Source organism: Nocardia sp. NPDC051463 (assembly GCF_040681975.1).
In the GTDB taxonomy this organism is placed as follows: Bacteria; Actinomycetota; Actinomycetes; order Mycobacteriales; family Mycobacteriaceae; genus Nocardia.
Genome location: NZ_JBFBAB010000037.1, coordinates 1 through 57234, shown reverse-complemented (window position 1 = coordinate 57234; position 57234 = coordinate 1). Strand labels below are relative to the sequence as shown.

Annotated in this window: 53 protein-coding genes and 2 pseudogenes; 33 read left to right on the top strand and 22 right to left on the bottom strand. The window is 66.8% G+C overall.

The genetic code is table 11. The features are described from left to right. The first annotated feature begins 39 nt into the window (after positions 1–39). Positions 40–1125, top strand: coding sequence for an epoxide hydrolase family protein (locus AB0M74_RS31815; protein ID WP_366530005.1), 1086 nt, complete (start codon positions 40–42; stop codon positions 1123–1125). Between the two features lie 69 nt (positions 1126–1194). Here AB0M74_RS31815 and AB0M74_RS31810 read toward each other — a convergent pair whose 3' ends face one another. Next, positions 1195–2163, bottom strand: a complete 969-nt coding sequence (locus tag AB0M74_RS31810; protein ID WP_366530004.1) for a WYL domain-containing protein — start codon at positions 2161–2163, stop codon at positions 1195–1197. Between the two features lie 63 nt (positions 2164–2226). Here AB0M74_RS31810 and AB0M74_RS31805 point away from each other — a divergent pair, with 63 nt between their 5' ends. After that, positions 2227–3438 (top strand): epoxide hydrolase family protein, encoded by a 1212-nt coding sequence (locus tag AB0M74_RS31805; RefSeq protein ID WP_366530003.1) that lies wholly within the window; start codon positions 2227–2229, stop codon positions 3436–3438. Here the strand turns inward: AB0M74_RS31805 and AB0M74_RS31800 are convergent. After that, positions 3427–4455 (bottom strand): WYL domain-containing protein, encoded by a 1029-nt coding sequence (locus AB0M74_RS31800; protein WP_366530002.1) that lies wholly within the window; start codon positions 4453–4455, stop codon positions 3427–3429. The two genes, AB0M74_RS31805 and AB0M74_RS31800, sit on opposite strands and share 12 nt — an antisense overlap. A 65-nt stretch (positions 4456–4520) precedes the next feature. Between AB0M74_RS31800 and AB0M74_RS31795 the strand changes: the two genes are divergently transcribed. Then, the gene (locus tag AB0M74_RS31795; protein ID WP_366530001.1) at positions 4521–5012 is read left to right on the top strand and encodes a pyridoxamine 5'-phosphate oxidase family protein; all 492 of its coding nucleotides are present in this window, start codon (positions 4521–4523) and stop codon (positions 5010–5012) included. A 153-nt stretch (positions 5013–5165) separates the two neighbouring features. On the opposite strand, the gene AB0M74_RS31790 is transcribed toward AB0M74_RS31795, so the two are convergent. Beyond that, a complete protein-coding gene (locus AB0M74_RS31790) occupies positions 5166–6071 on the bottom strand; it encodes a LysR family transcriptional regulator (protein ID WP_366530000.1) in 906 nt (301 codons plus the stop codon). A 109-nt stretch (positions 6072–6180) separates the two neighbouring features. Between AB0M74_RS31790 and AB0M74_RS31785 the strand changes: the two genes are divergently transcribed. Next, on the top strand, positions 6181–6897 hold the full coding sequence (locus AB0M74_RS31785) for an SDR family oxidoreductase (protein WP_366529999.1): 717 nt from the start codon (positions 6181–6183) through the stop codon (positions 6895–6897). Between the two features lie 114 nt (positions 6898–7011). Here AB0M74_RS31785 and AB0M74_RS31780 read toward each other — a convergent pair whose 3' ends face one another. The 4 genes from AB0M74_RS31780 to AB0M74_RS31765 form a co-directional block, all read right to left on the bottom strand. Next, on the bottom strand, positions 7012–8256 hold the full coding sequence (locus AB0M74_RS31780) for an RNA polymerase sigma factor (protein ID WP_366529998.1): 1245 nt from the start codon (positions 8254–8256) through the stop codon (positions 7012–7014). Then, positions 8249–8590: a YciI family protein gene (locus AB0M74_RS31775; protein ID WP_366529997.1), complete on the bottom strand. Its 342-nt coding sequence runs from the start codon at positions 8588–8590 to the stop codon at positions 8249–8251. Before AB0M74_RS31775 ends, AB0M74_RS31780 begins: the two co-directional genes overlap by 8 nt. Before the next feature lie 11 nt (positions 8591–8601). Next, positions 8602–9186, bottom strand: coding sequence for a dihydrofolate reductase family protein (locus AB0M74_RS31770; RefSeq protein WP_366529996.1), 585 nt, complete (start codon positions 9184–9186; stop codon positions 8602–8604). 113 nt (positions 9187–9299) lie between these two features. Then, positions 9300–10103 (bottom strand): isocitrate lyase/phosphoenolpyruvate mutase family protein, encoded by an 804-nt coding sequence (locus AB0M74_RS31765; protein ID WP_366529995.1) that lies wholly within the window; start codon positions 10101–10103, stop codon positions 9300–9302. 64 nt (positions 10104–10167) lie between these two features. Here AB0M74_RS31765 and AB0M74_RS31760 point away from each other — a divergent pair, with 64 nt between their 5' ends. The 13 genes from AB0M74_RS31760 to AB0M74_RS31700 all read left to right on the top strand — a co-directional run bounded on the left by AB0M74_RS31760 (position 10168) and on the right by AB0M74_RS31700 (position 23962). After that, on the top strand, positions 10168–10875 hold the full coding sequence (locus AB0M74_RS31760; protein ID WP_366529994.1) for a winged helix-turn-helix domain-containing protein: 708 nt from the start codon (positions 10168–10170) through the stop codon (positions 10873–10875). A gap of 348 nt (positions 10876–11223) precedes the next feature. Then, positions 11224–12282 (top strand): N-acetyl-gamma-glutamyl-phosphate reductase, encoded by a 1059-nt coding sequence (gene argC / locus AB0M74_RS31755; RefSeq protein WP_366529993.1) that lies wholly within the window; start codon positions 11224–11226, stop codon positions 12280–12282. Next, positions 12279–13511: a bifunctional glutamate N-acetyltransferase/amino-acid acetyltransferase ArgJ gene (gene argJ / locus AB0M74_RS31750; protein WP_366529992.1), complete on the top strand. Its 1233-nt coding sequence runs from the start codon at positions 12279–12281 to the stop codon at positions 13509–13511. The genes argC and argJ overlap by 4 nt, the downstream gene beginning before the upstream one ends. After that, positions 13508–14443, top strand: coding sequence for an acetylglutamate kinase (argB, locus tag AB0M74_RS31745; protein ID WP_366529991.1), 936 nt, complete (start codon positions 13508–13510; stop codon positions 14441–14443). The genes argJ and argB overlap by 4 nt, the downstream gene beginning before the upstream one ends. Beyond that, positions 14440–15678, top strand: a complete 1239-nt coding sequence (locus tag AB0M74_RS31740; protein WP_366529990.1) for an acetylornithine transaminase — start codon at positions 14440–14442, stop codon at positions 15676–15678. Before argB ends, AB0M74_RS31740 begins: the two co-directional genes overlap by 4 nt. After that, positions 15675–16616, top strand: a complete 942-nt coding sequence (argF, locus tag AB0M74_RS31735; RefSeq protein WP_366529989.1) for an ornithine carbamoyltransferase — start codon at positions 15675–15677, stop codon at positions 16614–16616. The genes AB0M74_RS31740 and argF overlap by 4 nt, the downstream gene beginning before the upstream one ends. A gap of 94 nt (positions 16617–16710) precedes the next feature. Further along, on the top strand, positions 16711–17226 hold the full coding sequence (locus tag AB0M74_RS31730) for an arginine repressor (RefSeq protein ID WP_366529988.1): 516 nt from the start codon (positions 16711–16713) through the stop codon (positions 17224–17226). Between the two features lie 489 nt (positions 17227–17715). Continuing rightward, positions 17716–18918 carry an argininosuccinate synthase gene (locus AB0M74_RS31725; protein WP_366529987.1) on the top strand — a complete coding sequence of 401 codons (1203 nt, stop codon included), beginning with the start codon at positions 17716–17718 and terminating at the stop codon, positions 18916–18918. Between the two features lie 97 nt (positions 18919–19015). Continuing rightward, the gene (argH, locus tag AB0M74_RS31720) at positions 19016–20437 is read left to right on the top strand and encodes an argininosuccinate lyase (protein WP_366529986.1); all 1422 of its coding nucleotides are present in this window, start codon (positions 19016–19018) and stop codon (positions 20435–20437) included. A gap of 172 nt (positions 20438–20609) precedes the next feature. After that, the gene (locus AB0M74_RS31715) at positions 20610–20846 is read left to right on the top strand and encodes an SMR family transporter (RefSeq protein ID WP_366529985.1); all 237 of its coding nucleotides are present in this window, start codon (positions 20610–20612) and stop codon (positions 20844–20846) included. Between the two features lie 203 nt (positions 20847–21049). Further along, the gene (locus AB0M74_RS31710) at positions 21050–21856 is read left to right on the top strand and encodes an ATP-binding cassette domain-containing protein (RefSeq protein WP_366529984.1); all 807 of its coding nucleotides are present in this window, start codon (positions 21050–21052) and stop codon (positions 21854–21856) included. Between the two features lie 34 nt (positions 21857–21890). Further along, the gene (locus tag AB0M74_RS31705; protein ID WP_366529983.1) at positions 21891–22934 is read left to right on the top strand and encodes an ABC transporter permease; all 1044 of its coding nucleotides are present in this window, start codon (positions 21891–21893) and stop codon (positions 22932–22934) included. A gap of 53 nt (positions 22935–22987) precedes the next feature. Then, the gene (locus AB0M74_RS31700; protein WP_366529982.1) at positions 22988–23962 is read left to right on the top strand and encodes an ABC transporter substrate-binding protein; all 975 of its coding nucleotides are present in this window, start codon (positions 22988–22990) and stop codon (positions 23960–23962) included. Positions 23963–24013: 51 nt separating this feature from the next. On the opposite strand, the gene ilvA is transcribed toward AB0M74_RS31700, so the two are convergent. After that, entirely contained in the window at positions 24014–25234 is a 1221-nt protein-coding gene (gene ilvA, locus AB0M74_RS31695) for a threonine ammonia-lyase (RefSeq protein ID WP_366529981.1), read from the bottom strand. Positions 25235–25337: 103 nt separating this feature from the next. Beyond that, the gene (locus AB0M74_RS31690) at positions 25338–26510 is read right to left on the bottom strand and encodes a serine hydrolase domain-containing protein (protein WP_366529980.1); all 1173 of its coding nucleotides are present in this window, start codon (positions 26508–26510) and stop codon (positions 25338–25340) included. 143 nt (positions 26511–26653) lie between these two features. Between AB0M74_RS31690 and AB0M74_RS31685 the strand changes: the two are divergent. Together AB0M74_RS31685 and AB0M74_RS31680 are read left to right on the top strand one after the other, a co-directional pair. Beyond that, positions 26654–26863 (top strand): annotated as a pseudogene (locus tag AB0M74_RS31685) (GntR family transcriptional regulator); the annotation flags it as partial. Positions 26864–26865: 2 nt separating this feature from the next. Beyond that, positions 26866–27061 (top strand): annotated as a pseudogene (locus tag AB0M74_RS31680) (Asp/Glu racemase); the annotation flags it as partial. Here the strand turns inward: AB0M74_RS31680 and AB0M74_RS31675 are convergent. From AB0M74_RS31675 to AB0M74_RS31655, 5 genes are all read right to left on the bottom strand, one after another. After that, a complete protein-coding gene (locus tag AB0M74_RS31675) occupies positions 27062–27412 on the bottom strand; it encodes a hypothetical protein (protein ID WP_366529979.1) in 351 nt (116 codons plus the stop codon). 470 nt (positions 27413–27882) lie between these two features. Continuing rightward, positions 27883–28455, bottom strand: coding sequence for an isopentenyl-diphosphate Delta-isomerase (gene idi, locus AB0M74_RS31670; RefSeq protein WP_366529978.1), 573 nt, complete (start codon positions 28453–28455; stop codon positions 27883–27885). Next, positions 28452–29324 (bottom strand): geranyl diphosphate 2-C-methyltransferase, encoded by an 873-nt coding sequence (locus AB0M74_RS31665; protein WP_366529977.1) that lies wholly within the window; start codon positions 29322–29324, stop codon positions 28452–28454. Before AB0M74_RS31665 ends, idi begins: the two co-directional genes overlap by 4 nt. 40 nt (positions 29325–29364) lie before the next feature. Then, complete coding sequence (locus AB0M74_RS31660; protein ID WP_366529976.1) at positions 29365–30876, bottom strand: family 2 encapsulin nanocompartment cargo protein terpene cyclase; 1512 nt, start codon at positions 30874–30876, stop codon at positions 29365–29367. 16 nt (positions 30877–30892) lie between these two features. Then, positions 30893–32299 (bottom strand): family 2B encapsulin nanocompartment shell protein, encoded by a 1407-nt coding sequence (locus AB0M74_RS31655; protein WP_366529975.1) that lies wholly within the window; start codon positions 32297–32299, stop codon positions 30893–30895. Positions 32300–32603: 304 nt separating this feature from the next. On the opposite strand from AB0M74_RS31655, the gene AB0M74_RS31650 reads away from it, so the two are divergent. The 3 genes from AB0M74_RS31650 to AB0M74_RS31640 all read left to right on the top strand — a co-directional run bounded on the left by AB0M74_RS31650 (position 32604) and on the right by AB0M74_RS31640 (position 37274). Continuing rightward, entirely contained in the window at positions 32604–33389 is a 786-nt protein-coding gene (locus tag AB0M74_RS31650) for a hypothetical protein (protein ID WP_366529974.1), read from the top strand. A 174-nt stretch (positions 33390–33563) separates the two neighbouring features. After that, the gene (locus AB0M74_RS31645) at positions 33564–36512 is read left to right on the top strand and encodes an acyl-CoA synthetase (protein ID WP_366529973.1); all 2949 of its coding nucleotides are present in this window, start codon (positions 33564–33566) and stop codon (positions 36510–36512) included. Positions 36513–36674: 162 nt separating this feature from the next. Continuing rightward, entirely contained in the window at positions 36675–37274 is a 600-nt protein-coding gene (locus AB0M74_RS31640) for a methionine biosynthesis protein MetW (RefSeq protein ID WP_366529972.1), read from the top strand. 2 nt (positions 37275–37276) lie between these two features. Here the strand turns inward: AB0M74_RS31640 and rffA are convergent, their stop codons facing one another. Together rffA and AB0M74_RS31630 are read right to left on the bottom strand one after the other, a co-directional pair. Next, a complete protein-coding gene (gene rffA, locus AB0M74_RS31635) occupies positions 37277–38416 on the bottom strand; it encodes a dTDP-4-amino-4,6-dideoxygalactose transaminase (RefSeq protein WP_366529971.1) in 1140 nt (379 codons plus the stop codon). After that, the gene (locus AB0M74_RS31630) at positions 38406–39503 is read right to left on the bottom strand and encodes a glycosyltransferase (protein ID WP_366529970.1); all 1098 of its coding nucleotides are present in this window, start codon (positions 39501–39503) and stop codon (positions 38406–38408) included. The genes rffA and AB0M74_RS31630 overlap by 11 nt, the downstream gene beginning before the upstream one ends. A 182-nt stretch (positions 39504–39685) precedes the next feature. Here AB0M74_RS31630 and AB0M74_RS31625 point away from each other — a divergent pair, with 182 nt between their 5' ends. The 4 genes from AB0M74_RS31625 to AB0M74_RS31610 all read left to right on the top strand — a co-directional run bounded on the left by AB0M74_RS31625 (position 39686) and on the right by AB0M74_RS31610 (position 45012). Then, positions 39686–41890 carry a hypothetical protein gene (locus tag AB0M74_RS31625; protein ID WP_366530016.1) on the top strand — a complete coding sequence of 735 codons (2205 nt, stop codon included), beginning with the start codon at positions 39686–39688 and terminating at the stop codon, positions 41888–41890. 153 nt (positions 41891–42043) lie between these two features. After that, positions 42044–44263 (top strand): hypothetical protein, encoded by a 2220-nt coding sequence (locus tag AB0M74_RS31620; protein WP_366530015.1) that lies wholly within the window; start codon positions 42044–42046, stop codon positions 44261–44263. Beyond that, entirely contained in the window at positions 44260–44757 is a 498-nt protein-coding gene (locus AB0M74_RS31615; protein ID WP_366529969.1) for a GtrA family protein, read from the top strand. The genes AB0M74_RS31620 and AB0M74_RS31615 overlap by 4 nt, the downstream gene beginning before the upstream one ends. Before the next feature lie 21 nt (positions 44758–44778). After that, positions 44779–45012 (top strand): Trm112 family protein, encoded by a 234-nt coding sequence (locus AB0M74_RS31610; protein ID WP_366529968.1) that lies wholly within the window; start codon positions 44779–44781, stop codon positions 45010–45012. Between the two features lie 106 nt (positions 45013–45118). Here AB0M74_RS31610 and AB0M74_RS31605 read toward each other — a convergent pair whose 3' ends face one another. The 6 genes from AB0M74_RS31605 to AB0M74_RS31580 all read right to left on the bottom strand — a co-directional run bounded on the left by AB0M74_RS31605 (position 45119) and on the right by AB0M74_RS31580 (position 49858). Beyond that, positions 45119–45760, bottom strand: coding sequence for a TetR family transcriptional regulator (locus AB0M74_RS31605; protein ID WP_366529967.1), 642 nt, complete (start codon positions 45758–45760; stop codon positions 45119–45121). A gap of 47 nt (positions 45761–45807) precedes the next feature. Continuing rightward, on the bottom strand, positions 45808–46602 hold the full coding sequence (locus tag AB0M74_RS31600) for an ABC transporter permease (RefSeq protein WP_366529966.1): 795 nt from the start codon (positions 46600–46602) through the stop codon (positions 45808–45810). After that, a complete protein-coding gene (locus AB0M74_RS31595) occupies positions 46599–47330 on the bottom strand; it encodes an ABC transporter ATP-binding protein (RefSeq protein ID WP_366529965.1) in 732 nt (243 codons plus the stop codon). The genes AB0M74_RS31600 and AB0M74_RS31595 overlap by 4 nt, the downstream gene beginning before the upstream one ends. A gap of 156 nt (positions 47331–47486) precedes the next feature. After that, the gene (locus AB0M74_RS31590; RefSeq protein ID WP_366529964.1) at positions 47487–47837 is read right to left on the bottom strand and encodes a multicopper oxidase domain-containing protein; all 351 of its coding nucleotides are present in this window, start codon (positions 47835–47837) and stop codon (positions 47487–47489) included. 32 nt (positions 47838–47869) lie between these two features. Next, complete coding sequence (locus AB0M74_RS31585) at positions 47870–48706, bottom strand: multicopper oxidase domain-containing protein (RefSeq protein ID WP_366529963.1); 837 nt, start codon at positions 48704–48706, stop codon at positions 47870–47872. Positions 48707–49369: 663 nt separating this feature from the next. After that, the gene (locus AB0M74_RS31580) at positions 49370–49858 is read right to left on the bottom strand and encodes a MarR family transcriptional regulator (protein WP_366529962.1); all 489 of its coding nucleotides are present in this window, start codon (positions 49856–49858) and stop codon (positions 49370–49372) included. A gap of 102 nt (positions 49859–49960) precedes the next feature. On the opposite strand from AB0M74_RS31580, the gene AB0M74_RS31575 reads away from it, so the two are divergent. The 7 genes from AB0M74_RS31575 to tyrS all read left to right on the top strand — a co-directional run bounded on the left by AB0M74_RS31575 (position 49961) and on the right by tyrS (position 57008). Continuing rightward, positions 49961–50656, top strand: a complete 696-nt coding sequence (locus AB0M74_RS31575; protein ID WP_366529961.1) for an NAD(P)H-binding protein — start codon at positions 49961–49963, stop codon at positions 50654–50656. 206 nt (positions 50657–50862) lie between these two features. Beyond that, positions 50863–52035: an FAD-dependent oxidoreductase gene (locus AB0M74_RS31570; protein WP_366529960.1), complete on the top strand. Its 1173-nt coding sequence runs from the start codon at positions 50863–50865 to the stop codon at positions 52033–52035. Between the two features lie 91 nt (positions 52036–52126). Beyond that, positions 52127–53017: an RNA polymerase sigma-70 factor gene (locus AB0M74_RS31565; RefSeq protein WP_366529959.1), complete on the top strand. Its 891-nt coding sequence runs from the start codon at positions 52127–52129 to the stop codon at positions 53015–53017. Positions 53018–53060: 43 nt separating this feature from the next. Beyond that, positions 53061–54209 carry a low temperature requirement protein A gene (locus AB0M74_RS31560; protein ID WP_366529958.1) on the top strand — a complete coding sequence of 383 codons (1149 nt, stop codon included), beginning with the start codon at positions 53061–53063 and terminating at the stop codon, positions 54207–54209. A gap of 102 nt (positions 54210–54311) precedes the next feature. Further along, entirely contained in the window at positions 54312–54959 is a 648-nt protein-coding gene (locus AB0M74_RS31555) for a DNA-3-methyladenine glycosylase (RefSeq protein ID WP_366529957.1), read from the top strand. 162 nt (positions 54960–55121) lie between these two features. Continuing rightward, complete coding sequence (locus tag AB0M74_RS31550) at positions 55122–55544, top strand: DoxX family protein (RefSeq protein ID WP_366529956.1); 423 nt, start codon at positions 55122–55124, stop codon at positions 55542–55544. A gap of 174 nt (positions 55545–55718) precedes the next feature. Further along, positions 55719–57008, top strand: coding sequence for a tyrosine--tRNA ligase (gene tyrS / locus AB0M74_RS31545; RefSeq protein ID WP_366529955.1), 1290 nt, complete (start codon positions 55719–55721; stop codon positions 57006–57008). Positions 57009–57234: the final 226 nt, after the last annotated feature.

The window sequence follows — 57234 nt, the reverse complement described above, 5'->3', positions numbered from 1 at the left end:
AGTAGAACAGAGTATTCCGTTTCAATTAGGAGTTCGATCATGACCGCCGCCATCACGCCCTTCGGCATCGATATCTCGCAAGCCGACCTCGACGATCTGCAGAACCGGCTGGCCCGCACCAGGTGGACCGACCAGATCGCGGGCTCCGGCGATACCTACGGCGTCGGCGTCGACCGTGTTCAGCACCTCGTCGGGTACTGGCGCGACGGATTCGACTGGCGCGCGGTGGAAGCGGCCCTGAATGTCTACCCGCAGTTCACCACCGAAATCGACGGGCAGAACATCCACTTTCTGCACGTGAAGTCCCCGCAGGGCGACGCCTTCCCGCTGATCCTGACCCACGGCTGGCCCGGCACCTTCGTCGAGTTCCTCGATGTGATCGAGCCGCTGACCGCGGCCGGGTTCGATCTGGTGATCCCGTCGGTGCCCGGCTACGGCTTCTCCGGTCCCACCGCCGAAGCGGGCTGGAACGATACCCGCATCGCCAGGGCATGGGCCGAGCTGATGCGCAGGCTCGGGTACGCCAGGTACGGCGCGGTCGGCAACGACGGCGGCTCGGCGATCTCGCCCGAGGTCGGTCGCGTCGACCCGGAACATGTTGTCGGCGTGCACGTCACACAGGTGTACTCGTTCCCGTCGGGCGACCCGGCCGAGCTGGTCGACCTCGACGACGACGAGAAGCAGTCGCTGGCGACGCTGGATTGGTTCGTCAAGAACAAGATGGGCTTCAATGTTCTGCAGTCCCAGCAGCCGCAGACACTGGCGCACGCGCTGATGGATTCCCCGACGGGTCTGGTCGGCTGGAACAGCCAGTTGCTCGGTCCCGATCTCGACGATGATTTCGTGCTGACCAATATCGCGATCCACTGGCTCACCGGCACAGCGGGTTCGGCGATCCGGCACTACTACGAGAAGGACAAGGCCGACCGTCCCACCGAGCCGAGCACGGTCCCGGTGGCGTTGTCCGGCTCGGCAGGCGACTTCCACGGCATCCGCCGCTTCGCTGAACGTGACCACAACATCGTCTCCTGGAAGACCCACAACGTCTTCACCCACTATCTGCATCACAGCGCGCCGGACCTCATGGCGGGTGAGCTCGCCGAGTTCTTCACGCAGTACCGCTGAGCTCGGGTGGGTAACTGTTCGGGCAGACGCCGCGGGCCGTGGGTATTCGCCGCGGCCCCAGCGGGGTTTTCAGGTCGAGGGAAAATTCCGCAGGGCTCGATCGCAGCGGGCGGCTTGGGCGCGTAGCGCGGTGGCCAGTTCCCGAGGTCCGCTGAGCAGCGTGAAGTCGATGTCGGACGAAGTGATCATCCAGACCAGCGCCTCGGGAGTGTCCGCGCCGACATGCAGCTGGCAGCTGTGCTCGTCGACGGCCGCGACGACGCCCATGCCCGGCCACACGCAGCCCGCGGCTTCTGCCGCGGAGACGTGCAGCAGCACGGTCGCCTGGTACGGCCAGCTGCGTGCCGACAGTTGGAGTGAAAGATACTTCGCGACATCACCTTCCGGGATTTCGCGTGGCTCGAAACGCGGCCCGGTCGGCACTCGGGGAGCGATCCGGTCGGCCCGAAAGCTGCGCCAGTCGGCCCGGTCGACATCCCAGGCGACGAGGTACCAGCGCCTGCTGAAGTGCACCAGGCTGTGCGGCTCGACCGAGCGGACGCTGACCGATCCGGTGTGCGCGCGGTAGTCGAAGCGCAGCCGCTCCCGGCGCCGGCAGGCTTCCGCGATCGCCATCAGCGTGTCCGGCGCGACCGCTGCTCCCGGCACGCCGACGCGAACGGTGGCGTCGCGTAGGGTGCGGACCCGGTGCCGCAAGCGCGGCGGCAGCACCTGTTCCAGCTTGGTCAGCGCGCGTAGGGAGGCTTCCTCGATGCCTGCGACCGCGCCGTCGGAGGCGCTGCGCAGACCGACGGCAACAGCGACGGCCTCGTTGTCGTCGAGCAGCAACGGCGGCAGCGCGGCGCCCGCGCCGAGGCGATAACCACCCGTCCCCCGGGTGGCGTGCACCGGGTAGCCGAGCTCCCGCAGGCGCTCCACATCGCGTCGGACGGTTCGGGTGGTGACGTCGAGCTGTGCCGCGAGATCGGCGCCGGTCCAATCTCGATGTGTCTGCAACAGTGCGAGCAGTCTGAGCAGCCGCGCCGAGGTTTCCAACATGTCTTCCAGAGTGCCAGACTGTTAGGAACGAACCTGTCCTAAATGCCTCATAGCGTTGTCATCATGAGCAGTGAACACGACATCCGCCCCTTCCGCATCGAGATCCCGCAGCATCAGATCGACGATTTGAACGCCCGGCTCGCGAACGTCCTGTGGCCCGACGAACTGCCCGGTGTCGGTTGGGTTTACGGCATGCCGGTTGCCTATCTGCAGGCGCTCGCTCAATACTGGCGCACCCGCTACGACTGGCGCGCCAACGAGCAGCGGCTGAACGAGATTCCGCAGTTCGTCACCGAAATCGATGGACAGACAGTGCATTTCCTGCACGTCCGCTCGCCGGAACCGGATGCGTTGCCGCTGGTGCTCAGCCACGGTTGGCCCGCCTCGTTCGTCGAGTTCCTGGAGGTGATCGGCCCGCTCACCGATCCGCGCGCACACGGCGGTGATCGCGCCGACGCCTTCCACGTGGTGATCCCCTCGCTGCCCGGCTTCGCGTTCTCCGGTCCCACTACGAAGGTGGGGGACGGGTCGACCGAACGATATGCCGAGGTCGTCGCCGCGCTGATGGCTCGACTCGGTTATGACCGCTACGGAGCGCAGGGCGGCGATGCCGGGTACTTCGTGTCCACAGAACTGGGTCGTATCGCGACCGAACATCTCGTCGGCATCCATGTGAACGGTCCGATCACGATTCCCTCCTTCGGCGGCGACGAGCGGTCCCGGGATGGCGACCGGGCGGCAGGGGCATCGGGATCGTTGTGGGATACGGCGGAATCCGAGTACAGCGCGCAGGACCAGGCACGGCTGGAGGCGATGATAGGGCCGGACAGTTACACCCGCTACGGATACGCCATGGTGCAGTCGGGCCGTCCGCAAACCCTGGCCATCGGCATGCACGACTCTCCGGTCGGTCTGCTGTCCTGGATCGTCGACATGTTCCAGCGGTGGACGAATCCGGCGAAGGAACTACCGGAGGATGCCGTGGACCTCGACGCGCTGCTCACCAACGTCAGCATCTACTGGTTCACCAAGACCTTCGCGTCCTCGATTCGGCTCTACCGGGAATCGAACTCCTGGGGCGTGGACTCGAGGAACTCCGGAGTGCCGACAGGTGCGGCGATCTTCCCGGGCGACAATTCGATCCGGAAGCTGGCCGAGCAGGCCCATACCATTGTGCGCTGGACGGAATACGATCGCGGCGGCCATTTCGCGGCGATGGAGGCGCCCGATTTGCTGGCCGCCGACGTCCGCGAATTCTTCCGCTCACTGCGGTGAAACGCCGCGGGTGAACGGAGAGTCGCCGCGTCGATTCCGGTGATCGACCGGCCGCCTATAGCGGTCGGCCATCGCTACGGCGGTCGCCGCGAGTTGGGCGCGCAGTTCAGGCGGATCCAGGATCTCCGCGTACTCGCCGAGTGGCAGGATGCCGTGTGCGAGTACCGAATAGGACTCCGCGCCGAGAGTGACCTCCACCCAGCCCTGTGCATCCGGCGGTGTTGCCGACGCCAATGCCTCGGTCACCGCCGCCGGATCGAAGCCGAGCCGCAATAAGCGCACGTGGCCCTCCGCGATCCGGCAGCGCGCGCGCACCCGCAGCATCGACCTGGCGAAATCGTCGCCGGCTTCGGACCAGTGCGTGGCCAGATCGAAATCATCTGGCCTGTCGAAGGTTTCGCCGGTCGGCTCGGCGGCGGCGATGCGGCCGACGCGGTAGGAACGGATCGCGGTGCCGTTCCGTCCGACCAAGTACCAGGTGCCCGCTTTCAATACCAGGCCGAGCGGATCGAGCCGCCGCTCCACCACCGCGTCCTTCCGCCCGTAGCGCACCGCGAGCCTGCGATCGTGCCAGAGCGCGTCGGCAACCGCCGCCAGCGTGGGGGTTTCGTCGGGGCGATGAAACCAGCCGGGCGCGTCGATATGTACCCGTTCGGCGATTCGCGTTGCTCGGCCGCGCAATTCGGGCGGCAGTGCGGCGAGCACCTTGAGCTGCGCCGTCGCGAGCACGGTGCCGAGGCCGAGATCGGCTGCCGCGGAGGGTGATCCGGCCAGTAGTACGGCGTCGGCCTCCTCGGTGGTCAGTCCGGTCAGCCGGGTCCGATATCCGTCGACGAGCTGGACGCCGCCTGCCCGCCCCGGTTCGGTGAAGATCGGAACACCGGCCTCCGACAGCGCATCGATGTCGCGATAGATCGTGCGCACCGACACCTCCAGTTCGCGCGCCAGCTCCGGCGCCGTCGACCGGCCCCGCGTCTGCAGCAGCAACAGCAGCTGAACCAATCTGCTTGCCCTCATGGAGCTCGAGATTAGTCGCCAAACCTTGACAGAAGATGTCAAGGTTTGATCATAGAGTCGTCGGTATGACCACTTGGAGCCAGTTCGCCGAAGAAGCGCCCCAGATCGCCGCAGTGTTCACCCGGCGGCACAAAGCCACCGGCAACCTCTGCATGCTCGGCACGCTACGGTCCGACGGTTTCCCACGGATCAGCCCTGTCGAGCCGATCCTCTTCGAGGACATGCTGACGATCGTGGGTATGCCCGGCACGACGAAGTTCAAGGACCTGGAGCGTGACCCGCGCTTCTGCCTGCACACCGCGACGGTGGACACCAAGGTCGGCGACGGCGACGCCAAACTCTTCGGCACCGTCACCGATCTCCGTGACAAGGAAGTCCATGCGCGTTTCGCGCAGCAGCTTTTCGACGACAGCGGGTTCGACCTCCGCGGGCAAGAATTCGACCACTTCTTCGTCGCGGACCTGACCGGTGCCTCGACCGTCGCAGTCGTCGACGACCACTTGGACATCACTATCTGGAAGCCGGGCCAGGGGGAGCGAGTGGTGCGCAAGCATTGAGTGGAGTGCGATGGTGAAGGATCGGCCGGCTTTGCGTTGGCCTATACCCGCTGACCGGTTGTCGCCGATCGAAGAATCGGAGCTTCCACCGAGTCCGTTGTCGACGCGTGCCCCAGGCGACTGTCTTTGCGGCGTTGTTGTGTGGACGGCGCCTCACTCTGGCGGGGTGAGCTGTGCGGCGATCGCTGCGGGCACGGGGATGCCGCGGTGTCGGATATCTGTGCGCAACCGCTGGACGAGTGGGTCGTGCGGTGTGATGGTGAGGCAGACGACCGAGCGGGTCAGCGGTGGCACGATGCTGCGAACCGCGCCCGCGAAGGTTGCGGTCAGTGCGGTCGTCGGCACCAGTGCGACGCCGAGACCGGCCGCGGCCAGCTGCGCGGCAGTGGTCGCCTGTTTGGTACGGGTGGCAGCGGTCAGCGTGACGCCGTTGCGGGCGGCGGCCTCGTCGATCCAGCTGCCGAGTCCGTTGTCGGGGTGATAGTGGACCATCGGCTCCGCGGCGAGGTCGGTGAAGGTCATGGGGGTGGCGGGAGCGTTGTCACAGGGCATCGCGGCGACGATTTCTTCCTCGCCGATCACATCGATGGGCCTGTCCCACCGCGACGGTCGCGGACCGATCGCGATATCGACCTTGCCCGCGGCCACCAGCTCGGCGAGAGCATCGGCGCTGGCCAGTTCGGTCAGTGCCAGGTGAACGCCGGGATGGCGGCGATGCCACGCCCGCAGCACCGGCGCGAGCAATCCGGCGGTCATGCTCTCTGCGCACGCGATACGTAGTTGTCCCTCGGCCCCGCGGGCAACGGCCCGACCGGTGGTTACTACCCGCTCGGCCGCGGCCAGTGCGGCTCGCGCATCCATGACGATCGCGCGTCCCGCCGCCGTCGGGCGCACGCCGCGGGGCAGTCGCTCGACCACCGGGGTGCCGATTTCTCGCTCCAGTGCCGCGATCTGATGCGACAACGCGGGCTGAGACATGTGCAGGCGCGCAGCAGCCTCGGTCACCGAGCCGAAATCGAGCACGGCCACAAAGCATTCCAGCCCTCGCAGCGTTGGCATTCGCAGATTCTATCGGAAATGTAGGAAAGATCGATATCACGACGGGATTGCTCGATCGTGGTGGTGCGTTCGACTTCGGTGAAGGACAACAACTACCGAAGGAGACCCCATGACAGGCTCGATGAACGGCAAGAAATTGGTCATCATCGGCGGTAGTTCGGGCATCGGCAGACAGATCGCGGCCGACGCGCTTGCTGCGGACGCGACGGTGGTCATCGCGGGCCGTGACACCGGCGCGCTGGAGACGGCGCAGGCAACACTCGGCGACCATGTGCACACCGCCCAGGTCGACCTCGGTGCGGAGGAGTCCATCCAACGGCTGGCCGAGCAGCTCGGTGCTGTGGACTACCTGGTGTCGGTGGCCGCCGCCCACGCCAACGGACCGGTGACGGAGCTGGGCCGTGCTGCGGTGGCTCGCGCATTCGACGCCAAGGTCATCGGCCCGATCCTGCTGGCCAAACACTTCGCGCCCCGGATCCGCGAAGACGGTGCGATGCTGCTGTTCTCCGGCGTCGCCGCGTGGCGTCCCGCCCCGGGACGCGCGGTCATGGCGACCACCAACGGCGCGGTGAGCTTCCTCGCCGAGGCGCTCGCGGTGGAGCTGGCCCCCATCCGGGTCAATGCGCTGTCACCGGGCATCGTCGACTCGGGAGCGTGGGACGCGATGGCGACCAAGGACCGCTTCTTCGCCGACGTCGCGGCCGCCAATCCTGCCCGCCGAGTCGGCCTGCCCGCCGACATCTCCGCGGCGGCCCTGCTCACCCTGACCAACCCGTTCCTCACCGGCACCACCCTGCATGTCGACGGGGGTGGCCGGCTCGTGTGAAGCGCACCTGGAACGGTCGCCCACTGCGACCCTCCTTCCCCGCACCACTGGATCGGCTCGCGCAAAGCTACTGCGCGCAAGCCGTTCTCGGGTTCGTGACGCGGACCGGCGAGGTCAGTCCTCGTGATCCGTTGCCGCGATCGCCGCGCGGCGGGATCGGAGAAAGGTCTGTTCGGCGAGGTTTTCGGTACGGGCGATGGCGCTGTCGTAGGCTGCTGCCGCCTCGGCGGTGCGGCCGACGCGACGCAAGAGATCGGCTCGAATGGCATGGAAGAGATGATGATTCGCCAAGTCGATGTCGTCGAGGAGGGCAAGCGCGGCGCACGGGCCATCGACCTCGGCCATCGCCACCACACGGTTGAGCAGTACCACCGGGTTCGGCGCCATCGCGGCCAACTGGTCGTAGAGGTGCAGGATCTGCTGCCAGTCGGTCGCTGCCGCGTCGGCGGCGTCGGTGTGGACCGCGTTGATCGCTGCCTGGATTTGATAAGGGCCGGGTTGATTGCGGCGCAGGCACTCTCGCACGATGGCGTGTCCTTCGGCGATCAGGCCGCGGTTCCAGCGGGTGCGGTCCTGCTCGGGCAGCGGAATCAGTGCACCATCAGGTGAGGTGCGTGCGCCGCGGCGAGATTCGGTGAGCAGCATCAGCGCGAGCAGCCCGTGGACTTCCGGTTCGTCGGGCATGAGCTCGGTGAGGAGGCGTCCGAGACGAATCGCCTCGGCGCACAGGTCTTCTCGAACCAGGCGGGAACCCGAGCTGGCTGTGTGCCCCTCGGTGAAGATCAGATAGATCACGGCCGATACCGAGCGGAGGCGATCGGGCAGGTCCGCGTCACCGGGGACGCGGTAGGGGATGCGGGCGTCGCGAATCTTGCCTTTGGCGCGGACGAGCCGCTGCGCCATGGTCGACTCGGAAGTCAGGAAGGCATGGGCGATTTCGGTAGTGGTCAGGCCGCCGAGCAGCCGCAAGGTAAGGGCCACTCGGGCATGGAGGGCCAATGCGGGGTGACAGCAGGTGAAGATCAGGCGGAGCCGGTCGTCCCCGATCGCGCCGTCGTCGACCGGTTCGGCGTCGGCGTGCAGCAATGCGGCCTCGGCATGTCGGTCGTGGCGGGATGATTCGCGTCGCAGTCGATCGACCGCACGGTTGCGTGCGGTGGTGATGATCCATCCGGGCGGGCTCGGCGGGAGCCCCTCGGTCGGCCACCGCTGAACGGCGGTGGTGAAGGCGTCCTGCACCGCGTCCTCGGCGACGCCGATATCACCGAAGACGCGGATCAAGCTCGCCACCGCGCGACCGTAGTGTTCGGTGAACACGTCCTCGATCACCGCGGGCGTCACCGTGGCGTTGTCAGCCATCCTCTAGCGGCCGGATCTCGATCGGCAGGCCGAGCACCATGGCGACCTTGCTGCCCCATCCCAGCGCCTCGTCGAGATCGGCGGCCCGGATGATGCTGAATCCGGCAATGTATTCCTTGCTCTCGACGTAGGGACCGTCGGTGATGAGCACATCATCGCCGGTGGCGCGCAGCACGGTGGCGGTGCTCGGCGCGTTGAGACCCGCGGCGAACACCCACGCGCCCGCCGCGCGCATCTCATCGTTCACGACGTGCAGCTCGCGCATGATCTCGTCCAGATTGCCCGGCGGCACGCCCCCTTCGGACTGATAGATGCTCAGCAGGTACTGCTTCATCTCGACGCTCCTCACTTGCGCTGATACGTAGCGATCACGACGCCGGTGGTGGTCGGGACGCACGCGGTGAGCTCGAGCTCGCCGAGGTCGGTGCCCTCGAACAAGCGCCGTCCGCTGCCGACCAGGATCGGATGGATCATCAGTAGATACTCGTCGACGAGATCGTGCCGCATCAGCGATTGCAGTAGGTTGCCGCTGCCGAGCACGACCAGGTCACGGTCGGGCTGTGCCCGCTGGAGTTCCACCACCGTGCCGACGGCGTCGCCGCGCAGCAGCGTCGAGTGCTGCCAGGGGAGCGGCTCGGTCAGCGTTCGGGACGCGACGAATTTCTCGGTCTTGTCCAGCACCTCGGAGACCGGGTTGTCGGTCTGATGTGGCCAGAACCCGTAGAAGTCTTGATAAGTACGCCGCCCGAACAGTAGTGCGCCTCGATGGGTGGCCATGTGCTCGCCCAGCACCCTGGCCTGCACCGGGTCGTTGTAACGATGGGCCCAACCGCCGTGCCGGAATCCGTCCCGCAGGTCCTCGTCGACGCGTCCCGGCGCCTGCACGACTCCGTCGAGGGTGAGGTTCTCGACGGCAATGATCCTGCTCATATCCGCTCCTTCCCGGGTGCCGGCGCGCTGCCGGCCTCACCTCCTACACGAACGGGTCGTTGCCGGATCGACGTCGCCGCGGATTTTCTTCCGCCGAGTTGGTCAGCACGCTGTCACGTATCCGACGCGGTGATGGTCTGCACCTCCCGGTAGGTCGGAACCTCGATGGTGAACGGGCCGTCGTCGCGCACCGCGCGGGCGGCGTCGACGATGGCCGCGAGCGCCGTGCGGTACAGCAATGAGCCGGTGCTGATGCGGCGCACGCCCAACTCGGCGAGTGCCGCGATCGATGGGCCGTGGGCGGCGTACAGGATGTTGACGGGCAGCGCGGTCGCGGCGACCAGACCGGCGATATCGACCGGGTCGGTCATGCCGGGCACGAAGATGCCGTCGGCGCCGGCCTCGGTATACCGGCCGACTCGGGAGAGCGTCGAATCCTGGTGCAGCTTCAGCCAATACGTATCGACACGGGCATTGACGAACAGCTCCGGTATGCGGGCCTTGATCGCGCCGATCAGCTCCGCCTGGTGGCCGGGCTCGGCGAGAGTGCTTCCCGACCGGCCGTCTTCGAGGTTCACTCCGGCGATCCCCAAGTCGGCCAATCGGGCGACATAGTCGGCTACCTCGCCGGGATCGTCGCTGAAGCCGCCTTCGATGTCGACGGTCACCGGCACCGCGAGGCGCGCGAGTCGTGTTGCCACTGTGAGTGTTTCGTCGCGGGCAACGCCGGTTCCGTCGGGCAGTCCCGCCGCGACGGCGACCCCGAGGCTGGTGGTGCCGATGGCGGGAAAACCTTCGGCCGCGAGCGCCGCCGCGGAGCCGAAATCCCAGGCGTTCGGCAGTACGAGCGGCTCGTCCCGGTGGTGCAGCTCGTGGAAGATCTTCGGCTTGCTCATCGGGGGCTGATCGGCGTTCATGCCGTGACCGTATCCCGCTGTTGTTTCGGTGGCCGCCGAAACAACAGCGCACCATCATGGAGTGGTGCACACCCGAGGAGCCGAACTGGCCGGACTGGCGGTACTGCTCGCCGACCGCACCCGCGCCGACATGTGCCTGGCGATGATCGATGGCCGTGCCTGGACCGCGGGCGAGCTGGCGCGCCATGCCGGTGTAGCGGCGTCCACGGCCACCGAACATCTGAACCGGCTACTCGACGGCGGCCTGCTCATCGAACGCCGTCAAGGCAGACACCGCTATGTGCAGCTGGCGAACCCCCAGGTAGCGGAGCTGTTAGAGGCCATGGTCACCCACCTCGACCCGCCGCGCACCGAAGTGGCGGGGCTGCGCTCGGCCACCGTCGCTGCCGCCCTCGCGCGCGGCCGCACCTGCTACGACCACCTCGCGGGACGTCTCGGCGTGGCGATCACCGATGCGATGACTACCCGCGGCCTGCTCGACAGTCACGGCGGGTTCGCGCTGACTGCTGGGGGTCTGGCCTGGCTCACCGGCCCCATGGGGATCGACCCGGCTCGGTTGCGCGCCACCCGCAGGCCCGTCGCCCGACCCTGCCTCGATTGGACCGAGCGACGCACGCACCTGGGTGGCGCCGCCGGAGCGCAGCTGTGCCGCCGTCTGCAGGACCTCTCTTGGATCCATCGCGTCGGCAACGGCCGCGCCGTCCGTCTCACACAGCAGGGCGAATCCGGTCTCGCCGAGACGCTCGGAATCGATCCCGTGCCCTTGCGATAGATCGGACAGGGGAGACGCTGACCAGTCCGCATCGTCGGTGCGGCCGTCCTGTCCATCGTGGCCGCCCTTGGCCGGTGCCTGGGCTGGGCGAGCGCTGTAAGCCCGCACGAGGCGAACATGCCGTCGCTCGAGCGTGCTCGGCCGGCGTTGTATGCGGTGGCAGGTTTGCCGATCATGATCGCGGTTACTCAGGGTGCGATGAGCACTGGACCGATCACGCAGGATATGGCCTTCACCTGGTGGCCGCGGGTGCGACCACGTTGCTGATGTTCCCGCCGATCGCGCGATTGTTCGGCGGCAAGCCACCCCGTTCATGAATGGGCTTGCATAATCGTGCATAATCATCACATGGTTGATTCAGCGGACGGACCCGTGTTGCGGGTCGCGGTGGCCGGTGCGAGCGGGTATGCGGGCGGCGAGGTGCTGCGCTTGTTGCTCGGGCATCCGGCATACCGCGACGGGCGCCTTGTCATCGGCGCGCTGACCGCGGGGGCGAACGCGGGCAGCACGCTGGCGGAGCATCAGCCCCATCTGCTGCCGCTAGCCGATCGTGTCCTCGCTCCGACCACCGCCGACGAGCTGGCCGGTCACGACGTGGTGTTCCTCGGGTTGCCGCACGGCCAGTCCGCCGCCATCGCGCAGCTGCTGCCGGAGACGACCGTGATCATCGACTGCGGCGCCGACTTCCGGCTGACCGACGCGCAAGCGTGGGAGAAGTACTACGGCAGCCCGCACGCGGGCAGCTGGCCCTACGGTCTGCCGGAGCTGCCCGGCGGCCGCGAGAAGCTGCGCGGTGCGAGCCGTATCGCTGTCCCCGGGTGCTACCCGACGGTGGCGAGTTTGGCGCTCGCACCGGCGATCGCGGCGGGCATCGTCGAGCCGACGGTGCATGTGGTTGCGGTGAGCGGCACTTCGGGCGCGGGCCGCAAGCTCGACGTCGGGCTGCTCGGATCCGAGGTCATGGGTTCGGTACGTGCCTACGGCATCGCGGGCGCGCACCGGCATACCCCCGAGATTTCGCAGAACCTGAAGGCGGCCGGCGGAACCGACGTCACCGTCTCGTTCACGCCGGTGCTCGCGCCGATGCCGCGCGGCATCCTCGCCACCTGCACCGCACCGACGCGTGTGGACGCCGCGCAGGCGCGCGCGGTCTACGAAAAGGCCTACGCCGATGAGCCGTTCGTGCATCTGTTACCGGAAGGTCAACTGCCGCAGACGGGTTCGGTGCTCGGTTCCAATGCTGTCACGCTGCAGGTCGCGGTCGACCCCGACGCGGGCCTGCTCGTGGTGATCGGAGCGATCGACAACTTGACCAAGGGCACCGCGGGCGCCGCGGTGCAATCCATGAATCTGGCCGTCGGATTCGACGAGACCGCAGGACTTTCCACCGTAGGAGTGGCACCGTGACGACAACCGCTGGGACATCAACCGAGGGCTCGGGCGGCAAGCTGGTCCGGACCCAGGGGGTTACCGCACCGCTCGGCTTCCGTGCCGCAGGCATCGCCGCGGGCATCAAGGCCAGCGGGAAACCCGATCTGGCCCTGGTGTTGAACGAGGGACCGGAGTACGCCGCCGCGGGGGTGTTCACCCGCAACCAGGTCAAGGCCGCGCCGGTGCTGTGGTCACAGCAGGTACTCGGGTCCGGTCGGCTGCGCGCGGTCATTCTCAACTCCGGCGGCGCGAACGCCTGCACCGGTCCCGGCGGATTTCAGGACACCCATCAGACGGCCGAGGAATTGGCCAAAGCGCTGAGCAATTGGGGCACCGAGACCGGCGCAGGCGAAATCGCCGTCTGCTCGACCGGTTTGATCGGTGACCGGCTGCCGATGGACAAAGTGATTCCCGCGGTCACCGAGATCGTGCACGAGATGGGCGGCGGTCTGTCGGGCGGCCTGGACGCGGCACACGCGATCATGACCACCGACACCGTGCCCAAGGAAGCGGCCTTCCACCACCAGGACAAGTGGAACGTCGGCGGCATGGCCAAGGGCGCGGGCATGCTCGCGCCCTCGCTGGCGACCATGCTGGTCGTGCTCACTACCGATGCCGCGGTGACCGCGGACCAGCTGGATCGGGCGCTGCGCAACGCGACGCGGCTCACCTTCGACCGGCTCGACGTCGACGGCTCCTGCTCGACCAACGACACCGTGCTGCTGCTTGCCAACGGCGCGAGCGAGGTCACGCCGTCCCAGGAGGATCTCGACGCCGCGGTGCTCGCGGTCTGCGACGATCTCGCCGCACAGTTGATGGCCGACGCGGAAGGCGTCACCAAGCGGGTGCACGTCATCGTCTCCGGCGCGGTCAGCGAGGACGAGGCGCTGATCGCCGCGCGCGCCGTGGCCCGCGACAGTCTGGTCAAGACGGCGCTGTTCGGCTCCGACCCGAACTGGGGCCGGGTGCTGGCCGCTGTCGGCATCGCGCCGATCACCTTGGACCCGAACCGGATCTCGGTGTCCTTCAACGGAAACCCGGTGTGCATCGACGGCGTCGGCGCGCCGGGCGCGCGTGCGGTCGACCTGTCCGGCATGGACATCGACGTGCACATCGACCTGAACGTCGGTGACGGTACGGCCATGATCCGCACCACTGACCTCTCGCACGGCTATGTCGAAGAGAATTCGGCCTACAGCTCATGAGTGAGCAAGTGCTGCACGACCTTTCGGCGTTGGACAAGGCTCATGTACTGGCCGGCGCGTTGCCGTGGCTGGAGAAGTTCCGCGACAAGATCGTGGTCGTCAAATACGGCGGCAATGCCATGGTCGACGCGGAGCTCAAACGGGCCTTCGCCGCCGACATGGCGTTCCTGCGCACCGTCGGTGTGCACCCGGTGGTCGTGCACGGTGGCGGACCACAGATCAGTGCGATGCTGAAAAAGCTCGGCATGCACGGCGAATTCCGCGGCGGTTTCCGTGTCACCACACCCGAGGTGATGGACGTGGTGCGGATGGTGCTGTTCGGTCAGGTCGGCCGCGAGCTCGTCGGGCTCATCAACGCGCACGGCCCGTACGCGGTCGGCATCTCCGGTGAGGACGCGCGACTGTTCACCGCGACCAGGCGCACCGTCGATGTGGACGGCGCACCGACCGACATCGGTCTGGTCGGCGACGTCACCGAGGTGAACCCGGCGGCCGTGCTCGACCTCATCGGCGCGGGCCGCATCCCGGTGGTCTCGACCATCGCCCCCGACGCCGACGGCGTGGTGCACAACATCAACGCCGACACCGCCGCCGCCGCGCTCGCCGAGGGCATCGGCGCCGAGAAATTGGTGGTGTTGACCGACGTCGAGGGCCTGTACACCAACTGGCCGGACCGCTCGTCGCTCACCTCACACATCGACGCCGACGAGCTCGCGAAGTTGCTCCCGAGTCTGGACGCGGGCATGGTGCCCAAGATGGAAGCCTGCCTACGCGCCGTCCAGGGGGGAGTGCCGACCGCGCACGTCATCGACGGCCGGGTACCGCACGCGGTGCTGCTCGAGCTGTTCACCGGAGAAGGAATCGGAACGATGGTGTCGCCCGTGTTGTCCAGTTCGGACGGCGCCGGCCCGCCGAACGGAACGAAATCATGAGCGAAGTAGCGAACGAAGTCACCAACACCGCCGCATTGCAGCAGCGGTGGTCCGACGCGATGATGAAGAACTACGGGACGCCCAAGGTCGCGCTGGTGCGCGGCGCGGGCGCGGTGGTCTACGACGCGGACGGCAAGCGCTACATCGACTTCCTGGGCGGCATCGCGGTCAACAGCCTCGGGCACGCCCACCCCGCGATTCTGGAGGCCGTCACCCAGCAACTCGGCACGCTCGGGCACACCTCGAACATCTTCGCGAACGAACCGGTGATCGAGCTGGCCGAACGGCTGCTCGCGCATTTCGGTGACGGCGAATTCGGTGACGGGCACGGCCGCGCGTTCTTCTGCAACTCCGGCACCGAAGCCGTCGAGGCCGCGTTCAAAATGGCCAGGCTGACCGGTCGGCGCAAGCTCGTCGCGTGTGAGGAGGCATTCCACGGCCGGACCATGGGCGCGCTCGCGCTCACCGGCCAGCCGTCGAAGCGGACGCCGTTCGAGCCGATGCCGCCCGGCGTCGTGCACGTGCCCTACGGCGATGCCGCGGCTTTGGCGGCCGTGGTGGACCAGGACACGGCCGCGGTCTTCCTCGAACCCATCATGGGGGAGAGTGGCGTCGTCGTGCCGCCTGTCGACTACCTGGTGAAGGCGCGTGACATTACCGCGCGTCACGGTGCGCTGCTGATCCTCGATGAGGTGCAGACCGGCATCGGACGCTGCGGAAAGTTCTACGCGCATCAGGCTTCCGGCATCGTGCCGGATGTGATCACCCTGGCCAAGGGCCTGGGCGGTGGCCTGCCGATCGGTGCGGTGCTCGCCACCGGACCGGCAGCTGATCTGTTGACTCCGGGACTGCACGGGACCACGTTCGGCGGTAACGCGGTCTGCGCCGCGGCCGCGCTCGCCGTGCTGCGCACGATCGACGAACTGGATCTGCTCTCGCACGTCGAGTCGGTCGGCAAGCGGCTGAGCGACGGTATCGAGCTGCTCGAGCACCCGATGGTCGACCACGTGCGTGGTGCGGGTCTGCTGCTGGGCATCGTGCTCACCGACGACGTCTCGGCCGAGGTCGAGGCCAGGGCGCGGGCCGCGGGCTATCTGGTGAACGCGCCGAAGCCCAACGTCATTCGGCTCGCGCCGCCGCTGGTGCTCACCGAGACCCAGTCCGACAACTTTGTCGCCGACCTGCCGGACATTCTGGACGGCGCCGCTCGAGATGCGAAGGGAGCCAAGGGATGAGCCTGCGCCACTTCCTTCGCGACGATGATGTGACCCCGGTCGAACAGGCCGAAATCCTCGCGCTGGCCGCCGAACTGAAGAAGGCGCCGTTCTCGCATCGGCCGCTGGCGGGTCCGCGCGGTGTCGGGGTGATCTTCGAGAAGAACTCCACCCGCACCCGGTTCTCCTTCGAAATGGGCATCGCCCAACTCGGTGGGCACGCCGTCGTCGTCGACGGCCGCGACACGCAGCTCGGGCGCGAGGAGACCTTGGGTGACACGGGCACGGTGCTGTCGCGCTATGTCGATGCCATTGTCTGGCGTACCTTCGAGCAGGTCCGCCTCGACGAAATGGCTACCACCGCAACGGTTCCGGTGGTGAACGCGTTGTCCAACGAGTTCCACCCGTGTCAGGTGCTCGCCGATCTGCAGACGCTCATCGAGCGCAAGGGCAGCCTGGCGGGTCGCAAGCTCGCCTACTTCGGCGACGGCGCGAACAATATGGCGCACTCGCTGCTGCTGGGCGGAGTCACCGCCGGATTGAACGTGACCATCGCGGCGCCGGCCGGGTTCGAGCCACTGCCGTGGATTCTGGAGGCCGCCCGCAAACGCGCCGCCGAAACCGGTGCGACCATCACACTCACCGGTGACCCGGTGGCCGCCGCCGAGGGCGCCGACGCGCTGGTGACCGACACGTGGACCTCGATGGGCCAGGAGAACGACGGCCTCGACCGGGTCGGTCCGTTCCGTCCGTTCCAGCTCGACGAGCAACTGCTCGGCCATGCCGAGTCCGATGCCGTTGTGCTGCACTGCCTGCCCGCCCATCGCGGCGAGGAGATCACCGACGCGGTGCTCGACGGTCCGCACAGTGTCGTCTGGGACGAGGCGGAGAATCGGCTGCACGCGCAGAAGGCGCTGCTGGTGTGGCTGCTGGCCAAGCGCGCCGAGGGTGTGGCGTGAGCGAGAGAGCCCGGTTGTGGTGCGCGTCGCGGGCGGCGGCGGGGCGTCGACGAGGTGGCGTCGTGAGCGAGCGAATCAGGGGCGAGGTGGCGCGATGAGCGTGACCCGCCCAGAACCCGGCAAGACGGGGCCTGCGATCGCGGGGACCCGCGCCGGACGTCAGTCCCGCATCATCGAGCTGCTGCTCGCGCACGCGGTCCGCAGCCAGACCGAGCTCGCCGCGTTGTTGTCGGCCGAGGGAATCGAGACCACCCAGGCCACCCTGTCGCGCGATCTCGACGAACTGGGTGCGGTCAAACTGCGTGCCGCCGACGGCGGCGCGGGCGTCTACGTGGTCCCCGAGGACGGCAGTCCCGTGCGCGGCGTCACCGGCGGCACCGACCGCCTCTCGAAGCTTCTCGGTGACCTGCTCGTCTCGACCGATGCCAGCGGCAATATCGCCGTCCTGCGCACCCCACCCGGCGCCGCCCACTACTTGGCCAGTGCCCTCGACCGTGCCGCCCTGCCCTACATAGTCGGCACCATCGCAGGCGACGACACCATTGCCGTCATCGCCCGCGAGCCCTTCACCGGCGCCGAACTGGCCGCCAAAATCGAAGAACTCGCCTGACCCCTACGTGTCCCACAGATCCCGGCCGATCGGCCGGAGATCCGGATACGTGTGTGTGCACGGCGTGTCGCCACGACGATGTGCCACATACGCCCGCGGTCGCCTCGGCCGAACCGCCTCGGCCGTCGCCGGGGCCGGCCTGACCCGGATGGCCGGTGGTGCCGGAGGCGATGAGGTCGACGAAGGCTCGTGGCCGACACATCGTTGCCGGTCTGCGCCGCTTCCCACCCGGTGCGATCGTCGTGCTGCGGTGACGGCCTGCAATCTGGCAGGCTCGACTCGTCGCACACAGTTCGCACAACGCGGAATACCTGTTTTCGCCGGAAGCGGGCCCGACGCGACCCCGGTTGTGAATGAGCTTGCATAGTCGTGCATAATCATTTGTAGAACGGTGCAGGCTGCCGGGACGTAGACCCGGCCCCCGGCTGCGCGCCTGCCGACGCGGGCACAAGACCACAGACAAGCACGAAATCCGAGGAGCACATAGACATGTCCGAGCGCGTCGTACTCGCCTACTCCGGTGGGCTGGACACCTCCGTCGCGATCAGCTGGATCGCCAAGGAGACCGGCGCCGAGGTGGTGGCCGTCGCCATCGACCTCGGCCAAGGCGGCGAGGACATGAACGTGGTGCGCCAGCGAGCGCTGGACTGCGGCGCCGTGGAGGCAATTGTCGTCGATGCGCGCGACGAGTTCGCCGACGACTACTGCCTGCCGACCATCCAGGCCAATGCGCTCTACATGAGCCGCTACCCGCTGGTGTCGGCGATCAGCCGCCCGCTGATCGTCAAGCACCTCGTCGAGGCCGCCAAATTCCACGGCGCGAGCACCGTTGCGCACGGCTGCACCGGAAAGGGCAACGACCAGGTGCGCTTCGAGGTCGGCATCGGCGCGCTCGCGCCCGACCTCAACGTGATCGCCCCGGTCCGGGACTACGCCTGGACCAGGGAGAAGGCCATCGCCTTCGCCGAGGAGAACTCGCTGCCGATCAACGTCACCAAGAAGTCGCCGTTCTCCATCGACCAGAACGTGTTCGGTCGCGCGGTGGAAACCGGCTTCCTCGAAGACCTCTGGAACGCGCCGACCAAGGACGTCTACGACTACACCGCCGACCCGACGGTGAACTTCGAGGCGCCGGACGAACTGATCGTCACCTTCGACAAGGGTGTCCCGGTTGCCATCGACGGCCGTCAGGTCACCGTGCTCGAGGCCATCGTCGAGCTGAACCTGCGCGCCGGACGGCAGGGCGTCGGCCGCCTGGACATGGTCGAGGACCGGCTGGTCGGCATTAAGAGCCGTGAGATCTACGAGGCGCCCGGCGCCATCGCCCTGATCACCGCGCACCAGGAGCTCGAGGCCGTCACCGTCGAGCGTGAGCTCGGCCGCTACAAGCGGCAGGTCGAGCAGCGCTGGAGCGAGTTGGTCTACGACGGCCTGTGGTTCTCCCCGCTCAAGCGCGCACTCGACGCCTTCGTCACCGAAACCCAGCAGCACGTCTCCGGCGACATTCGTATGGTGCTGCACGGCGGCTCCGTTGTGGTCAATGGTCGGCGCTCCGAGCAGTCGCTCTACGACTTCAACCTGGCCACCTACGACGAGGGCGACACCTTCGACCAGTCGCTGGCCAAGGGCTTCGTGCAGATCCACGGCCTGTCTTCGAAGGTCGCGGCGCGGCGCGATCTGAACCAGAAGTAACCGGCCTCGGGGTCGGTGCGCATACGCCGACCCCGAGGATTGCGTAGCCGGCGCATCCACCGATGATCGACTTCCGACCGTCAGGAGACAGCACACGATGACGCAGAGCGGCAGCACCAACGAAGGGGCGCTCTGGGGCGGACGTTTCGCGTCCGGCCCGGCCGCGGCAATGGCCGCGCTCAGCAAGTCGACGCAGTTCGACTGGGTGCTCGCCCCCTACGACATTCGCGCGTCGAAGGCGCACGCGCGGGTGCTACACAAGGCCGGGCTGCTGTCGGAATCCGATCTCGCGGCGATGCTCGACGGGCTGGATCGCTTGGCCGCCGATGTGGACTCCGGGGCCTACGGACCTGCGGAGTCCGACGAGGATGTGCACGGTGCGCTGGAACGGGGACTGATCGAGCGGGTCGGCACCGAACTCGGCGGCAGGCTGCGTGCGGGGCGGTCGCGAAACGACCAGGTGGCCACACTGTTCCGGATGTGGCTGCGCGACGCGGTCCGTCGAGTCGCTGCCGGTCTGCTCGAGGTGGTCGACGCGCTTGTCGCCCAGGCGGCCGCACACCCCGACGCGGTGATGCCGGGCAAGACGCATCTGCAGGCCGCGCAGCCGGTGCTGCTCGCGCATCATCTGCTCGCCCATGCCCATCCGCTGCTGCGCGATATCGACCGACTGCGTGACTTCGACAAGCGGGCGGCGGTGTCTCCCTACGGTTCCGGGGCGCTGGCAGGTTCCTCGCTCGGTGTGGACCCGGAGGCGATTGCCGCCGAACTGGATTTCGATGCGTCGGCGGCCAATTCGATCGACGCCACCTCCGCGCGCGACTTTGCCGCCGAGTCGGCCTTCGTGCTGGCCATGATCGGTGTCGACCTCAGCAGGATGGCCGAAGAAGTCATCATCTGGAGCACACCGGAATTCGGCTACATCACCCTCGCGGACGCCTGGTCCACCGGATCGTCGATCATGCCACAGAAGAAGAACCCCGACGTCTCCGAACTCACCCGCGGCAAGGCGGGCCGCCTGATCGGCAATCTCACCGGCCTGCTCGCCACCCTCAAAGCGCAACCACTCGCCTACAACCGGGATTTGCAGGAGGACAAGGAACCCCTGTTCGACTCGGTCGCCCAGCTGGAGCTGTTGCTCCCCGCCATCGCCGGCCTCGTCTCGACGCTGACCTTCCATACCGACCGGATGGCCGAACTCGCACCCGCCGGTTTCACACTCGCGACCGACATTGCCGAATGGCTTGTCCGCCAAGGTGTCCCGTTCCGTGTCGCGCACGAGGCGGCGGGTGGCTGTGTCCGCGCTGCCGAGGCGCGTGGCGTCGGGCTCGACGAGCTCACCGACGCGGAGTTCGCCGCCGTCGATCCGGCACTGACGCCGCAGGTCCGCGAGGTGCTGACGGTGCAAGGGTCAATCGCCTCGCGCAACGCCCGTGGCGGCACGGCAGGTATCCAGGTCGCGAAGCAGATCGACGAAATCCGCGGCACGGCAGGAGAATTGCGCGGCTGGCTGGCGTGACTGTCGTTACCCCGGTTATCGCGCCGGCCGATGGTCGGCGCGCGCCCGAGCAGCGCGTGCTCCCGCGCCTCCGCTCGACTGGCTGCGGCCCGGGGTTACGCTGCTGGCTGGCCATTGCGTCCGAGGCGACCGCGACGTTCCGCTGAAGATCTCCGAGGGTTTCCGCAAGCTCGTGCCCTCGATCATCGTTGTCATCGGTTACGGCGCAGCGCTCTATTTCCTGTCGCAGGTACTGAAGCGAGGGATGGCGATCGGTGTCGCCTACGGGATCTGGTCGGCCATCGGTGTTACCGCGATCGCCCTCATCGGAGTGCTGTTCTTGGATGAGCGATTGACCCCGGTGCAGATCGAGGGCATCGGCCTGGTGATCCTCGGTGTGCTTGCCCTCGAGCTCGGCGGCGCCCACTGATCCGGAAGTCCCCGGGGAATTCACTGCCCACAGTCGTGGGCCCACCGAAATCGGCCGGTCCGAGACCTGCGGCGGGTTGCTGAGCGCGAGTAGTGTTGCGCCCTCTGCATTTTCTCGAATACGTCCCGATCGGCACCGCGCCGAACGTAACATCGGGCGATGGACTGGACGTTTGCTCAGCTGAGTCCACCCGGATGTGCCCCATGACCTCGGACGATGAGGGCGAGGTCATGGGAACACCCGGCGCTGCCACCATGGTGCTGGAGGCTGCTGGGCTCGTCAAGCACTACGGCAGCGTGCAGGCTCTGCGCGGCGCCAACTTTCAGGCCGAAGCCGGCGAAGTCGTCGCACTCATCGGTGACAACGGTGCGGGTAAGTCGACTCTGGTGAAATGCCTTTCGGGAGCCGAGCAACCGGACGGCGGCACCATCCTGCTCGACGGTAGGCCGGTGCTGCTGCCAACACCGACCGCCGCGCGGAAGCTCGGGGTAGAAACCGTGTACCAGGATTTGGCGGTGGCCCCCGATCTCGACCCCGCCGCGAACCTGTTCCTCGGCCGCGAACTACTGCGGCGTGGGCTTGCGGGCAAGCTCGGCATGCTGGACAGGCCGGCCATGCGAAGCCAGGCGATCGACCACTTTCGCCGACTCGGTGTCACTCTGCAGAACGCCGATGTGCCGATCGGGTCGCTCTCGGGTGGGCAGCGGCAGAGCGTGGCGGTGGCCAGGGCGGTGATGTGGGCGAGCAAAGTGGTGTTCATGGATGAGCCGACCGCGGCGCTGGGTGTTGTCCAGCGTGAGCGCGTGCTCGATGTCATCCGCCGGGTGCGCGACCAGGGCATCGCGGTTGTGCTCATCAGCCACAACATGCCCGAGGTGCTGGCTGTCGCCGATCGCATCGAGGTGCTGCGACTGGGTAGACGGGTGGCTCGCTTCACCGCTGCCGAGGTCACCCTGGAGCAGTTGGTCGGTGCGATGACCGGTGCGCTGACGCCCGAGGAGACGACGTGAGACGTCGCGCAGTGTTCGGAAAGCGAGACACCGCATGAGCGAGGAGGAAGCCCGCGGTGTCGTTGGTAAAGGCACGGAACTGCCCGAACGCACTGTGCTGCAACGACTGCTCGGTGCGAGCACCGTGTGGATCGGGGTCGTGCTCGTCGGCTTGTGCGTGGCGTTCAGCATGATTCGGCCCGATGCGTTTCCCACTCGTTTCACCCTGCAGACCCTGCTGATCGAAACGTCGGTGCTGCTGGTGCTTTCGGTCGGGATGACCTACGTGATCATCACCTCCGGCATCGATCTCTCGGTCGGGATGGTGCTGATCTTCGCCGGCGTGCTCGGCGCCAAATCCATGGAATGGCTGAGTCCCGAGGAGAATGCCACGGCGGCGGGCTGGGGCATCATCGGACTCGGGTTCCTGATTTCCGTTGGCGGTGGCGGGATCTGGGGGCTGCTGAACGGACTGCTTGTGGCGAAAGCCAAGATCCCGCCGTTGATTGTCACACTCGGGTCCTTCGGGGCTGCACTCGGTGCGGCACAGCTGATCACCGGTGGCGTCGACACCAGGACCGTGCCCGACAAGCTGCGCGACTCGCTGGGGTTCGGCACCTCGCTGGGCGGTGTGCCGAATCTGGTGCTGGTCGCCACCGTGGTCACCGTGCTCGCCGCTTGGGTGCTGCACACCACCAGATTCGGTCGCTACACCTACGCGATCGGTTCCAACGAAGAGGCCGCGCGCCGCTCGGGGATCGCGGTCACCCGCCACCTCGTGCTGGTCTATCTGATGACCGGATTGCTCGCCGGGCTTGCGGGTTTCATGAACCTCGCCTACTTCGGCACCACCACCATCGGCGGACACGGCACCGACAACCTGGATGCCATCGCGGGCGTAGTGATCGGCGGGACAAGCCTTTTCGGCGGGGTCGGTACTGTCCTGGGCACGGTGATCGGGGTCTTCATCCCGTCGGTGCTACGCAAGGGTTTCGTCATCGCCGGGGTGCCGGTGTTCTGGCAGCCGATCGCGGTAAGCGCGGTTCTGGTCGGGGCGGTGTGGTTCGACCAGCTCCGCCGCAGAGCGCGGGACCGATAGAGGTAGCAGTCGACAACGCTGCGCGAAAAGAATATTGAGGCGGGAGTGGCCGGATGATGTTGACGAAGCGGACCGCGGTGCTGATCGGCACGATAGTTACGGTCGGCACGATGGTCATGTCGTGTAGTGGCGAAGTGAACGATTCCGGCGGGACAACCAGCAAGAAGCTGGTGCTCATTCCCGGCGTCGCCGACGAACCTTTCTATATCTCCATGCAGTGCGGTGCGCAGGACGAGGCGACGAAGCTCGGCTACGAGCTGGATACCCAGGCACCGACCAAGTTCGACGCCGGATCGCAGACACCGGTGCTCACTGGCGTGATGGCCAACAAGCCCGGCGGCATCCTGATCGCGCCGACACACGCGAGGGCGATGGCGAATCCGCTCGAGCAGGCCAAGGCCGCGGGCATCAAGATCGTCGAGGTGGACACCGCACTCGACGACACGTCCGTTGCGCTGTCGTCGATTTCGTCCGACAACACGAAGGGCGGCGAACTCGCGGCCGCCACCCTGGCGAAGCTGGTCGGGGAGAAGGGGCCGGTGCTGGTGATCAACACCAAGGCGGGCACCTCCACTACCGATGCCCGCGCCGAAGGCTTCGAGGCGGCGCTGCGGAACTATCCCGGGATGACCTCGCTCGGCGTGCAGTACAACAACAACGAGGCCGCCCAAGCCGCCTCGATCGTGACCGCCACGCTCGCCGCCCACCCGGAGCTTGCCGGTATATTCGCGACGAACCTGAGCTCGGCCGAGGGCGCGGCAACCGGTCTGCGCAATGCGAACAAGCTCGGCCAGGTCAAACTGGTCGGCTTCGACGCGAGCCCCAAACAGGTCGAGGACCTGAAGGCGGGCACCGTGCAGGCGCTGATCGCGCAAGATCCGGGTGGCATCGGCGCCAAGGGTGTCGACCAAGCTGTCGCGGCGCTGGAGGGCAAGCCGGTCATCAGGAACATTCAGACCGACATGGTCGCGATCACCCAGGCGGACATGGACGCCAACGCGAAGTACTTCTACAAGCGGAAGTGCTGAGCGGTCGCCGAGCCGGCGGTGCCGACCGCGCGAGGGGTCGGCACGCGTCCATCAATCTTCCACTCGGACAACATATCCGGACTCGGTCAGTGCATCGAGGACGTCGGTGCGGTGGTTCGGTCCACGAGTCTCGAGCGTCAGTGATACCTCCACCTCGTTCAGGGCCAGCCAGGTGCCGGTGCGCGAGTGCGCCACGTCGACCACGCTCGCTCCCGTCTTCCCGACCACGCCGAGCAGGCTGCTGAGTCCACCGGGACTATCCATGATCGTCACCCGCACCGCGAGGTAGCGACCCGCGGCGCTCAGGCCGTGGCCGATCAGCCGGGTCAACAGCAGCGGGTCGATATTGCCGCCGGACAGGATCGCGCAGACCGGTCCGCGCAGGCCGAGTTCCGCCACCGGGTAGCTCATCAACGCCGCGACCGCCGCGGCGCCGGCAGGCTCGACGATCAGTTTCCCTCGCTCCAGGCACAACAGTAGTGCCTTGGACAGTGCGTCCTCATCGACGGTCAGCATGGTCGTCCCGTACTCCGCAACGTGCGCGAACGGCACCGCACCCGGTAGTCCGACCGCGATGCCGTCGGCCATCGTCGACATTCGCCCGGCCCGGACCGGCTTGCCTGCCGCCAGTGAATCAGGCCAGGCGGCCGCCTCAGCGGCCTGCACGCCGATTACCCGCACGTGTGGCGCGATATGGTGCAGCGCGGCCGCGACACCGGCAAGCAGTCCGCCACCACCGGTGGGCACGAGCACCGTCCCGACGTCGGGCAATTGGTCCAGGATCTCCAGCCCCACCGTGGCTTGCCCGGCCACGATGTCGGGGTGGTCGAACGGATGGATCAACGTCGCCCCGCTGCGCTCCGCGAAGTCGAGTGCCGCGTCGAGCGCGTCATCGACGGTTTCGCCCACCTGCAGCACTCTCGCGCCATATGCCTTGGTGGCCGCCAGTTTCGGCAGTGATGCCCCCACCGGCATGAACACCGTCGACTCGATTCCCAGCGACGTCGCCGCCCAGGCCACTCCCTGCGCATGATTGCCCGCGCTCGCCGCGACCACACCATTGGCCCGCTCATCGATGCGCAAATTCGCGATCCTGTTGTAGGCGCCGCGCGGCTTGAACGACCCTGTCCGCTGCAAGTTCTCACATTTGAGCCACACCTCGGTCTCGGAGCGCTCCGACAACGCCCGCGATGCCACCACCGGCGTCCGCCGAATCACCGGCGCAAGTAGCGCCGCAGCCGCCTTGATCCGATCCAGCCCGAGCAACTCCATGTCGCCATGCTGCCAGGTCGCACCCCGTCCGGCAGCAACTTGGGTCGGCTTTCTCAACCGCCGTGGATTCGGGACGGTGCCTGGCGCACCGTAGCGGCGCGGCTCACGCAGCCTTGGCGAGGTTATGGGCGATGGCGCCGAGGCGGGCGAGGCGGGCGTCGCCGAGCGGGGTGAGCTTCCCGCCGAGGCGGTTGGTGACGAAGCCGAGGGACATGCCGGTGGCCGGGTCGGCGAAGGCCCCCGAACCACCGAGGCCGAAATGGCCGAAGGCGGAAACGGGTTCGGCTTTGGAGGGCTTCATCGGGACGCCGTGGTAGCCCAGGGCCCAGGGGATGCGGAAGGCGAGAACATAATCGGGAGTGAAGACTTGGCGTCGGGTGATGAGCTCGATGGTTTCGGGTCGCAGTAGCTGGAAGCCGTCGAGGCGGCCGCCGTTGGCGAGGGCGCCGTACACGCGGGCCAGCGAGCGCGCGGAGAAGACACCGTTGACGCCGGGCATCACCGAATCGTGTAGGCGCGGATCGGACACCAGGTCGGCGAATCCCTGCGGCGTGGTGTCGGCGGCCGCGGCAAACCTGGTCCTCGACATCAGCCGGGCGCCGTGGTCCCAGTCGAGGCCTGCGACGGTCAGCCTGGGAAAGTTGGCGGCGATCCTGCCGCGTTCGGATGCCGGCACGCGGAACCAGAGATCTGTTGCGGCAAGCGGTTGCGCGATTTCGGTGCGCAGCGCATCGGTGAACGTCGCGCCGCTGATCCTGCGTACCAGCTCGGCGACCAAGTGGCCGAAGGTGATTCCGTGATAACCGCTGGTCACCAGGTATCGCGGGTCGGGGGTTGTGGCGGCGAGCGCCGCTGTCACCGCGGCGTCGTCCAGGAAACGGTCCACCGGACCCGGCAGCAGTCCGCGCAGCCGGTGCAGCCCGGCCCGATGGGTCAACAACGCGCGCACGGTGATGAGTTCTTTTCCTGCGGAGGCGAATTCGGGCCAGTAGGTGGCAACGGGCTCGTCGTAGTCGAGTAGGCCGCGCTCGGCGAACCGGTGCAGCAGAGTCGAGGCGACGCCTTTGCCGGTGGAGTACGCCATCGCCACCGAGTCGTGCGCCCACGGCACCCCCGGGTGCGCGAAACCGGCCCAGACATCGACGACCGGCTCGCCGTGCAGGTACACCACGAGGGATCCGCCACCGTCGGAGGGCCGCCGGAACAGCCGGTCGAATTCGGCGACCAGGCTCACGAAGCGCCGATCGACGGTTTGCGTTGTCGGAAGAGTCGTCATCGAATATTCCTTGCCGTTCGGGATCCATGCAGCGTAAGGCCGATCGAATTCCCGCTCGAGTGGCGGTAGCCGGCCGAGCGTGCTTTTCCTGACCGTCACATCACGGACCGAAAACGCAATACGGCTCACCAACGGTGGTCGACATGCCTCCATGGAGATGTCCGGCGCTGCTTGCGAGGCTGGTTGTCGGAGAACCGGGCAGGCCACAGATCATTCTCGGCGAACTGCGTCGGGTGATCCTCGATGGGGCCGTGCCGCCGTGCACGGTGATCCCGCTGCGTGAGGTCGCCGAATTGTTCGGGGTCAGCCACATCCTGGTCCGCGAAGCGCTCGAGACGCTGCTGGGGGAGGGCCGCTCGGCTGCGCGGGAATGGCAGACCTGTGTGCACACTCGCGACGAAATCGACGTACGGGTGATCGACGGTGTGGCCGTCGCAACCTTGACCGTGCAGTCGTTGCTCACCCTCGGTGTCCGCAAGTCGGGGCGGGGCTGGTTCGCCACGCCGCCGACCGAGCCCTGCTTCGGGCTGCTGAGCTCCTTCGGAGCTTGATCAGGCCGCGACAGCGGAGGTCAGCGCATGCAGTGCGGCATCGGGGTCGTCGACATCGACGACCACCCGGGTGAAGTCGGCGCCTGCCAGCTCGATTCGGATGGCCTGACCCTTGAACTTGGTGTCCCAGAATTCTTTTCGACGCCTGCCACGATAGGTGCCTGCCGCGATCACTCCGGGGAAGAAGGTCCCCGGTGCGCGTACCCATGGCGGCCGCAGGTCGACCTCGGCAGCGGTGACCTCGGTGATATCCGAGAGATCGAAGGTCAGCTGCTCGCGCAGTGCCAGCAGCCGGTGCCCGCCGAGAACGTGGACTGTCACCGTCGTATCCGTGACTTCGACTTCGACCATCGTGCACCTCACTGATTGCCAAGAGCTCCGTACTCAGGCAAGCATCGAAGATGTGCCTGGCCAAAGCCTGTGCCGTTCCTGTGAGTTCCCGAAGGTTTTGTGCAGTGTGACAAGTATCGCGCCGAGCACATGTACCTACCTGGATATGCGCATCTAAGAATGTCTTCGTAATTGCGGCCGAACAAGGCGTTGCCGAGTGCGCCGGATCAGGACCGCGGGGATGGTGCAGGAGTGTCTGTGCCTGCGCGATATCGGACTGCCTGCCCCGTCATCGGACCGTTCACCATGGAGATTCCCTGGTCGACCAGGTGAAACTGACTCCCTGTGGGATGACCGACGACGCGGCCTGCGGCGAGCTCGCCCGGTCGAGGCAGCCGGGCCCGGTTCACCGTCGACTAGACGATGATGACGGGTCGGTGACTGCCTCGAGCACGGCGTGCGCAACGGCACCGGACGGGCGAGCCGAACTACTACTGCCCAGTGCCGAGGCGCTGCGCCTTCTCCGCGATGTCCAGCACCCCCGCCAGCCACGGCGTGTAGCTCCCGGGTTCGTCGGCCAACGCGTCACGCAATGCGTCGGGCTGGAGCCACGCGTAGTCGGCGACCTCTGCGGGATCGGGACGTGGTGTGCTCGCCGCGAGGCGGCCGATGAGCACGTGGTCCCACTCGTGTTCGACGCGGCCGGTGGCAGGGTCTTCCGCCTGGTAGCGGTAGACGCCGACCTCGGTGAGGTCGGTGGCGAGGCCGAGTTCCTCGGCCAGGCGCACCGCGGCGGCGTCGGCCACCGGCTGCCCGGGTGCCGGGTGGCCGCAACAGGTGTTGGCCCACAGCAGCGGGAACCGGGTCTTCACCGCGGCACGCTGCTGCAACAGCACCCGGCCCGCGGCGTCGAACAGCAGCACCGAGAACGCGCGGTGCAGCAGGCCCGGCGCCTGATGCGCCTGCCCGACCGGGCACGCGCCGACCGCGTGGCCTGCCTCGTCGACGAGCTCGACGGGCAGCGCCTCGCGGTCGGTCCACGGCTGGGAGAGCGTCTCGGTCACCTCCCCACCTTATCGACGGCAATCATGAGGTATTGGAAACTACCCTCCTTATAGGCGGTGAGGAAGGGCTGCTCCACACCGGTCGCCAGCTCGGACTTGCTGCGCAGCTCCCAGTAGGGGATGGTCGCCGCGGTCAGGTCGACCACCTCGATCGGCACCAGGTTGTTCTCGGCCATCGCCCGAAAGTACTCACTACGCGGATGGATCATGCAACCGTAGTGGGCGTCGATCCAGCTGACCGACGAGGACCGCCCGCCTGTCACATCGTTGGAGCATCCGGTGATGCAGACATAGCGTCCGCCCGGCTCCAGCAGTCGCGAGAACTCGCTGTACAGCTCGAAGAGGTCCACGTACATGGTGGTTTCGTTGGTCCACATGCCGCGCAGCACGCCGGCGTCGAAACCGGTGTCGAGCATATTGCGGAAGTGGAAGCGCACTTTGTCCGCGACGCCGCGATGCGCGGCCTGCTCGTTGGCGAAGCCGACCTGGTATTCGGAGATGGTGACGCCGTCGACCTGGCAGCCGAACCGCTGATTGGCCATGAAGCTGGTGCCGCCGCGCCCGGATCCACCGTCCATCAGCCGATCGCCCGGTCGGACGTCGCCGAGGTGGTCGAGCAGGAAGTCGGCCTGTGCGGTCTCGAGCCGGTGCAGTTCCTTGACGATCTGCTCCTCACGGGTGTCCTCCGGTCCCGTCAGCACGGACAAATCGGGGTCGCCGATGCCGTAGTGATGGTGAAAGAGTCCGTCCACCTCGCCGAGTTTGGTGTTGACCCGGTCGTCGTTGGGATTGTTGTTCCAGTACTCGGCCACGGACTTCTGATAGTGCGTACGGAGCACGGCGCCGGTATCGGGGTTGAGCATGGTCATCTCGGATCATCCTCTCGCTGTACTACTTCGCGTGTCGCGATTACTGGTGGGATGCATCGTTGTAGCGCTTGCTGTCGGCATGCCAGGCGCGGTTGCCGCCCATCCATGCCCACAGGCCGCCGAGGAATCGGCGTAATTCGGCTGAGCCGACGGCGGCGAGTGCGCCCGCCTCCTGCTCGAACCGGTGCACGAGCTCGTCGTGGACTTCGGCGGTGCGCAGGACCGCCTCCCGGCGTGAGCATTTCTCTTCCGCGGCGAGCACGGTCGGGAGGTTGAATTCCCGCCCGCCCGAAAGATCCTCGCGCGCCATCGAATACAGGTCGTTCACCATCTGGCTGGCCAGGGCGGCCGTGGTGACGGCACGACGCACCCGCGGATCGGTGTATTCGGCCGCGGGGAGTTCGTAGCCGCCGACCGCATCGATCGGCGCCATACACGGCAGGAAACTGTGCGGCTGCCGGTTGGTGAGGTACTCCCACACCGGTGGCATCCGGTTCGATGCGCGCCAACCCGCTTCCGCGGCCAGTGCGATGAACCAGCCCGCGATCTCTGTGCGCAAGCGGGCGAGCTGCGCAGGGGTCGCGTAGTGGGACAGGTGCTCGAAGGACGTGCGGAAGGCGCGCAGTATCGGATCGGCCTGCAGCGCCTGCTCGAGCCGGGGCGCATAGCGTGCCGGTAGATGCACGGGATCCATTGCCGCAGCGGCGAGTTCGAGCTTCGGCCCCAGCTCGGTCGCAGCATTCGACGGGGTGCCGTCCGGTGCTGTGTCGTCTGCTCCCTCCTCACAGTAGTAGTCGTCGACCGACCATTCGGAGACCGCGCATTTGGCGGCGGCAAGTAGCCGATCCGGATCGTCGCTGTCGGGATGGGCGAGCATGATCAGCCGGCCGAAGTCGGCGTCTCGCAGTTCGTCGAGTCGTCCAGCGTAGAGGCCGATCGCCTCCGCCCAGTGGATGAGTCCGTCGTTGACCACTGTGGCGAGCGCCGGATCATCACGGACCGGCGGCGGGCAGTACAGCGGCGGAATCGCCGGTCCGGTGGCGCACACACGCGCTGATGATGTTCCTGATCCACTGGGCCTCCACGGTATTCGTGAACGGTTCGATTCCCTCGGCGCGACCCCCTTCGCCACGCCGACGGGCATCGAGGCGGCCGGAGGCGCCACGCGCGGTGGTGCGAACCCGGCCGGAGCAACGGCTCGTGCCTGCACGGTGTCCGGTGTCGCCGGGGCGGGGCGGCTCGGGGGCGGCGGCTCGGGGGCGTCCGGGCCGAGTCGGTTCGACTCGACCGCTGCCGGCGTCTCGAGCCGCAGCGCCGCCGCGCCGAGGCCGCTCGGGCCGAGCAGTCGAATCGGGCTCGGTCTCCGACGTTCGGGCGGCTGCGAGACCGAACGCGAATCCTGATTCGGCACGGTGGTTTCCGCCGATGCGCCGATATCCTCCAGCGGCAGCGTCGCCGGGGCGGTGTCATCGAGATTCGACAGCAGTGCGGCGACGGCAGCAGCCAGATCGTGCGTGGCAGCTGGCGCCGAGGCGCGAGAGAGCACCGACATCGCTCATCACCCCCGGTCAGTCGGCCTGCCGGGCGACCAGGACATTGTCGAGCACCCCCAGTGCGTCCGGCACCAGCACGGCCGCCGAGTAGTAGCAGCTGATCAGGTAGGAGATGATCGACTGGTCGTCGATGCCCTTGAATCGGACGTTGAGGCTCGGCTCGTACTCGTCGGGAATGTTGGTCTGGTGCAGGCCGATGACGCCCTGGTCTTTCTCGCCGGTGCGCATGGCGAGGATCGATGTGGTCTGGGTGCCGCTGACCGGGATTTTGCCGCACGGGAAGATCGGCACCCCGCGCCAGGCGGGAACGCGATGACCGTCCACCTCGACCGGATCGGGATACAGTCCGCGCTTGCTGCATTCCCGGCCGAAGGCGGCGATCGCTTTCGGGTGTGCCAGAAACAGTTTCGTGCTCCGGCGCATGCTGAGCAGCTCGTCCATGTCGTCGGGGGTGGGCGGGCCCGATTCGGTGTAGATGCGCTGCTTCAGATCGCAGTTGTGCAGCAGGCCGAAGTCCGGGTTGTTGACGAGGTCGTGCTCCCGGCGTTCGTAGAGCGCCTCGATGGTCAGCCGCAACTGTTGTTCGACCTGGTTCATCGGATCGTTGAACAAATCCGCGACGCGGGTGTGTACCCGCAGCACGCTCTGCGCGAGACTCAACTCGTATTCGCGCGGGGAGGCGTCGTAATCGACGAAGGTGCCGTCGAGCAAGGGCTCTCCGGCATGGCCGGAGGAGATCAGAATGCTGGCCTCGCCCTTGGAGTTCTGTGGCTGGGCGGGTGCTGTTGCGACGCGGGACAATTGCTCGCGCAAGGCCGGTGTGTACTCCAATATTTCGTCCAGCGTTTGCCGCGGCAGGACCAACATCGTCGTTCTTGTCACGGTTTTGACGGTGACCGGCCAAATCGCGGACGGGTTGGTGAGCGTTTCGTCGCCATAGAAATCGCCGCCGGCCAGCATGCCCAGCATGGTCGGCTCACCGTATTCTCCCGTGCCGATCTTGCTGAGTTTTCCGTGCACGATCAGCAGGACCTGATTCATCGGATTGCCGAATTCTGCTACGACAGTGCCCGGTTCGAGATCGCGCTGTTCGAATCGTTGTGCGAGCGCTCGGAGTATTTCCTCGTCGTCGAAGTCCCGCAATTGCGGAAGTTCCTGGAGTTCCAGTGGAATCACCCTGGCCTGCGAACCGTCGACGACGAATTCGACCTCGCCGTTGCCCACGGTGTGGGTGAGGCGCCGGTTGACACGGTAGGTACCGCTGCTGACCTCTGTCCATGGCAGCATGCGGGTGAGCCAGCGAGAGCTGATGCCCTGCATTTGCGGTTCGGATTTGGTGGTGGTTGCCAGCGGTCGTGCCGCGGCGGTGCTGAGACTCTTGCGTACGTGATTATCCGTTTGGACCGGCATTTCGATGGTCATGCGTTGTCCTCACCTCGAGACGGTCACCGTGACGGTCGACGGTGGTGGTGGCGCTTCGATTGCACAGCAGAAACTAGACACTCGAGTGAATTGATTTACGCGACAGTGCGTTCCAGACGGCATCGATCGTAGAGCGGGTGCACCGGCGCGCGCAGTAGAATGTCGAAGATCGTGGAGTCGATGATGGCGCAACGGGTTTCGGATGGTCACGACATGCCCTCGATCGCGATAACGGCACGTAACGTCCTGGGATGAATCACGGATTTGCGGACGGATGGCTGTGACATAGCTATCTTCGGATGTCATGTTCACCTGGATCTATACGCTGCCCATCTGGCTGGACTTCCTCATCATCACCGGAACGTGTGTGGCGCTGACGACGGGCTCGATCCTGGTGACCCGCCCCTACGTGTTGCGGACGCTCGGCCCCGAACCGGGCAAGAACGACTCGGTCACCATGGTGCTGACGGTCGGCGGTGTGTTCTACGGTCTGCTACTCGGTCTGATCGCCGCGGCGACCTACCAGTCCTACGATGCTGCGCAGGGCGTGGTCGCCGACGAAGCCGCCGCCCTCGGCACGCTCTACCGGGAGGCGGGCGCTTATCCGGAGCCGCAGCGCTCCCAGTTGCGCCAGGACCTGATCGACTACACCGACAACACCCTGACCGTGGCCTGGCCCGCGCTGCGTGCGGGCGAAGAACCGATGGGCGGCACCGCCCTGGTGACCAGGTTTCAGGAGCATCTGCTGACCTTCCAGCCGCAGAACGATGCTCAGCAGATCGTGCACGCGGCGACGATCGACCAGTTCGCCACGTTCGATCAGCAAAGACGGCATCGCATCAATGCGACCACCGGTGGTGTGCCAGGTGTGCTGTGGTGGACCATTCTGGTCGGCGCGGCCGTCAATCTGGTGTTGCTGTGCCTGTTCAGCCTGCATCGCGGGGCGCATTTGCTGCTCGGTGGCCTTTTCGCTTTCTTTCTCGGCGCGATGATTTTCCTGATCGCCGCCATGGATCTGCCGTTCCGTGGTGACCTGAGTGTGAGTCCCGAGCCATTCGAGAGCATGTATGTGAACGTTATGCGGCGTTGACCCCTTCCGGCCGAGAAAACCGGCCGGTTCGGTCACATATCGCCGCTGATCCGCGCGGCCTGTCATGGAACGGGTCACAGCCGACACATAATGGACACACGATGTGGGAAGCTCGTCTGAACACGTCGGGGTGTGTGATGCGTGTCACGTTTCTTGGTAGGGCTGGGAGCGATCGTGAAGTTCAGTGCGAAGGATTTGGCCGGGTCGGTGCAACGGTTGATGGCGACCGCCCAGAACGGCCTGGAAGTCATCCGCTTCGGTGGGCTGACCCACGATGTCGAATCGTCCCCGTTCGAGGTTGTCGAACGCAGACGGATGTATCGCCTGCGTCATTACTTCCCCGACGATGCGACACCGGGCAGGCCGGTCGCTGTGCTGGTGCCGCCGCTGATGGTGAACGCCGACATCTGGGATGTCAACGCCGAAGACGGCGCGGTCGGGATTCTGCATCGCGGCGGAATCGATTGCTGGGTGGTCGATTTCGGATCGCCCGCGAGCGAAGAGGGCGGGTGGGAACGGGATCTGGCCGATCATGTCCTCGCGATCAGCAGTGCGATCGACACGGTCGGCGAGGCGACCGGCAGCAGCGTGCACTTGATGGGGTACTCGCAGGGCGGCATGTTCGCCTATCAGACCTCCGCCTACCGCTACGGTAAGGGTGTGGCGAGCATCGTCACCTTCGGCAGCCCGGTCGACGTGGTCGCGGGCATGCCCTTCGGGCTCCCGTACGGCATGGTGTCGGATGTCGCGGAGTTCCTCGCCGACCATGTCGTCACCCGGTTGCCGATCACCGATTCCATGGTGCGCATCGGCTTCCAGCTGCTCGACCCGGTGAAAACCGCGAAGTCCAGGATCGATTTCCTGCGTCAGCTGCATGACCGGGAAGCGTTGCTGCCCAAGGAGCGTCAGCGCCGGTTCCTGAACAACGACGGCTGGGTCGGCTACGCGGGCCCGGCGGCCGCGGATCTGCTCAAGCAGTTCGTCGCGCACAATCGGTTGATGCTCGGCGGTTTCGTGATTCGCGATCAGCCGATTTCGCTTGCCGAACTGAAATGCCCGATTCTGGCCTTCGTCGGCGAGGTCGACGATATCGGCCAGCCCGCCGCGGTGCGTGGCATCGTGCGGGCCGCGCCCAACGCGGAGGTGTACGAAGCCAGTTTGGTGGCAGGGCATTTCGGCCTCGTTGCGGGCAGCATGGCCACCAACCACACCTGGCCTCTTGTCCGGCAGTGGGTCGATTGGATGGACGGTGGCCAGCCGCTGCCGCCGGAGATCACGCCGATGGCCGAGCAGGTCGCAAGCAACCGGCCGCGCTCGGCGGCGACCCGTGTCGTGCACACTGTCGGCACGCTTGCCGAGGCGGGCACGGGCATGGGGAAGGCGCTGGAGGGGATCGCGAACAACACCGTGCGCGGCTCGGTCGAGCTGGTCGGTGAGGCGGCGCGGGCGCTGCCGCGGTTGACCCGGCTCGGGATGATCCAGCCGCACACCCGGGTTTCGCTGGGGCAGCTGCTTGCCGAGCAGGCACAGCGGGCGCCGTTACGTGATCTTTTCCTGTTCGACGATCGTGTGCACACCAATGCCTCGGTCAACGTTCGCATCGACAATGTGGTGCGCGGCCTCATCTCGGTCGGCATCCGACCGGCGATGCGGGTCGGCGTGGTGATGGAGACCCGGCCGAGCGGGCTGGCGACCGTCGCGGCGCTCTCACGTCTCGGTGCGGTCGCGGTGCTGCTCGCCCCCGGCGGCGAGCTGGAAAGGGCGATCGAACTCACCGGCATCAAGACGTTGGTCGCCGACCCGGAGAACCTGCGGACCGCGGCGGCCACCGGTACCAGGGTGCTGGTGCTCGGCGGCGGCGACACGCGTGGACTCGAGGTCGAGCAGGGTGAGAACGTGATCGACCTCGAGCAGATCGATCCCGACCAGGTGCGCCTGCCCGCCTGGTATCGGCCGAATCCCGGCCTCGCCCGCGAACTCGCCTTCGTCCTGGTGACCGGCACCGGTGATCGGATGGAGGCGAAGTACATCACCAACCATCGCTGGGCGCTTTCCGCGATCGGCACCGCGACCTCGGCCGATCTCGATCGCAAGGACACGGTGTACTGCCTTGCCCCGCTGCATCATTCGTCCGGCCTGCTGGTGAGCCTCGGCGGTGCGATCGCGGGCGGCAGCCGGATCGCGCTGGCCCGATCGCTCGACCCGGCCCGCTTCGCCGAGGAGGTGCACCGTTACGGCGTCACCGTGGTGACCTACACCTGGACGATGCTGCGCGACATCCTCGACGCCGGGGTGTTCCCCGCGGGGCACCCGCACCCGATCCGCCTGTTCATCGGTTCCGGCATGCCCGCAGGCCTGTGGCGGCGCACGACCGAACAATTCGACCCCGCCCGTGTGCTGGAGTTCTACGCCTCCATCGAGGGCGATGTGGTGCTGGCCAACGTGACCGGCGTCAAGGCGGGCTGCAAGGGTAGGCCGGTGCCCGGCACGGCCAAGGTGGAACTCGTCGCCTACGACTCGATCGCCGATCAGGTCGTGGTGGACGAATCCGGTTTCGCCCGCCGCTGCGCCGACAACGAAGTGGGTCTGCTGATCGGCAAGGCCTCCGACGGCGTCGACCTGTCCGACGGCGGCCTGCGCGGCCTGTTCACCGCGGGCGACGCATGGATGCCGACCGAGAATCTGTTCCGGCGCGACGGCGACGGCGACTACTGGCTGGTCGACCGCACCGACACGGTGATCCGCACACCGCGCGGGCCGGTGTACACCCAGCCGATCGTGGACGCCCTCAACGACATCACCGCGGTGGACATGGAGGTCGCCTACGGCCTGTCCGTCGGCGATCGCTGCCTCGCTGTCGCGGCGGTCAGCGTTCGCCACGGTTTCCGGCTCGAACCCAAGGATGTGACCGAGGCGCTGCAGGTGCTCGATCATCACCAGCGCCCCGATCTGGTGTATGTGGTGGGCGACATCCCGCGCAGCTCGTCCTACCGCCCTTCCGCTGCCGCCGTGCAGGCCGCCGGGCGGCCGGAAGCCGGTCCGGATACATGGTGGTACAACCGGGCATCGGAGTCCTACGAGATGCTCACCGCGGCGTACGCGCGGACGCTGCTCGGCGACTGACCGACGATTTCGGCCCCCGCTCGGGAAACCGGGTGGGGGCCGAATCATGTTGTCGTACTGTCGGATTCACGGCAAAGGCCGGGCCGATCGGGTACTCGGCCTGGTTTCACCGTACTATCCGTGGTGGCGGCTGATGTTGAAACGGAACCTTACAAGGAAACTGTGGGTACGAGCCTTATCTATCGCAACAGGATCGTCTACGAGCTGGCGATGCGTGGGTTGTACGGCCGCCACTACGGAGCCAGATACCGTGCCATCGCCGCGATCGTCCCCGACGGAGCCCGTGTCCTGGACGTGTGTTGCGGGCCTGCCACGCTGCACACCCGCTATCTGCGCGGTAAATCTGTCGACTACATGGGCCTCGATCTCAACGAGCGCTTCATCGCCCGCGTGCGACGTGCAGGCGGCCGTGGTGCGGTGTGGGATCTGCACTCCGACGCCCCGCTGCCGGCGGCCGATTACGTGATCATGCAGGCCAGCCTCTACCACTTCCTGCCCGAGCCGGGGCCGCTGGTCGACCGGATGCTGGCCGCGGCGGGCAAGCAGGTGATCGTCGCGGAGCCGATCCGCAATCTGGCCTCCAGCGATAACCGGGTGCTCGCCGCGATCGGACAGCGCTTCACCGACGCGGGTGACGGCGCACAGGCACAGCGGTTCACCGAAGCGACCCTGGACGTGTTGTTCCGGGACTACGAGTCGCACGTAGTCGAGCAGTCGCTGATCGCGGGCGGCCGAGAGAAGTTATTCGTCCTCTCGGCGTGAGATCAGACCGTGAACGCGGTGACGGCGTCGACGACGCGGGCCACCTGCTCGTCGGTGAGATCGGGCCACAGCGGCAGCCGAACGATGGTTCCGGAGAACTCGGCGCTGCGCACGCACGGCTGCGGGGTCCGGCCCAGCTTGAGACCGGCGGGGCTGGAATCCAGCGGCACATAGTGGAACGGCGCCGAGATGCCGCGTGCGCCCAGGTGCGCGATCAAGTCGTCGCGGCGTTCCTCGGTGGGGGTGCGCAGGTAGTACAGGTGCGCGGTGTGTGCGCGGTCGTCGGGCACGTTCATCAGGCGAACGTCGTTGCGGCGCGCCCACTCCGGCAGCGCCGCAGCATAGGCGTCCCACACCCGGTGCCGTCCGGCCTGGATGGTGTCGAATTCGTCCAGCTGCGCGTCCAGCACCGCCGCGTTCAACTCGCTGGGCAGATAGCTCGAGCCGATGTCCTGCCAGGAGTACTTGTCCACCGCGCCGCGCAGGAAGCGGGCGCGGTCGGTGCCCTTCTCCCGGATGATCTCGGCGCGCGCCATCAGGATCTCGTCGGTGAGCAGCAGTGCGCCGCCCTCACCGCAATGCACGTTCTTGGTGTCGTGGAAACTCAGCGTGCCGAGGCTACCGATCGTGCCCAGCGGACGGCCGCGCCAGCTGGCACCGAGGCCGTGCGCGTTGTCCTCGACGATGGCGAACCCGTGCGCGTCGGCCAGGGCGAGCAGCCGGTCCATCTCGGCGGCGACGCCACCGTAGTGGATGACGACAACGGCTTTGGTCCGCTCGGTGACCGCCGCGGCGACGGAGTCCGGGTCCACATTGCCGGTCTCCGGGTCGATGTCGGCGAACACGCAGGTGGCCCCGCGCAGTGCCATCGAGGTCGCGGTGGAGGTGAACGCGAAGCTCGGCACGATCACTTCGTCGTCCGGGCCGAGCTCCAACAGCAGGCCCGCCATCTCCAGCGCGGAGGTGCACGAGGTGGTCAGCAGCGCGTGCGGCGCGGCGGTGATGGTCTTCAGCTTGGCGGTGGCGGTGGCGGTGAACTGCCCGTCGCCGTGGCTGTGATCGGAGCCGAGCACGGCCTCAAGATTGGCCAATTCGCGGCGTGCCCGGAACGGGCGGCTGAAGATGACGCGATCAGTGCTCAAGCCGGTCGATCCCCCTGTTGGCGGCGGTCATGGACGGTTCCCGGGTATCCGCCGGGCGCGGCGTCGGCGTGTCGACGGTCAGGTAGAGCGGTTTGCCTACGAGGATATGCAAAGCGACGCCGAGGTATTCGGCGATCAGGCCGAGGGAGAACAGGGTCGCGCCGGACACCAGCAGCAACACCACGATGATCGAGGCCCAGCCCTCAGGCGCCCAGTTTTCGGCGGTGAGCGCTTCGTAGACGACGAAGGCCGCCATCACACCACCGGCGAGCGCCAACGTGACACCGAGCAGGCTGACCAGCCGCAGACCGCGAGTACCGCTGCACAGCACCATCTTCCAGAACAGCGAGAACAGCCGCCGGTAGTTGTAGCCGGACTCCTCGCGGCCCTCGGCACGCAGCTCGACCGGCACCTGGGCGACGGTGCCGACCACCCAGGTCAGCGCGACATCCAGATAGACGCCGTTGGAGGCGACCTCGGCGAGCTGGCGGCCGATGGCGCCGCGGATGAGCCGGTAGCTCTCGAACCGGGTGGAATCCGGGAACGCGAACACCGTGGCGAGCACGATCTTCGCGCCGCGCGAGGTGAGATTGCGCAGGAAACCGTGCGGGCGGGTGTTGATCGGCCTCGAATAGACCAGATCGGCGCGCTCGGCGAGGGCCGCGTCCAGGAAGGTGCCGATGAATCGAGGGTCGTGCTGTCCATCCTCGTCCATGGTGACGATCCAGTTGCCGCGGGCGGCCGACATACCCGCGATCGTCGCGGCGTCCTGGCCGAAATTGCGACTCAGCCAGACGGTGCGCACCTCGGGGTAGGTCTGCTCGAGCTCTTGCAGCACCACATCGGACCGATCCGGCCCGTGGTCGTGCACCAGGATGATCTCGTCGATCGTGAAGACGGCGCCGCCGGGCGTCTCGGTGGGAGCGGTCAGCTGGTGCAATTCGGCGACCAGCCCACCGATGGTGTCCTCGCCCCGATAAATCGGTACGACGACGGACACAGTGTGCGCGCTGCCCGCATCGGCGTGGGGTTTGCCGTTCGGCGCTGCAGCGTCGGTGCGGGGCGTAGAAGTAGTGGGAATCGGCATCAGCTGGATCGACTTTCGCTAACGGTGCGTGCCGGTACTCCCCGCTGGACAGCAGAGCCCGAGCCGTCCAGAACTCTAGCACGGTGCGGGTTTCGGCTTCTGCGACCGATGCCAAGCGGCACCGCGCACGGTAGGGTCTGGAACTCGTGACGGATAGTGCAGCGCTCGATTCGCGACGAGACGTGTACCGCTGGGGAACCATCACCGCGATCGGGGCGGTCGCGGGGTACATCGCGGTACTGCTCGCCAACGTCCGGCACTTCTATACCGACGACACCGAATCCCAGTACACCGGGTTGTGGATCGGCCTCGGCCGGTCGTTGCGTGAGGGCACCTTCCCGGTGCTGGTGCCCGAGCGGTGGATGTCGGGCAACAACACGATGGACGATGCGGGGCTGTTCAATCCGCCGCAGCTGCTGATCGATCTGATCGCGCCGTCGGTCGACAACATGGCGTTATACGCGACCGTCGTCAAATTGATCTTCGCCGTCATCACCGCACTCGGGGTGTATCGGATCTGCCTGGCCTACGGCGGTCGGCCCGCGTGGTCGGCGGCGGCGGGGGTCGCGTTCCCGCTGTCGGGTTTCTTCCTGTTCTTCGACGAGGCCAGCTGGATGACCGCGCTCACCGGCACCGCGTGGCTGGTGCACGCCTGGGCGTCGTCGGTGCGCTACACGCGCGGCACCGGTGGACCGATTCCGGTCTTCGTCTTTCTGTATCTGACCATCTCCACGCAGTACATCTTCCCCGCGGTGGAAGCCGCGATCATGCTGTTGGCCGTGGCGGTGGGCGAGCTTGTCCACCAACGCCGGTGGCAGCCGGTCGCGCGGCTGACCGTCGCGGGAGCGTGCGCCGGTCTCGCGGGTCTGCTCACCTTCCTGCCGAGCATGCTGTCGGCGAAGGTGACCTGGCGCGGCAGCTCGCAGATCATCAACGACCAGTTCCTCACGGTGCCATGGTCGGAGTCGCTCAACGCCAGCCTGCCGAGTTCGATGCCTGCCTTCACCTCCTGGTGGGGTTATGTGCAGCCGATGCCGGTTACCTACATCGCCTGGTTCCTGATCCCGGCGCTTGCGTTCATCGACTGGCAACGCGCCAAGGAAAGCTGGCGGGAGCTCAGCGCGGTCGCGATCTTCTCGGTCCTGATGCTGATGTGGGCCGCCGGACCGGGTTCGATCGGTCCGCTGCGCTGGCCGGTGCGGGTGCTACCGATGCTCGCCATCGGCCTGCTGGTGCTGGTGTGCGTGCTGCTCGGGCGCTACGGCACGGTGCGAGACCTGAAGAATCGCGGCGTCGCTGCCGGAGTCCTGATCGGGCTGCTGTGGGTGCGATCCTTCTCGGCCGACCCGCACGGCGTGATCTGGCATGTGCTCGCCGCCGCCGCGATCGCGGCGCTCGGCGCGGTGGTGGTGTGGCTCGATCGCACCAAGGGGGTGGCCGCGGCGTGCGCGTTGACCATATTCGCGATGTTCCCGATCGCCTACTTCCAGGTCAGGGCCGCGCAGCCGACCCCGATGACATGGAATCTGCCGACCAACCGCTCCGCGGCCGCCGCCGCGTTCCCCGACTTCCCCGGCAACACGATCCAGCTCGCCGAGCGCGGGCTGTTGCAACCGGCGGACAAGAGCCTCGAAGGCGCTTACGGTTCCCTCGTTTTCGGCAACTACGCCAAATCGCTCGACCTGTCCTACGTCAACGGCTACACGCCGACGGGTCACTTCTACTTCGGCGAGCTGCTGTGCATGCGCTGGGACAGCAGCGTCTGCCCGGACGCCTACCGCAGGATGTTCGCCGCTGAGCCGACCACCGGACGACAGCTTGTCGATCTGATGAAGCTGGACCGGGTGGTGCTGCAACGAGCGCTGTTCCCCGATGCTCGCGACCAGCCCGCTCCCGAGGGCTGGAAGTGGGTGGACTACCCCGGCCACGAGCGCTATATCTCGGTGCTCGAGCGGGTGGACGGCCCGATCTCGACGGTGAACGGCCGGGTCGCGGCCGCGAAGAACGCGACGGCGACGTCGATTTCCGAGACCGGCACCACTAGCCGGGTGCGGGTGTCCTCGGCCGACGGCGGTCGCGTGGTGTTCGCGCGGCTCGGCTGGCCGGGCTACCGGGTCACCCTGAACGGCGAGCCGATCCGGATCGATGTGGTCGCGAAAAGCTTCGTCGCCGTGGATGTCCCGGCAGGTACCCGCGACGCGGAGTTGGTCCTGACCTGGCGCCCTCCGGGGTGGAAGGTCGGTATCGCGGCAATGGCGGCCGGGATGCTCGGCGTCGGCGTGTTGCAGTGGCTGTATGTGCGGTCGCGGCGTCGTGACGCCGCCGTGTCGGCCGACGACCGCGCCACCGGTGAGCCCGAACGCGAACTGGCGGACGTTGTTTCGTGAACGCTGACCCGCATCCGGTGACCGGTACGCCCAGGGGCGCGCTGGTCCCGGCGCGGGAAGCGGCCGGCTCACGGTGCGCATTCCGCTGCTCCCCGCGGCGGGCTGTAGGGTCTGGAACTCGTGGTGGAAAGTAGCGCCCCCGCCCGGCGGGACGTGTACAGGTGGGGTCTCATAACCGCACTCGGTGTGATTGCGGGATACGGTGCGGTGCTGTTGGCGAACGTCCGGCACTTCTACACCGACGACAGCGAGTCGCAATACGCGCCGCTGTGGGTCATGCTCGGCCGTCAGCTGCGCGACGGGCAGTTCCCCATGATGGTTCCCGAGCATTGGATGGCGGGCAACTACACCATCGAGGAGGCGGGTCTGCTGAATCCGCCGCAGCTGCTGATCGATCTGATCGCGCCCTCGGTCGCCGATGTCGCGGTCTACACCACGGTGATCAAGCTGATCTTCGCGATCGTTCTCGGGCTCGGCGTCTATCGGATCTGCGTGGAATACGGCGCGAAGCTGCCGTGGGCCGCGGTTGCCGGCATCGCGATTCCCTTCACCGGGTGGCTGCTGTTCTTCGACGAGGCCAGCTGGTACACCGCGTTCACCGGCACCGCGTGGCTGGTGCACGCCTGGGCTTCGGGTGTGCGTTATGCGCGTGGTCGCAGCGGGCCCATCCCGACCTTCGTCTTCCTGTATCTGGCGATTTCGGTCCAGTACATCTTTCCCGCCGTAGAGGCCGGTCTGATGATCGGTGCCGTGGCCGTCGGCGAGGCGGTCTACCAACGCAAGTGGCTGCCGTCGGTGCGACTGCTCGCGGTGGCGGGTGCCGCGGCGGTGGCCGGTGTGGCGACCTATCTGCCGAGCATGCTCTCGGCGAAGGTGACCTGGCGCGGGACCGCGCAGATCAACAACGACCAGTTCCTGACGGTGCCGTGGTCGGAGTCGCTCAATGCCAGTCTGCCGAGCACGCTGCCCGCGTACAGCTCCTGGTGGGGTTACGTGCAGCCGATGCCGGTGGTTTATATCGCCTGGTTCCTGTTCCCGGCGCTGGCCTTCATCGACTGGCGTAAGGCGCGCGAGAACTGGCGTGAGTTCACCGCCATCGCGCTCGTGGCGATCATGGCGCTGATGTGGACCGCGGGACCGGGCACCATCGGCCCGTTGCGCTGGCCTGCCCGCGTGCTGCCGATGCTGGCTCTCGGGCTGCTGGTGTTGGTGTGCGTGCTGCTCGGGCGCTATGGGACTTTCGCCGATCGGCGCAGACGCGGCATCGCGGCGGCGGTGCTGATCGGGCTGCTGTGGTTGCGGTCGTTCTCGGCAGCGCCGGACCGGGTGGTGTGGCATGCGGTCGCGGCTCTCGGCATCGCGGCCCTGGGAGCGGCTGTGGTGTGGCTCGGTGTGCGCCGCGGTACGGCCGCGGCCTGTGTGCTGGTCATCGTCTCGGTGTTCCCGATCGCGTTCCTCCAGGTGCACGCGGCGCAGCCGACGCCGATGAGTTGGAACCTGCCGCAGAATCGGTCCGAGATGAAGGCCGCCTTCCCCGATTTCGCGGGCACTACCCTGCAACTCGCGGACCGCGGACTGATCCAGCCAGGCGAACGGACTCTGCAGGGGGCCTATGGGTCGCTGGTCTTCGGCAACTACGCCAAGGACCTCGAGCTGACCTATGTCAGCGGCTACACCCCCAACGGCCATTTCTGGTTCGGCGAGATGCTCTGCATGCGATGGGATACCAGCGTCTGCCCCGACGCCTACCGTCGCGCCTTCGCCACCGAGCCGTCCACCGGCAAGACCATCGTCGATCTGATGAAGGTTGACCGGGTGGTGCTGCAGAAGGCGCTGTACCCGGATGCGCGCAACCAGCCCGCGCCGACCGGCTGGCGGTGGGTCGACTACCCAGGGCACGAGAAGTACATCGCGGTGCTCGAGCGCGACAACGGGCCGTTGTCGACCAGAAACGGCCGTGTCGCCGCCGTCACGGGCGGCACCGCGACCTCGGTTTCGGAGTCGGATTCGACCAGTGGGGTGCGGGTGAGCTCGGAGCAGGGCGGACGAGTTGTGTTCGCCAGACTCGGCTGGCCGGGCTATCGCGCCACGCTCAACGGTCGTGAGGTCCCGTTCACGGTGGTCGCGAAAACTTTTGTCGCCGTGGATATTCCGGCAGGAACCAAGAACGCGGACCTGGAGTTGACCTGGCGCCCGCCCGGCTGGAAGCTCGGCGTCGGCGCGATGCTGCTCGGATTGCTCGGGGCAGGTGCTATGCAGTGGCTGTCGGTGCGTACCCGACGTCGTGATGACGAGCCGGGCGGCGGGACCTCGGTGCCGCTGAGCGCTGACCGTCCGGCGCCGGAACCCGACCTGGTCGGCGCGAGCCGGTGAGCGCGGGCGAGGCCGGAGCCCACGCCGGGGCGACGGGAACCGAGGATCCCGGACCCCTGCTGCGCCTGGTGCGCAGGCAGGAGCTCGCCTTCGCGGTGGTCGGCGGCTTCAACACCGCATTGGGCATGACGCTGACGGTAGCCTGGCTCGCCGTGCTCGGCCCTGATGTGCCGCCGTCGGTGGCGGTGGTCGCGGCCTACGGCATCAGCATCGTGATCGCGTTCGTGCTGCACCGCACTCTGGTGTTCCGGGTGCGCGGCCACGTCGTCCGTGATTTCCTACGCTTCGTCGCGGTGAATTCCGGTGGGCTGCTGCTGAATATCGTGCTACTGGAACTGGCCGTCTCGGTGCTGGGTTTTCCCGACAAGCCCGCGGCGGTCGTCGTGATGGGGATCGTCGCGATCGCGAGTTTCTTCGGCCATCGTTATATCTCGTTCCGCCGGGAACCGGTGGCATTGTCGCCGTCGACCGGTTCCGGTGCGGAGCAGTTGTAGGCGACGGGTAAGTTATCGATCATGCCGGAGGAAACCGCCTTGGACGCCACCCTGTTGAGTCTGCTCGCCTGCCCGCAGGACAAGGGTCCGCTGCTGTTGGTCCGCGATGACAAGGGCGTCACCGCGCTCTACAACCCGCGTCTGCGCCGGGCCTACCCCATCGAGAACGGCATTCCGGTGCTGCTCATCGACGAGGCGCGCGACGTCACCGATGCCGAGCACGCCGCGTTCACCGCTCAGCACGCCGACGCCTGACAGGCGCCGACCCGGTGGCACGCCCCGCAGCGTTGCCACCGGAACCGTGCGCCGATTCCCCTCTGTCCCAGCGGTATTCCGGTCGACGGATCGCTGCCTTGCGGAATTACGGTGTGGCGAGATCTATTTCGCCGGTGAGGTAGCGCTGGAGGGTGGGTCCGACGGCGGCGACCAATTCCGGGATGGGCATGGAGGCGACCGGCTCCACTTCCAGGATCTTGCGCGCGACCAGCACGCCGATCATCTGCGTGGCGACTAGGGCGACACGGGCGCGGCCGTCGTCGTCCGGGGCCGCGATCCGCAGTCGGACTCGTTCGAGCACGATGTCGAGCACGAACGACCTCGCCAGCGAGATATCGCCGCCGCCGAGCATGCTCCGTACCGCCGCGACCACCCCGGGACCGGCAGGGGAATCCCAGACGCTCACCACGGCGTGCAGGATGGTCGCGCCGAGCTGGTCCAGCGGCGCACCTTCGATGATGCCCAGCGTGGCCTCCGGGTCTACCGGCAGTTCGACCACCGCGGCGAACAGCTGCTGCTTGGTCCCGAAATAGTGGTGCACGAGTGCCGGATCGACCCCGGCGTCGGTGGCCACGGCACGGATCGAGGTCTTGTCGAAACCGACCTCGGCGAACCGGGCCCGGGCCGAGGTCAGAATCGCCTCGCGAGCGCCGGACTGTCCAGGTCTGCGTCCGGTGCGGGTGGCGCGCTCGCCATTGCCTGCCGTAGTTCCGTTGGCAGCCGTCACGCCATCGCCTTCCGTCGTCCCATCACCCGCTGCCACGTTACGTGGCATTACGGGGTTCGCCGCCGTAGGGTTGCCGCCCCGAGGCATAGCGCCACTACCGCGAATCCGGCGACCACGGCGAGATCGCGCCACATCGCGGTGGTTGCCTCGGGATGGCTCGAAACCTGTTGCAGCGCATCGACCGCATAGCTCAGCGGCATCACATTGCTGATCGCTTCCAACCAGCCGGGCAGCTGTCCGCGCGGAACGAGCAAGCCGCACAGAAAGATCTGCGGCGCGACTACCACGGGCATGAACTGCACTGCCTGGAATTCGGTACGCGCGAAGGCGCTTGCCAACAAGCCGAGCGCGACCCCGCATACCGCGTCGACCATCGCGATCAGCACCACCCAGCCTGGGCTGCCTGCCGCGTTGAGCCCGAGCAACCCGAAAGAGACCAGGCACGCCACCGCGGCCTGCGCGGCCGCAGCCACCGAGAACGCCGAGCCGTATCCGGCCAGCAGATCGATCTTCGACAGTGGCGTGGTGAGCAGTCGTTCCAGCGTGCCCGAGGTGCGTTCGCGCTGCATGGCGATGGCGGTGATCAGGAACATCACGATGAACGGCAGGATGCCGAGCATGCTGATGCCGACGCGGTCGAACAGTGGCACGGGGTTGAGCGGGTTCTGCGGGGTGTCCTTGTAGATGAAGTACAGCAACGTCATCAGCAGCGCGGGCACCACGAGAATCATGGCGACGGTGCGGTGGTCGTTGCGTAGTTGGCGCAGGATGCGGGAGGTCGTCGCGACATAGGGACGCAGGGTGGGCGTCCGGCGCGCGGTGGTATCCATGACGGCGCTCATGACTTCGGTCCCATCGTGATCAAGGAGAGGAAGGCTTGTTCGAGGTTCTGTTCGTCGGTTCTGGCGCGCAGTTCGTCCGGGCTCAGTTGCGCGAGCAGTTTGCCTTCGCGCATCAGCAGCAGCTGGTCGCAGTGTTCGGCCTCGTCCATCACATGGCTGGACACCAGAAGCGTCGTTCCCGCGGCGGCCAGCTCGCGGAACTGCTTCCACAGATCCACGCGCAGTACGGGATCGAGGCCGACGGTCGGTTCGTCGAGCACGAGCATGTCCGGCTGGGCGACCAGCGCACAGGCCAGTGAGGCGCGGGTCTGCTGTCCGCCGGAGAGTTCGTCGCCGCGCTGGTGTGCGTTTTCGAGCAACCCGACCGCCGTAATGGCCGTATCGGTGGCATCGCGGTCGCGGCCGTACAGCGCGGCGAAGTACGCCACGTTCTCGCGAACGCTGATGTCGGAGTAGATGCTCGGTGCCTGTGTCACATAGCCGATTCGGTGGCAGAGTTCTCTGGAGCCCGCGGGCAGCCCCAGCGCCGAGATTTCTCCGGATTCCACGATCTGGGTGCCCACGATGCTGCGCATGAGTGTGGTCTTGCCGCAGCCGGAGGGCCCGAGCAGTCCGGTGATGGAGCCGCGCGGAATCGCCAGTGAGACATCGTGCAGAACTTCGCGGCCGCCGCGGTTCACCGTCAGGTTCCTGATGTCGACGGCGGGGGATGAGTGCAGGTCCATCATGGGACGCCTCAATTCATCGAGTGTTGAATTCACTGTGTGATGAATTTAGCGCGAGGGCGACGTCCGGACAAGAGGCAACGGCTGGTCGTTCGCACAGCCCGGCATGTCGCCACGCGTGTCTGGCCTGCTCGCGGAATCCCGGGTACGTGCCTGGGATCAGTGGCCGTGATGTGACGATGGCCTGCCTGCGGATTGTCCTGGGTCGACCACGACAAACTGGCCCATCATGCCCTGGTCCTCGTGCCACAGCAGATGGCAGTGATACATGTACGGCGAGTTCGGATCGGCGGGTCCGTCGAACCGCATAGCGAGTTTCGCGGTGGCGTCGGGCGGCAGGAAGACGGTGTCCTTCGGTCCGGTCAGTGCCGCGGGCGGCGGCGCGCCGTCGAGTTCCAGCACTCGGTACTGGACATCGTGGACGTGGAAATTGTGCGGCATCCCGTCGTTGTTGTGCACGATCCAGGTTTCGGTAGTGCCTCGTGTGACGGTCAGGTCGATTCGGTCCATCGCCATCTTCTGGCCGTTGATCCCGCTCAGGTTCAGCTCGAAGCGACGTTCCTGTACCGAATCGGAACCATCCGGGGTGGACGGATGCGCCACTGTCGCAGGCAGTTCGGGCGACGGGCGCAGCGCGGCGGCCGCCCGCAATTCGAGTACGTCGAACGCGTCGTCGCCGCCTGCGAACCTGCCGTTCCAGAATCGAGTCCGGCGTCGAGCTTGTTGCTGCGCAGCACCGTGCGCTCGCCCGGACGTACCCGCACCACGATCTCGGCCCGCTCGCCCGGCGAGAGCTGCAGCCGGTCGAGCACGGCGGGGCGTTCCATCAGTCCGCCGTCGGTGGCGACGAGGGAGAACGAGCGGTTGTCGGCGAAGCCGAAGGTGTAGACGCGTGCGGGGGAGGCGTTGAGCAATCGGAGCCGGACGAGTTCGTCGCCGACATTGCGGTATGGCGTCAGGGTGCCGTTCACCATCGTCTGATCACCGAGGAACCCGACGTCACGGAAGATGGCATGTTCCGAATCGAGCACGGCCCCACGAAATTTCACGTCCTGCACGATGACCGGCAGATCGTCGATGCCGTAATTGCTCGGCAGCGACAGAGATTCGGAGATCTCGTCGTCGAGCAGGAACATCCCCGCCAGTCCGCGCCGCACATGCTGCTCGGTCGTGCCGTGTGGGTGCGGGTGATACCAGAGCGTCGCGGCGGGCTGATCAATCGTCCACTGTGGCGTCCACGTCGCCCCCGCCGCCACCATCTGGTGCGGGCCGCCGTCCATCGCCGCGGGTAGGTGCATGCCGTGCCAGTGCACGGTGGAGGCTTCCGATAGCGAATTGCGGATTCGGACCTCGACCTTTTCGCCACGCTTCGCCCGCAACGTCGGGCCGAGGTAGTCGCCGTTGAATCCCCACGTGTCGGTTGCCTGTCCGGCCCGGAATTCCTTTCGCCCGAACGCATATCGAGCTCGAACACTCGGGTGCCATCCGGCCGCAGCTGCGACTGCGCCAGCGGCGGAATTGCCAGCTCGTTCTCGAATTCGACCTTGTCGACCGTGGAGACGACCGCATTGACATACACCCAAGTGACGCCGCCGCCGACCGCGAGCACGAGGACCGCCGCGAAGGTGACGACGCCGATGAGCAACCGCCGCCACCAGTGCGGTCGAGGAACCGAAGACATGCACCGACAGTAGGAATCCGAACCACCAGGACGCATCAGGGAGCGTCCCCATTTCACCCCTGACCGCACCCCTGATTCCCGATGCCTGCTACCCGCCGATTGGGCGATGTCGAGCCACCCACGCAGGCCTGTGTGCTCGGATTCCACTGTGTCCGAGGCATTCCCGTCGCAGATCACCGCGCCGGTGCGCAGGAAATGGGCCCCCTTTTCGATCCACTCCCGACGCGACTGGTCCGGGCGGTGCGTGATCATCGAACGCAAGGATCTCGTCGATGATCGTCTTTTCACTCACCACCGAGCCGCGGCGCGCCGGTGCCTCGTCGCGCGCCAGCCGTTGAACCGCAAGTTGATTCGTCCTGAGTCAGTCGTCGGCGAGCTCGGTCGTCGCGTCGCGTCCTGCCTCGGCGGTGCGGCGCAGAAAGTCCGCGATCACCGCCAGTTGGGCGTCGCTGTACCGCTCGCAGAGCTCGTCCATGCGGGTGTTCATGCCGGAGAGCATGCGATAGATCTCCGGATTGCGGTCGCGGGTCGCGCGCACGGTGACGGCGCGGCGATCGGTGGCGTCGGGGTTGCGTTCGCGGGTGATCCAGCCGCCGCGTTGGAGCCGATCGAGCACGCCGGTCATGGTTGCCGGGTGCAGGCCGGCGAGTTTCGCCAGCGCGCCAGGGCTGAGCGGGCCGTGTCGGTTGATGAGGTCGAGGCAATTCCAGTCGGCGTCCTTGAGTTCGACCCTGGCTCCGAACTGCCGATTCAGCAGCGACAGTTGGATATTCAGGTCGCGAAGCGACTCTTTGACCGCACGTGCCGACTGTCGATGTCGCCGCGCATCCGCCTTTGTTACGTCATTCATATTGTATGACTTTCAAAATAGATGATATGGTTCTCATATGATACGGCGTTCGGATGAACGAGTGCCGGAGGCCTGCCGAACAACTGCAGAAGGAAATCCACCATGCGCATCACCGTCTTCGGGGCCAACGGCCCCACTGGCCGGCTGTTGACCGGCCAGGCCCTCGGCATCGGCCACGACGTCGTCGCCGTCACGCGGCGGCCTGCCGAATTCCCGATCGCCCACGAGCGGCTCACCGTCTTCGGGGGCGATGTCCACCAACCGGATTCGGTCGACGCGGCCGTCGCGGGCGCGGATGTCGTGCTGTCCACGCTCGGGGTGCCCTACGGCAAAGAGGTGATCACCACCTACTCCACCGGGGTCGGCAACATCGTGGCCGCCATGCATCGCCACGGCGTGCGTCGCATCGGGGTGGTCTCATCCAGTGCGGTCGACCCGAAGCCCTACTCCGATGCCGGGTTCGTCTTCAACCGGGTGCTGCAGCCCTACATCGTGCGGGTCATGGGCAAGACGCTCTACGACGACATGCGGCGAATGGAAACGCTGCTGCGGGCCAGCGATCTCGAGTGGACGATCGTGCGTCCCGGCGGGCTGTACGAACTGCCCGCCGGGACGGATTACACGATGGTCGAGGGGCATGCCGACAGTCGTTACACCGCGCGCATCGATCTGGCGGCGAGTCTGCTCCGGCTGGTCGACGACGACCGATTCGTACGCAAGATCGTCGGGGTCGTCACGACGACCGAAAACCCGAGCCTGCTGCAACTGATCCGCAAGGAGGCGCTCGGCAAGAGTTGATGCGGGCGTCGGATTCGGTCCTCCGCGGTGTGATCTGCTGTAGCTGCCTCCGCATTCGATCTGGTAGCAGCCGTTTTCGAGCCCATGTCGACGATGTGGCATGGATCACAATGCGCGTCTGTCACGTTCCGCGGCCGTTGTTTGTCCCATGGTCGTCACCAACCAACGAACCCCGAATCGGTGACACCGACCATGGGAGAAACGCCATGAACACGCAGCGGATCGTCATCCTCGGCGCCGGCTACACCGGCATGCTCGCCGCCGTGCGGCTGGCCAGGCGGACGCGCAAACTCGACACCGAGATCACCCTGGTCAACCCGTCCGCCCGGTTCATCGAGCGGCTGCGGATGCACCAGATCGCGGCAGGCCAGGAATTGGCCGACCACCGGATCCCGGTCCTGTTGGCGGGCACCGGCGTCGAATTCGTGCAGGGCTGGGCCACGGCCATCGACACGGTCGGACAGCGGGTCATCGTCGACGACACCACGGCGCTGCACTATGACACCCTGGTCTACGCCCTCGGCAGCAGCACCGATACCACCACCGTCCCCGGCGCCGCCGACCACTCCTGGACCCTGAACGATCCCCGCACCGCCCACCGTTTCTCCGAACACCTCGCGGCGGCCGAAGCCGCCGACGGCACCGTCGCGGTCTGTGGCGGCGGCCTGACCGGCATCGAGGCCGCGGCCGAAATCGCCGAGAATCACCCGAGGTTGAAGGTCACACTGATCAGCAGCACCGAGCCCGGCGCCATGATGGGCGTGAAGGCACGCGCCTACCTGAACAAGGCGCTGGATCGGCTCGGTGTCGCACGTGAGATCGGCAATGCCGTCACCAAGGTCCTGCCGGACGCGGTCGAACTGGCCAACGGCGAACTGGTTCCCGCGGATCTGACGCTGTGGACCACCGGTGTCCGCGTCTCTGCACTGGCCGCCCGGGCGGGCATCGAAACCGACGCTCGCGGTCTGATTGTGGTCGACCCGACCCTGCGGTCGGTGTCGCACCCGAATATTCACGCCATCGGCGACGCTGCCGCGGTGCGCCAGGCCTGGGGCCAGATCCACGGCACCTGCCAGTCCGGCCTGCCGACCGCCGCATACACCGCCGACGCCATCGCGCGGACATTGCGCGGCAAGAAGGTCGAGCCGTTCCGTTTCGGCTACTTCCACCAGCCGGTCAGCCTGGGACGTAGGGACGCGGTCATCCAATTCACCCAGGCCGACGACACCGCGGGCCGGTTCTACCTGGCCGGTCGTGCCGCGGTGCTCTACAAGGAGACCGTCAGCAGCAGCCCGATACCGACCTTCAAGATGAGCAAGAAGATGACGATGTCGGTGCAGCTGTCCAAGGGCGGCAAAGCCACCCGTGCGACAGCATGACGGCACACATCCCGCCCGCCGCACACCCTCGTGGCGGGCGGTAGGTTCACCTGACTTGTACAGCTTGAATACTCGGGAGGCGGAACCGTCGATGGTTGACCGAACGCCGGCGCAGGATCCCTTCATCGAACATCGGCGGCTGCTGTTCGCCACCGCCTACCGGATGCTGGGCACCGTCACCGATGCGGAGGATATCCTCCAGGACACCTGGTTGAAGTGGAACGACACCGATCAGTCGACCGTTCAGCATCCCAAGTCCTATCTGGTCCGCACGGTCACCAATCTGTCGTTGAACCGCCTGACCTCCGCCAAAGCCACTCGCGAAACCTACATCGGCCCTTGGCTTCCCGAGCCCCTGCTGACCTCGCCGAACATCGCGGAGGAGACCGAATTGGCCGACACCGTCGCCACCGCGATGCTGGTGGTCCTGGAAACCTTGAGTCCGGTCGAACGGGCCGTTTTCCTGCTGCGTGAGGTCTTCGGCTACTCGCACGCCGAAATCGCCGAGACCCTCGACAAGCCCGAGAGCACGGTCCGTCAGATCGCGCACCGGGCCAGGACGCACGTGCAGTCCCGTCGTCCGCGGTTCGACACCGACAAGGTCGAGCGGGCGCACATCACCGACCAATTCATGGCCGCGTGCTCGGGTGGTGACCTCAATGCGTTGATGGATCTGCTGGCCCCCGATGTGACCGCGTGGTCCGACGGCGGCGGCGTGGTGACCGCGGCGCGGCGTCCACTGCACGGTCCCGACCATGTGGCCCGCTGGATCCTCGGTGTGTTGGCCAAACCGGTCGCGGCCGGTTTCGCCCTCGAATCCGCCGATATCAACGGCGAACTCGGCGCCCTCGCTCTTTTCGATGGAAACCCTGGCGCCGCCTTCACCTATGACATCGTCGGCGGCCGGATCCAGAACCTCCGCTTCCAGGTCAACCCGCACAAGCTCAAGGGGCTGTATATGGGTACCGATACCCTCGGCTGAGGTACGGACGGCGGAAAACCGCCAGTCGCCTTACGATCTTGCAGTGACCAGCGAGACCACCGATACGAATGTGGAGGGGGGACAAGTTCGGGCTTCGACGCTGGAGCTCTTCTTCGACCTCGTCTTCGTCTTCACCATCACCCAATTGACCCATGTGTACACCCATCACCCCGGCTGGCAGGCGCTGGCTCAGGTGGCACTGCTGTTCGGTGTCATCTGGTGGATGTACAGCGGCTACGTCTGGCTCACCAACGAAGTGGCGCCGAGCAGTTCGTCCCGGCGGACCTGGTTGCTGCTCGGAATGTTCGGATTCTTCGTGCTCGCGCTGGCAATCCCGGATGCCTTCCACGGCACCGGCATCGCCTTCGGCCTCGGCTACTTCCTGGTGAATACCGTGCACACAGCGATGTTCTATTCGAGCGGCGGCGCCTCCGCGACGATCGCCATCAAGCGGATCGCGCCGCTGAACGCGCTCGCCGCCGGGCTGGTGCTGGCCGGTGGTTTCGTGCACGACTGGGCCCAATACCTGTGTTGGGCACTGGCCTTTGCGGTCCAGGTCCTCAGCCCGTACCTGGTCGACACCGGCAACTTCGTGGTCAGGGCAAGTCACTTCTGCGAGCGGCACGGTCTGGTCGTCATCGTTGCCATCGGCGAGTCCGTCGTCGCCATCGGCGCCGGACTGGCGGGAGAGAAATTAACCGTTGCTCTGGTCGCGAATGTCGCGCTCGGTCTGGCACTGGCCTATGTGCTGTGGTGGGCCTACTTCGGCATCGATGACGAACGTGGCGAACACGCGCTCGGGGAGGTACCTGAACGGCAGCGCTCTACCGCTGCCGTCCTCGCCTACGGCTACGCGCTCTATCCGCTGCTGATCGGCGTCATCGTGACCGCGGCGGGTATCAAGATGAGCATCGCGCACGGCAATGAGGTCGCCTCCGTCGCCACCGCGGCCGCGCTCTCCGGTGGTGTCGCCCTGTACTTCCTCGGGCAGTTCTTCTTCCGCCGTGCCCTAGGTCTGCCGCGCTCGTGGTACCGCCTCGTCGCAGCTGCGGCGGTCGCGGCGACGATCCCGATCGGCGTCGCATGGGTGGCATGGGCTCAACTCGCCGCGCTCGTCGGCGTCGCCTACATCGCCGTGATCACCGACGATCTGGTCACCCTGCGCACCGGCCAGCACAGCGCTTACCTCTAGCCCGCGCACCCGAATCCGTCCGGGGCTGAAGCACGATCGCCGGAGTGTGGTGTTGGTCGGGGACGGGGTCGCGGACTGTGCGAACCGACTCGGTTCGGGACAATGACCGCTGTGTGTGCCGATGAACTCGCTGTGGAACCGCCCGCCGCCGCCCGCCGATTGCTCGGTGCGACCCTCTGGTCGGGGCCGGTAGGGGTGCGGATCGTCGAGGTGGAGGCGTATGGCGGGGATCCGACCGGGCCGTGGCCGGACCTCGCATCACACTCCGGGCGCGGGCGGACCAAGCGCAACGCGGTGATGTTCGGGCCTGCCGGGGTGCTGTATGTGTACCTCAGCTACGGCATGCACACCTGCGTCAACGTGACGAGCGGGCCCGACGGGACCGCGAGCGCGGTGCTGATCCGATCGGGCGAAGTACTGGCCGGGCTGCAGACAGCACGCGCGCGCCGCACGACCGCACGCAGCGACGCCGACCTGGCGAAGGGACCGGGCAATCTCGGTAGCGCGCTCGGAATCACGTTGGGCGACTACGGAACTCCACTGTTCGACCCGACCTCGCCGATCCGGCTGGAATTGGCAGGCGCACTGAGCCCAGCTGAGATCGCCAGCGGGCCGCGCGTCGGCGTCAGGATGGCCGCCGAACAAGCGTGGCGATTCTGGCTGCCTGCCTCGACGGCTGTTTCGGTATACCGCCGCAGTCCACGTGCACCGCAGATCGAGACGGGCTCCAGACCCGGATCACATCGTTGACCGGCGGTTCCTCACACATCGCGTCCGCGCCGGTTGCGGCCCTCGACCCGACATAATCCAGGTACTGGCGATTCTGGCGGGAGCGATGAGTCTCTGCGGTGACCGCCGTCTTATCTGGTGAGCGCGCCACCCGACGCGAAGCCGCCGACAAAGGACGCCCCGATGACCACCATCGCCCACCCTGTCCCGTCCGCCGTCGCGCCCAGCCGGGCGCGCAACATCACCCTCTGGACATTGCAGGTCGTATTCAGCCTGTTCTTCATCATCGCCTCGGCCGCACCGAAGCTCGTCGGGCAGCGCTACGCCGTCGAGGTGTACGCGGAGATCGGTTGGGGTCAGTGGTTCCGCTACGTGACCGGCGTCGTCGAGCTCGCAGGCGGCCTCGGCCTGCTGATCCCGCGACTGTCCGGGTCCGCCGCGGCCGGCCTGTCGCTCACGATGGTGTGCGCCGCCGCGACCCAGGCCCTTCTGCTCGGCGCGGCAGCCGACGCGATCTTCCCGCTGGTTCTGTGCGGGGTATTCGGGTGGATCGCATGGAACCGCCGCGACAGCATCGGGGCCCTGCGAGCTCTGCTGACCCGCTGAACAGAACCCGACTCGACCGACTGAACATCCGACAGTGATCGGCGGACCGAGGCCCGTCGATCACTGTCGTCCGAGTACAGCGCGCCCGCGAAATCCACTCGACCTGCGTGGCATGCCCCGGCGAGACTGAGGCGAACGCGGGTCGTCGAGATCCGTGCGGAAAGATGGGACAGCGTGAGCGGCGACATCATCGATGAACTGACCTGGCGCGGACTGATCGCACAGTCCACCGACCTGGATGCCCTGCGCTCGGCGCTGGCCGCCGACCGCCTGACCCTCTATGCGGGCTTCGATCCCACCGGCCCGAGCCTGCACGCCGGACACTTGGTGCCGCTGCTCGCGCTGCGTCGTTTCCAGCGGGCAGGCCATCGGCCGATCGTGTTGGCGGGCGGCGCCACCGGCCTCATCGGCGATCCGCGTGACGTCGGCGAACGGACCATGAACTCGTCCGACACCGTGGCGGACTGGGCCGAGCGGATCCGTTCCCAGCTCGAGCGTTTCGTCGACCTGGACGATTCACCGACCGGCGCGGTCATCGTCAACAACATGGAATGGACCGGCAACCTGTCGACCGTCGACTTCCTGCGTGATGTCGGCAAGCACTTCTCGGTGAACGTCATGCTGGCCCGCGACACCATCAAGCGCCGCCTGGACGGCGAAGGCATCTCCTACACCGAGTTCAGCTACATGCTGTTGCAGGCCAACGACTACCTGCAGCTGCGCCGCGACTACGACTGCACACTGCAGGTCGGCGGATCCGACCAGTGGGGCAACATCATCGCGGGCGTGGAACTGAACCGCAGGGTCGACAGCGCATCGGTGCACGCTCTGACCGTGCCGCTGGTGACCTCGGCCGACGGCAAGAAGTTCGGCAAGTCGACCGGTGGCGGCAGCTTGTGGCTCGACCCCGAGATGACCAGCCCCTACGCCTGGTACCAGTACTTCGTCAACACCGCCGACGCCGACGTCGTTCGCTACCTGCGCTGGTTCACCTTCTTGTCCGAGGAGGAGCTGGCCGAGCTGGAGACCGCGACAATCGAACGTCCACATGCCAGGGAGGCGCAGCGCAAGCTCGCCGAGGAGATGACGACCCTGGTGCACGGTGAGGCGCACACCCGTGCCGTGCAGTTGGCGAGCCAGGCACTGTTCGGTCGAGCGGATCTGCGTGAGTTGGACGAGGCGACGTTGGCCGCCGCGCTGCGGGAAGCAGCCATCGACGGCGCGGTCGCCGAGGTTGTCGCCGGGGAGCCGAGCACAATCGTCGATCTTCTGGTGGCATCCGGACTGAGTGAGAGCCGTGGAGCCGCGCGTCGTGCGGTGAACGAAGGCGGCGCTTCGGTGAACAACGAGCGCATCTCGGATCTGGAATGGACCCCCTCCGATGCCGACTACCTGCACGGACGGTGGCTGGTGCTGCGGAGGGGAAAGCGCAACTTCGCAGGCGTACTGCGGGCGCGCGCTTAAAGATCTTGGTGTCCTGAGTCACATCTGTGTAATTCGAGCCGGTTTCCCAGGTCGGCGCAACGCTCTGACCTGGGAAGATGCCTCCGCTTCTTGGCGATTTGACGTAGCGTTTTCCGCCGCGTAACTTTATCCAAGTCAGAGCGACACGGACACCGACCCGGAGCCGAGAAGCACAGCGGAAACGCTGAGCGAAGGCCTGGGAAACGAGGTAGTACGAGGAGCGCCT

Bases quoted from the DNA above. Each gene is read 5' to 3' on its own strand.
- AB0M74_RS31815 (WP_366530005.1), top strand. From the start codon at position 40: ATGACCGCCGCCATCACGCCCTTCGGCATCGATATCTCGCAAGCCGAC.
- AB0M74_RS31810 (WP_366530004.1), bottom strand. From the start codon at position 2,163: ATGTTGGAAACCTCGGCGCGGCTGCTCAGACTGCTCGCACTGTTGCAG.
- AB0M74_RS31805 (WP_366530003.1), top strand. From the start codon at position 2,227: ATGAGCAGTGAACACGACATCCGCCCCTTCCGCATCGAGATCCCGCAG.
- AB0M74_RS31800 (WP_366530002.1), bottom strand. From the start codon at position 4,455: ATGAGGGCAAGCAGATTGGTTCAGCTGCTGTTGCTGCTGCAGACGCGG.
- AB0M74_RS31795 (WP_366530001.1), top strand. From the start codon at position 4,521: ATGACCACTTGGAGCCAGTTCGCCGAAGAAGCGCCCCAGATCGCCGCA.
- AB0M74_RS31790 (WP_366530000.1), bottom strand. From the start codon at position 6,071: ATGCCAACGCTGCGAGGGCTGGAATGCTTTGTGGCCGTGCTCGATTTC.
- AB0M74_RS31785 (WP_366529999.1), top strand. From the start codon at position 6,181: ATGACAGGCTCGATGAACGGCAAGAAATTGGTCATCATCGGCGGTAGT.
- AB0M74_RS31780 (WP_366529998.1), bottom strand. From the start codon at position 8,256: ATGGCTGACAACGCCACGGTGACGCCCGCGGTGATCGAGGACGTGTTC.
- AB0M74_RS31775 (WP_366529997.1), bottom strand. From the start codon at position 8,590: ATGAAGCAGTACCTGCTGAGCATCTATCAGTCCGAAGGGGGCGTGCCG.
- AB0M74_RS31770 (WP_366529996.1), bottom strand. From the start codon at position 9,186: ATGAGCAGGATCATTGCCGTCGAGAACCTCACCCTCGACGGAGTCGTG.
- AB0M74_RS31765 (WP_366529995.1), bottom strand. From the start codon at position 10,103: ATGAACGCCGATCAGCCCCCGATGAGCAAGCCGAAGATCTTCCACGAG.
- argC (WP_366529993.1), top strand. From the start codon at position 11,224: ATGGTTGATTCAGCGGACGGACCCGTGTTGCGGGTCGCGGTGGCCGGT.
- argB (WP_366529991.1), top strand. From the start codon at position 13,508: ATGAGTGAGCAAGTGCTGCACGACCTTTCGGCGTTGGACAAGGCTCAT.
- AB0M74_RS31740 (WP_366529990.1), top strand. From the start codon at position 14,440: ATGAGCGAAGTAGCGAACGAAGTCACCAACACCGCCGCATTGCAGCAG.
- argF (WP_366529989.1), top strand. From the start codon at position 15,675: ATGAGCCTGCGCCACTTCCTTCGCGACGATGATGTGACCCCGGTCGAA.
- AB0M74_RS31730 (WP_366529988.1), top strand. From the start codon at position 16,711: ATGAGCGTGACCCGCCCAGAACCCGGCAAGACGGGGCCTGCGATCGCG.
- AB0M74_RS31725 (WP_366529987.1), top strand. From the start codon at position 17,716: ATGTCCGAGCGCGTCGTACTCGCCTACTCCGGTGGGCTGGACACCTCC.
- argH (WP_366529986.1), top strand. From the start codon at position 19,016: ATGACGCAGAGCGGCAGCACCAACGAAGGGGCGCTCTGGGGCGGACGT.
- AB0M74_RS31710 (WP_366529984.1), top strand. From the start codon at position 21,050: ATGACCTCGGACGATGAGGGCGAGGTCATGGGAACACCCGGCGCTGCC.
- AB0M74_RS31705 (WP_366529983.1), top strand. From the start codon at position 21,891: ATGAGCGAGGAGGAAGCCCGCGGTGTCGTTGGTAAAGGCACGGAACTG.
- AB0M74_RS31700 (WP_366529982.1), top strand. From the start codon at position 22,988: ATGATGTTGACGAAGCGGACCGCGGTGCTGATCGGCACGATAGTTACG.
- ilvA (WP_366529981.1), bottom strand. From the start codon at position 25,234: ATGGAGTTGCTCGGGCTGGATCGGATCAAGGCGGCTGCGGCGCTACTT.
- AB0M74_RS31690 (WP_366529980.1), bottom strand. From the start codon at position 26,510: ATGACGACTCTTCCGACAACGCAAACCGTCGATCGGCGCTTCGTGAGC.
- AB0M74_RS31675 (WP_366529979.1), bottom strand. From the start codon at position 27,412: ATGGTCGAAGTCGAAGTCACGGATACGACGGTGACAGTCCACGTTCTC.
- AB0M74_RS31665 (WP_366529977.1), bottom strand. From the start codon at position 29,324: ATGACCATGCTCAACCCCGATACCGGCGCCGTGCTCCGTACGCACTAT.
- AB0M74_RS31660 (WP_366529976.1), bottom strand. From the start codon at position 30,876: ATGTCGGTGCTCTCTCGCGCCTCGGCGCCAGCTGCCACGCACGATCTG.
- AB0M74_RS31655 (WP_366529975.1), bottom strand. From the start codon at position 32,299: ATGACCATCGAAATGCCGGTCCAAACGGATAATCACGTACGCAAGAGT.
- AB0M74_RS31650 (WP_366529974.1), top strand. From the start codon at position 32,604: ATGTTCACCTGGATCTATACGCTGCCCATCTGGCTGGACTTCCTCATC.
- AB0M74_RS31630 (WP_366529970.1), bottom strand. From the start codon at position 39,503: ATGCCGATTCCCACTACTTCTACGCCCCGCACCGACGCTGCAGCGCCG.
- AB0M74_RS31610 (WP_366529968.1), top strand. From the start codon at position 44,779: ATGCCGGAGGAAACCGCCTTGGACGCCACCCTGTTGAGTCTGCTCGCC.
- AB0M74_RS31600 (WP_366529966.1), bottom strand. From the start codon at position 46,602: ATGAGCGCCGTCATGGATACCACCGCGCGCCGGACGCCCACCCTGCGT.
- AB0M74_RS31595 (WP_366529965.1), bottom strand. From the start codon at position 47,330: ATGATGGACCTGCACTCATCCCCCGCCGTCGACATCAGGAACCTGACG.
- AB0M74_RS31590 (WP_366529964.1), bottom strand. From the start codon at position 47,837: ATGGACCGAATCGACCTGACCGTCACACGAGGCACTACCGAAACCTGG.
- AB0M74_RS31580 (WP_366529962.1), bottom strand. From the start codon at position 49,858: ATGAATGACGTAACAAAGGCGGATGCGCGGCGACATCGACAGTCGGCA.
- AB0M74_RS31575 (WP_366529961.1), top strand. From the start codon at position 49,961: ATGCGCATCACCGTCTTCGGGGCCAACGGCCCCACTGGCCGGCTGTTG.
- AB0M74_RS31570 (WP_366529960.1), top strand. From the start codon at position 50,863: ATGAACACGCAGCGGATCGTCATCCTCGGCGCCGGCTACACCGGCATG.
- AB0M74_RS31565 (WP_366529959.1), top strand. From the start codon at position 52,127: ATGGTTGACCGAACGCCGGCGCAGGATCCCTTCATCGAACATCGGCGG.
- AB0M74_RS31555 (WP_366529957.1), top strand. From the start codon at position 54,312: ATGACCGCTGTGTGTGCCGATGAACTCGCTGTGGAACCGCCCGCCGCC.
- AB0M74_RS31550 (WP_366529956.1), top strand. From the start codon at position 55,122: ATGACCACCATCGCCCACCCTGTCCCGTCCGCCGTCGCGCCCAGCCGG.